55 protein-coding genes and 1 pseudogene (1 of these 56 running past the window's edge) are annotated in these 57,671 nt (G+C 45.1%); 28 read left to right on the forward strand and 28 right to left on the reverse strand.

Annotated elements, in window-relative coordinates:
- Positions 1-56 precede the first annotated feature (56 nt).
- The 3 genes from JGK11_RS02195 to JGK11_RS02205 form a co-directional block, all read right to left on the reverse strand.
- Complete coding sequence (locus JGK11_RS02195) at positions 57-1,031, reverse strand: cysteine synthase A (protein WP_293176034.1); 975 nt, start codon at positions 1,029-1,031, stop codon at positions 57-59.
- Between the two features lie 63 nt (positions 1,032-1,094).
- Positions 1,095-1,679, reverse strand: coding sequence for a Uma2 family endonuclease (locus JGK11_RS02200; protein WP_293198088.1), 585 nt, complete (start codon positions 1,677-1,679; stop codon positions 1,095-1,097).
- 129 nt (positions 1,680-1,808) lie between these two features.
- The gene (locus tag JGK11_RS02205; protein WP_293152832.1) at positions 1,809-2,447 is read right to left on the reverse strand and encodes a peroxiredoxin; all 639 of its coding nucleotides are present in this window, start codon (positions 2,445-2,447) and stop codon (positions 1,809-1,811) included.
- Positions 2,448-2,606: 159 nt separating this feature from the next.
- Between JGK11_RS02205 and JGK11_RS02210 the strand changes: the two genes are divergently transcribed.
- From JGK11_RS02210 to JGK11_RS02225, 4 genes are all read left to right on the forward strand, one after another.
- Positions 2,607-2,882: a hypothetical protein gene (locus tag JGK11_RS02210; RefSeq protein WP_293176038.1), complete on the forward strand. Its 276-nt coding sequence runs from the start codon at positions 2,607-2,609 to the stop codon at positions 2,880-2,882.
- Positions 2,883-2,977: 95 nt separating this feature from the next.
- Complete coding sequence (locus JGK11_RS02215) at positions 2,978-3,340, forward strand: cupin domain-containing protein (RefSeq protein ID WP_293176040.1); 363 nt, start codon at positions 2,978-2,980, stop codon at positions 3,338-3,340.
- Between the two features lie 576 nt (positions 3,341-3,916).
- Positions 3,917-4,798, forward strand: a complete 882-nt coding sequence (locus tag JGK11_RS02220) for a ChaN family lipoprotein (protein WP_293176044.1) — start codon at positions 3,917-3,919, stop codon at positions 4,796-4,798.
- A 37-nt stretch (positions 4,799-4,835) separates the two neighbouring features.
- Positions 4,836-5,417: an NAD(P)H-dependent oxidoreductase gene (locus JGK11_RS02225; RefSeq protein WP_293210415.1), complete on the forward strand. Its 582-nt coding sequence runs from the start codon at positions 4,836-4,838 to the stop codon at positions 5,415-5,417.
- A 77-nt stretch (positions 5,418-5,494) separates the two neighbouring features.
- Here the strand turns inward: JGK11_RS02225 and JGK11_RS02230 are convergent, their stop codons facing one another.
- Positions 5,495-6,118: a hypothetical protein gene (locus JGK11_RS02230; RefSeq protein ID WP_293176048.1), complete on the reverse strand. Its 624-nt coding sequence runs from the start codon at positions 6,116-6,118 to the stop codon at positions 5,495-5,497.
- 90 nt (positions 6,119-6,208) lie between these two features.
- Between JGK11_RS02230 and JGK11_RS02235 the strand changes: the two genes are divergently transcribed.
- The 4 genes from JGK11_RS02235 (at position 6,209) to JGK11_RS02250 (ending at position 9,862) form a co-directional block, all read left to right on the forward strand.
- Positions 6,209-6,679: a helix-turn-helix domain-containing protein gene (locus tag JGK11_RS02235; protein ID WP_293192414.1), complete on the forward strand. Its 471-nt coding sequence runs from the start codon at positions 6,209-6,211 to the stop codon at positions 6,677-6,679.
- A 3-nt stretch (positions 6,680-6,682) separates the two neighbouring features.
- Entirely contained in the window at positions 6,683-7,252 is a 570-nt protein-coding gene (locus tag JGK11_RS02240) for a PIN domain-containing protein (RefSeq protein WP_293192416.1), read from the forward strand.
- Between the two features lie 1,230 nt (positions 7,253-8,482).
- Positions 8,483-9,421, forward strand: coding sequence for a hypothetical protein (locus tag JGK11_RS02245; RefSeq protein WP_293176054.1), 939 nt, complete (start codon positions 8,483-8,485; stop codon positions 9,419-9,421).
- Positions 9,422-9,451: 30 nt separating this feature from the next.
- Positions 9,452-9,862, forward strand: a complete 411-nt coding sequence (locus JGK11_RS02250) for a hypothetical protein (protein ID WP_293192420.1) — start codon at positions 9,452-9,454, stop codon at positions 9,860-9,862.
- 239 nt (positions 9,863-10,101) lie between these two features.
- Here the strand turns inward: JGK11_RS02250 and rimI are convergent, their stop codons facing one another.
- The gene (gene rimI / locus JGK11_RS02255; RefSeq protein ID WP_293176058.1) at positions 10,102-10,755 is read right to left on the reverse strand and encodes a ribosomal protein S18-alanine N-acetyltransferase; all 654 of its coding nucleotides are present in this window, start codon (positions 10,753-10,755) and stop codon (positions 10,102-10,104) included.
- Positions 10,756-10,866: 111 nt separating this feature from the next.
- Here rimI and lysA point away from each other — a divergent pair, with 111 nt between their 5' ends.
- The 3 genes from lysA to JGK11_RS02270 all read left to right on the forward strand — a co-directional run bounded on the left by lysA (position 10,867) and on the right by JGK11_RS02270 (position 14,128).
- Positions 10,867-12,291 (forward strand): diaminopimelate decarboxylase, encoded by a 1,425-nt coding sequence (gene lysA, locus JGK11_RS02260; protein ID WP_293192422.1) that lies wholly within the window; start codon positions 10,867-10,869, stop codon positions 12,289-12,291.
- 176 nt (positions 12,292-12,467) lie between these two features.
- A complete protein-coding gene (gene cdaA, locus JGK11_RS02265) occupies positions 12,468-13,361 on the forward strand; it encodes a diadenylate cyclase CdaA (protein WP_293176062.1) in 894 nt (297 codons plus the stop codon).
- A 20-nt stretch (positions 13,362-13,381) separates the two neighbouring features.
- The gene (locus tag JGK11_RS02270) at positions 13,382-14,128 is read left to right on the forward strand and encodes an isoprenyl transferase (RefSeq protein ID WP_293176064.1); all 747 of its coding nucleotides are present in this window, start codon (positions 13,382-13,384) and stop codon (positions 14,126-14,128) included.
- A 217-nt stretch (positions 14,129-14,345) separates the two neighbouring features.
- Here the strand turns inward: JGK11_RS02270 and JGK11_RS02275 are convergent, their stop codons facing one another.
- From JGK11_RS02275 to JGK11_RS02300, 6 genes are all read right to left on the reverse strand, one after another.
- Positions 14,346-14,618, reverse strand: a complete 273-nt coding sequence (locus tag JGK11_RS02275; protein ID WP_293176326.1) for a DUF3143 domain-containing protein — start codon at positions 14,616-14,618, stop codon at positions 14,346-14,348.
- Positions 14,619-14,716: 98 nt separating this feature from the next.
- Entirely contained in the window at positions 14,717-15,196 is a 480-nt protein-coding gene (locus tag JGK11_RS02280; RefSeq protein ID WP_293176066.1) for a J domain-containing protein, read from the reverse strand.
- 483 nt (positions 15,197-15,679) lie between these two features.
- The gene (locus JGK11_RS02285) at positions 15,680-16,552 is read right to left on the reverse strand and encodes an Rpn family recombination-promoting nuclease/putative transposase (protein ID WP_293192425.1); all 873 of its coding nucleotides are present in this window, start codon (positions 16,550-16,552) and stop codon (positions 15,680-15,682) included.
- 54 nt (positions 16,553-16,606) lie between these two features.
- Complete coding sequence (locus tag JGK11_RS02290) at positions 16,607-17,503, reverse strand: Rpn family recombination-promoting nuclease/putative transposase (protein WP_293192427.1); 897 nt, start codon at positions 17,501-17,503, stop codon at positions 16,607-16,609.
- A gap of 62 nt (positions 17,504-17,565) precedes the next feature.
- The gene (locus tag JGK11_RS02295; protein ID WP_293176070.1) at positions 17,566-19,149 is read right to left on the reverse strand and encodes a chloride channel protein; all 1,584 of its coding nucleotides are present in this window, start codon (positions 19,147-19,149) and stop codon (positions 17,566-17,568) included.
- 714 nt (positions 19,150-19,863) lie between these two features.
- The gene (locus JGK11_RS02300) at positions 19,864-21,300 is read right to left on the reverse strand and encodes a hypothetical protein (RefSeq protein ID WP_293210417.1); all 1,437 of its coding nucleotides are present in this window, start codon (positions 21,298-21,300) and stop codon (positions 19,864-19,866) included.
- A 107-nt stretch (positions 21,301-21,407) separates the two neighbouring features.
- On the opposite strand from JGK11_RS02300, the gene JGK11_RS02305 reads away from it, so the two are divergent.
- Positions 21,408-22,010, forward strand: coding sequence for a pentapeptide repeat-containing protein (locus JGK11_RS02305; protein WP_293210419.1), 603 nt, complete (start codon positions 21,408-21,410; stop codon positions 22,008-22,010).
- A gap of 272 nt (positions 22,011-22,282) precedes the next feature.
- Here JGK11_RS02305 and JGK11_RS02310 read toward each other — a convergent pair whose 3' ends face one another.
- The 3 genes from JGK11_RS02310 to JGK11_RS02320 form a co-directional block, all read right to left on the reverse strand.
- Positions 22,283-22,543: a hypothetical protein gene (locus tag JGK11_RS02310; protein ID WP_293210421.1), complete on the reverse strand. Its 261-nt coding sequence runs from the start codon at positions 22,541-22,543 to the stop codon at positions 22,283-22,285.
- Positions 22,540-22,740 carry a hypothetical protein gene (locus JGK11_RS02315; RefSeq protein ID WP_293210423.1) on the reverse strand — a complete coding sequence of 67 codons (201 nt, stop codon included), beginning with the start codon at positions 22,738-22,740 and terminating at the stop codon, positions 22,540-22,542. The genes JGK11_RS02310 and JGK11_RS02315 overlap by 4 nt, the downstream gene beginning before the upstream one ends.
- A gap of 502 nt (positions 22,741-23,242) precedes the next feature.
- Positions 23,243-24,538 carry a glycoside hydrolase family protein gene (locus JGK11_RS02320; protein ID WP_293210425.1) on the reverse strand — a complete coding sequence of 432 codons (1,296 nt, stop codon included), beginning with the start codon at positions 24,536-24,538 and terminating at the stop codon, positions 23,243-23,245.
- Positions 24,539-24,828: 290 nt separating this feature from the next.
- Between JGK11_RS02320 and JGK11_RS02325 the strand changes: the two genes are divergently transcribed.
- Positions 24,829-26,154: an NB-ARC domain-containing protein gene (locus JGK11_RS02325; protein WP_293210428.1), complete on the forward strand. Its 1,326-nt coding sequence runs from the start codon at positions 24,829-24,831 to the stop codon at positions 26,152-26,154.
- Here JGK11_RS02325 and JGK11_RS02330 read toward each other — a convergent pair.
- Both JGK11_RS02330 and JGK11_RS02335 read right to left on the reverse strand, forming a co-directional pair.
- A complete protein-coding gene (locus JGK11_RS02330; RefSeq protein WP_293176081.1) occupies positions 26,134-26,652 on the reverse strand; it encodes an isoprenylcysteine carboxylmethyltransferase family protein in 519 nt (172 codons plus the stop codon). The two genes, JGK11_RS02325 and JGK11_RS02330, sit on opposite strands and share 21 nt — an antisense overlap.
- Before the next feature lie 220 nt (positions 26,653-26,872).
- A complete protein-coding gene (locus JGK11_RS02335; RefSeq protein ID WP_293176328.1) occupies positions 26,873-27,817 on the reverse strand; it encodes an aldo/keto reductase in 945 nt (314 codons plus the stop codon).
- Between the two features lie 271 nt (positions 27,818-28,088).
- Here JGK11_RS02335 and JGK11_RS02340 point away from each other — a divergent pair, with 271 nt between their 5' ends.
- On the forward strand, positions 28,089-29,522 hold the full coding sequence (locus tag JGK11_RS02340; protein ID WP_293176083.1) for a BCD family MFS transporter: 1,434 nt from the start codon (positions 28,089-28,091) through the stop codon (positions 29,520-29,522).
- A 176-nt stretch (positions 29,523-29,698) separates the two neighbouring features.
- A complete protein-coding gene (locus JGK11_RS02345) occupies positions 29,699-30,532 on the forward strand; it encodes an inositol monophosphatase family protein (RefSeq protein ID WP_293176085.1) in 834 nt (277 codons plus the stop codon).
- Between the two features lie 485 nt (positions 30,533-31,017).
- Here the strand turns inward: JGK11_RS02345 and JGK11_RS02350 are convergent, their stop codons facing one another.
- Together JGK11_RS02350 and JGK11_RS02355 are read right to left on the reverse strand one after the other, a co-directional pair.
- Positions 31,018-32,319: a mechanosensitive ion channel family protein gene (locus JGK11_RS02350; RefSeq protein ID WP_293176087.1), complete on the reverse strand. Its 1,302-nt coding sequence runs from the start codon at positions 32,317-32,319 to the stop codon at positions 31,018-31,020.
- A gap of 169 nt (positions 32,320-32,488) precedes the next feature.
- On the reverse strand, positions 32,489-34,636 hold the full coding sequence (locus JGK11_RS02355) for an adenylate/guanylate cyclase domain-containing protein (protein WP_293176089.1): 2,148 nt from the start codon (positions 34,634-34,636) through the stop codon (positions 32,489-32,491).
- A 1,430-nt stretch (positions 34,637-36,066) separates the two neighbouring features.
- Between JGK11_RS02355 and JGK11_RS02360 the strand changes: the two genes are divergently transcribed.
- The 3 genes from JGK11_RS02360 (at position 36,067) to JGK11_RS02370 (ending at position 39,923) form a co-directional block, all read left to right on the forward strand.
- Positions 36,067-38,544 carry an ATP-dependent Clp protease ATP-binding subunit gene (locus JGK11_RS02360; protein WP_293176091.1) on the forward strand — a complete coding sequence of 826 codons (2,478 nt, stop codon included), beginning with the start codon at positions 36,067-36,069 and terminating at the stop codon, positions 38,542-38,544.
- Between the two features lie 151 nt (positions 38,545-38,695).
- On the forward strand, positions 38,696-39,313 hold the full coding sequence (gene lepB / locus JGK11_RS02365; protein WP_293176094.1) for a signal peptidase I: 618 nt from the start codon (positions 38,696-38,698) through the stop codon (positions 39,311-39,313).
- Positions 39,314-39,599: 286 nt separating this feature from the next.
- On the forward strand, positions 39,600-39,923 hold the full coding sequence (locus JGK11_RS02370; protein ID WP_293176096.1) for a DUF1825 family protein: 324 nt from the start codon (positions 39,600-39,602) through the stop codon (positions 39,921-39,923).
- Between the two features lie 191 nt (positions 39,924-40,114).
- Here the strand turns inward: JGK11_RS02370 and JGK11_RS02375 are convergent.
- Positions 40,115-40,240: pseudogene (locus tag JGK11_RS02375) on the reverse strand (transposase); the annotation flags it as partial.
- Between the two features lie 51 nt (positions 40,241-40,291).
- Between JGK11_RS02375 and JGK11_RS02380 the strand changes: the two are divergent.
- Positions 40,292-41,725: a transposase gene (locus JGK11_RS02380; RefSeq protein WP_293176098.1), complete on the forward strand. Its 1,434-nt coding sequence runs from the start codon at positions 40,292-40,294 to the stop codon at positions 41,723-41,725.
- A gap of 13 nt (positions 41,726-41,738) precedes the next feature.
- On the opposite strand, the gene JGK11_RS02385 is transcribed toward JGK11_RS02380, so the two are convergent.
- A complete protein-coding gene (locus JGK11_RS02385; RefSeq protein WP_293176100.1) occupies positions 41,739-43,658 on the reverse strand; it encodes a transglycosylase domain-containing protein in 1,920 nt (639 codons plus the stop codon).
- A gap of 319 nt (positions 43,659-43,977) precedes the next feature.
- Between JGK11_RS02385 and tyrS the strand changes: the two genes are divergently transcribed.
- From tyrS to JGK11_RS02400, 3 genes are all read left to right on the forward strand, one after another.
- On the forward strand, positions 43,978-45,210 hold the full coding sequence (gene tyrS / locus JGK11_RS02390) for a tyrosine--tRNA ligase (RefSeq protein WP_293210528.1): 1,233 nt from the start codon (positions 43,978-43,980) through the stop codon (positions 45,208-45,210).
- 231 nt (positions 45,211-45,441) lie between these two features.
- Positions 45,442-46,161, forward strand: coding sequence for an orotidine-5'-phosphate decarboxylase (gene pyrF, locus JGK11_RS02395; protein ID WP_293176102.1), 720 nt, complete (start codon positions 45,442-45,444; stop codon positions 46,159-46,161).
- Positions 46,162-46,170: 9 nt separating this feature from the next.
- Positions 46,171-46,752 (forward strand): hypothetical protein, encoded by a 582-nt coding sequence (locus JGK11_RS02400; protein WP_293176104.1) that lies wholly within the window; start codon positions 46,171-46,173, stop codon positions 46,750-46,752.
- A 23-nt stretch (positions 46,753-46,775) separates the two neighbouring features.
- Here JGK11_RS02400 and JGK11_RS02405 read toward each other — a convergent pair whose 3' ends face one another.
- Both JGK11_RS02405 and JGK11_RS02410 read right to left on the reverse strand, forming a co-directional pair.
- Entirely contained in the window at positions 46,776-48,587 is a 1,812-nt protein-coding gene (locus JGK11_RS02405; protein ID WP_293191182.1) for a bifunctional serine/threonine-protein kinase/formylglycine-generating enzyme family protein, read from the reverse strand.
- Between the two features lie 209 nt (positions 48,588-48,796).
- Positions 48,797-49,483: a uracil-DNA glycosylase gene (locus JGK11_RS02410; RefSeq protein ID WP_293176108.1), complete on the reverse strand. Its 687-nt coding sequence runs from the start codon at positions 49,481-49,483 to the stop codon at positions 48,797-48,799.
- A 220-nt stretch (positions 49,484-49,703) separates the two neighbouring features.
- Between JGK11_RS02410 and JGK11_RS02415 the strand changes: the two genes are divergently transcribed.
- Both JGK11_RS02415 and JGK11_RS02420 read left to right on the forward strand, forming a co-directional pair.
- Positions 49,704-50,375 carry a phosphoribosyltransferase family protein gene (locus JGK11_RS02415; protein ID WP_293210430.1) on the forward strand — a complete coding sequence of 224 codons (672 nt, stop codon included), beginning with the start codon at positions 49,704-49,706 and terminating at the stop codon, positions 50,373-50,375.
- 42 nt (positions 50,376-50,417) lie between these two features.
- Positions 50,418-50,708: a hypothetical protein gene (locus JGK11_RS02420; RefSeq protein WP_293176112.1), complete on the forward strand. Its 291-nt coding sequence runs from the start codon at positions 50,418-50,420 to the stop codon at positions 50,706-50,708.
- Positions 50,709-50,829: 121 nt separating this feature from the next.
- Here the strand turns inward: JGK11_RS02420 and JGK11_RS02425 are convergent, their stop codons facing one another.
- The 4 genes from JGK11_RS02425 to JGK11_RS02440 form a co-directional block, all read right to left on the reverse strand.
- The gene (locus JGK11_RS02425; protein ID WP_293191180.1) at positions 50,830-51,201 is read right to left on the reverse strand and encodes a VOC family protein; all 372 of its coding nucleotides are present in this window, start codon (positions 51,199-51,201) and stop codon (positions 50,830-50,832) included.
- 62 nt (positions 51,202-51,263) lie between these two features.
- Positions 51,264-52,097 (reverse strand): DUF3037 domain-containing protein, encoded by an 834-nt coding sequence (locus JGK11_RS02430; RefSeq protein WP_293176116.1) that lies wholly within the window; start codon positions 52,095-52,097, stop codon positions 51,264-51,266.
- A 27-nt stretch (positions 52,098-52,124) separates the two neighbouring features.
- Positions 52,125-52,907, reverse strand: a complete 783-nt coding sequence (locus JGK11_RS02435; protein WP_293176118.1) for a HipA family kinase — start codon at positions 52,905-52,907, stop codon at positions 52,125-52,127.
- A 151-nt stretch (positions 52,908-53,058) separates the two neighbouring features.
- Positions 53,059-53,679 carry a histidine phosphatase family protein gene (locus JGK11_RS02440; RefSeq protein ID WP_293176120.1) on the reverse strand — a complete coding sequence of 207 codons (621 nt, stop codon included), beginning with the start codon at positions 53,677-53,679 and terminating at the stop codon, positions 53,059-53,061.
- 55 nt (positions 53,680-53,734) lie between these two features.
- Here JGK11_RS02440 and JGK11_RS02445 point away from each other — a divergent pair, with 55 nt between their 5' ends.
- Positions 53,735-54,187: a hypothetical protein gene (locus JGK11_RS02445; protein WP_293176122.1), complete on the forward strand. Its 453-nt coding sequence runs from the start codon at positions 53,735-53,737 to the stop codon at positions 54,185-54,187.
- 108 nt (positions 54,188-54,295) lie between these two features.
- On the opposite strand, the gene JGK11_RS02450 is transcribed toward JGK11_RS02445, so the two are convergent.
- A complete protein-coding gene (locus tag JGK11_RS02450) occupies positions 54,296-54,640 on the reverse strand; it encodes a hypothetical protein (protein WP_293176124.1) in 345 nt (114 codons plus the stop codon).
- 81 nt (positions 54,641-54,721) lie between these two features.
- Positions 54,722-54,868, reverse strand: a complete 147-nt coding sequence (locus JGK11_RS02455; RefSeq protein WP_293176126.1) for a hypothetical protein — start codon at positions 54,866-54,868, stop codon at positions 54,722-54,724.
- A gap of 89 nt (positions 54,869-54,957) precedes the next feature.
- Here JGK11_RS02455 and JGK11_RS02460 point away from each other — a divergent pair, with 89 nt between their 5' ends.
- From JGK11_RS02460 to JGK11_RS02470, 3 genes are all read left to right on the forward strand, one after another.
- Positions 54,958-55,794, forward strand: coding sequence for a PHP domain-containing protein (locus tag JGK11_RS02460; protein ID WP_293205596.1), 837 nt, complete (start codon positions 54,958-54,960; stop codon positions 55,792-55,794).
- Between the two features lie 278 nt (positions 55,795-56,072).
- A complete protein-coding gene (locus JGK11_RS02465) occupies positions 56,073-56,282 on the forward strand; it encodes a CsbD family protein (protein WP_293176130.1) in 210 nt (69 codons plus the stop codon).
- A gap of 136 nt (positions 56,283-56,418) precedes the next feature.
- Positions 56,419-57,671 carry the 5' portion of an AAA family ATPase gene (locus JGK11_RS02470; protein WP_293176132.1) on the forward strand. The gene runs 340 nt beyond the window's last position, so the window shows 1,253 of its 1,593 coding nt (coding positions 1-1,253); the start codon lies at positions 56,419-56,421; its stop codon lies off the right edge, out of view.

A 57,671-nucleotide genomic window follows, 5' to 3' on the forward strand; every position in this document is an offset into this window, starting at 1 on the left:
TTTCGGGATTATTGCACTACTCCAGACCATCTCGATACACGTGTGCAACGTGCCTACTAATCTGATGATAAACCTTTTGATGCCAACCATTGGCGATCGAACAAACGCGACTGATACCGAGCTCCACCGTCGCAAAGTACCGTCACAATCCTATGTCCAGGCCCCATTTGCTTAGCCAAAGCCACAGCCGCCCCCACATTAATCCCAACAGAACCGCCCATAAATAAGCCTTCTTTCCTCAGCAATTGGTAAACCACGCGGACAGCTTCAGCATCATCAATTTGGATAGCATCATCTACGGAGACATTCTCCATATTTCCAGTAACGCGACTCGTACCAATTCCCTCAGTAATCGAACTACCTTCAGTCTTAATTTCTCCTGTTTTGAAATAACTGTAAAGCCCGCTACCCATCGGGTCTGCCAAAACAGCTTTTATCGCGGGATTTTTTAATTTCAAAAACATTGATATACCCGCAAAAGTGCCGCCCGTACCCGTCGCAGCTACCCAAGCATCAATTTTTCCGTCGGTTTGTTCCCAAATTTCCGGACCGGTTGTCTCGAAATGAGCTTGGCGATTGGCTAAATTGTCAAACTGATTTGCCCAGACGGCATTCTCCATTTCCGCAGCCAATCTTCCCGACAGTTTGACATAATTATTCGGGTCTTTGTAAGGAACAGCAGGAACAGTCCGAACTTCGGCGCCCAAGGTTTTCAAAGCATCGATTTTTTCTTGTGATTGGGTATCAGGAATCACAATCAAACACTTGTAACCTTTAGCGTTGCAAATGTGTGCTAAACCGATGCCCGTATTGCCGGCAGTGCCTTCAACAACAGTTCCCCCCGGTTTCAGCAAGCCTTTTTCTTCAGCGTCTTTGATGATGTACAAAGCAGCCCGGTCTTTGACGGAACCGCCGGGATTGAGAAACTCTGCTTTGCCGAGAATTTCGCAGCCGGTTTCATCGCTGAAGCTGTTTAATCGAATTAGTGGTGTGTTACCGATTGTGCCTACAAAGCCGTTTTTGATATCCATATTTTTTGATTGTTTCTATACTATATAATTCTGACAATAACTTTGATATTTCGTGCTAGCAGTTTACCAAATTTTGCTCATATTTAGCACAAATCCCGGCAAAACTGGGTCGCCACTGACTGTCACCGGATTCTCCAAGCATTCCTCTGGCAAACCGGGACGGTAGATGTAGACTCTGCGATTTTTGCGGTCAATCAGCCAGCCTAACTGCACTCCTGGTTCCCTCATATATTCTTGCATCTTTTCTTGTAGCGACTTAAGATTGTCAGACGCAGACCTGAGTTCTACTACAAAATCTGGGCAAATCGGGGCAAATTTTTGCTTTTGTTCGGGTGACAAAGCATTCCATCTTTCCAGTTTAATCCAAGCAGCGTCAGGCGACTTTTCTGCACCTGTTGACAAAGTAAATCCTGTACTGGAAGTAAATGCTAAGCCTGTACCATTTTGTTCAGCCCAAACCCACAGCGGCCCAAATATATTGCCTTCTCGATTTCCCGTCTCCGAACCAGTAGGCGGCATAATTAGCAGTTCTCCCGATTTGTTGCGTTCAATCCGTAATTCACTATTGATTTGACAGAACTCGAAAAACTCGTCCTCTGTCATTTGCAATTTTGGCGGTACTCGCAACACGATTGTTGGTGACAGCATTTGGCATTTCCTCTAATTTCAATTGTTCAGACAATAGGATAATTTTTGGGTTCGTAGTGAGGACTTCAGTCCTCAAAAAAGAGGATTGAGGACTTTAGTCCTCACTACGAACCAGTCGGTAAATTTAACTTATTTATTCGGTTGAGGAGTCATCCGCAAATAAGGCTTAACTGGCGTGTAGCCTTTGGGAAATTTCTCTGCCAACTCTTTCGGGTCGGTAATCGAAGGTACGATGACGCAATCGTCGCCGTCTTTCCAGTCAACTGGAGTCGCAACGCTGTATTTGTCAGTAAGTTGCAGAGAATCAATTACCCGCAAAATTTCGCCAAAATTCCGACCAGTGCTCGCTGGATAAGTAATGCTCAAACGCAATTTCTTCTCCGGGTCAATCACGAATACTGTGCGAATTGTTAAGTTGTTCAGCGAGTTAGGATGAATCATGTCGTAAATGTCAGAGACTTTACGATCGCCATCTGCTAAAATTGGATAGTTGAGAGTAACTTTTTGAGTTTCCTCAATATCTTTAATCCAGCCCATGTGAGAATCCACATCATCCACACTCAGGGCGATGGTTTTAACGCCCCGCTTATCAAATTCAGATTTGAGACGGGCGACTGCGCCGAGTTCGGTGGTACAGACTGGAGTATAGTCTTTCGGGTGGGAAAACAACACGACCCAGCTATCGCCGGCCCAGTCGTAGAAATTGATTTCGCCTTCAGACGAGGCTTGGGTAAAGTTGGGAACTGTATCGCCTAATCGCAGTGACATAACTGGTTTCCTCTAATTTTATTTAACGACGGTTCTCTATCATCCCATAAGTGCCCGGTTTCTCGATCGCACTGTAAATGATTTTAAACTTTTTGGTCGATCGCCGACCAATACCATTACTGTAATATATATGAGAGTTTTACCCTAAATTTTGTTGCTATGCTGTACTTTTTGCTGAAGACAATACAGCCTGTTTTAGTTCCCGTGTGTTGTGTCTGTGCCTGGGGTTTAGTTTTTTTGGTGTGTTCGAGTGTCGGGCGTGCTGTCGGCGACTCAATGCACAGAGCTCAGCGGATGCACCAAATTCCTTGTGCTAACTGCGTGTTTTTCACTGGCGACTACCACCTCAAGTGTCCCGTTCAACCTACAATAGCTCTATCTGAAGATGCGATCGACTGTTGTGATTATCGATCGCATTCGGGAACTTACGGTTAAAAAAATCAGCCGTCGCTTGACATATTTCTTAACATTTCTCGCTATTTCGATTAAACTTAAGTTGCGATCGAGAGATTTTCAGGAGTGTATAAAGAATGATAGTTCAAAAGCTAAACGGTTGCGACGAGTTTATAGCGGGTGACGGTACTCAACTGCGAGAATTGCTGCATCCAGACAAACAAGCTGTCGAGTTGCGTTACAGTTTAGCCCACGCCACCTTGCCACCGGGAGAAACTTCCGCGCTGCACTCCCTGACCACTTCTGAAGTTTACTACATCATCAGTGGCGTTGGGGAGATGCACATCGACGATGACACTCAATTGGTGGAAGTCGGAGATGCGATTTACATTCCGCCAAACGCCAAACAGTTTATTTACAATTGCGGCACAGAACCGCTAATATTTATTTGTATCGTCGATCCGGCGTGGCGAAAGGAAGACGAGACAATTTTTCAGTAAGGTGTCGAAAAATCTGTTTTAACAATAATAGCTTTAACAATAACAGCACCCAGCCATATGTACCGAGTGATTTCCTCTTTTTGCAACTTCGATGCGGAGTTGCAAAAATCCTAGGATTCACTTGCATTGCTCCCCTCTAATTAGTTGAGGAAGTATCAGCTTTGTTGGTGGGTGCTGTTATTGATTTTTGATGAGACAGATGTGAGATTAAACAGCGTTTTACTCCTTTGATTCTATTTTGAACTTCGCTGTGATATCTAGATGTTGCATCTGTCGGAAAAGCTTTTTGTTTGCTTCATGTTATTAATCTACCACCTTTTTCTAGAAGTGCAAGCACCTGCAACTAAACTTTACAGATGAAGGAAGACGGAAGTTCGGCAACGAGCAATGTACGGGATGTAACGGATGTCGGGGAGAAGGAAGACGGAAGACGGAAGACGGAAGACAATCTTCTATGGGTAGAGATATTGAGGAGGAATTATGAAGTTAAATGAAGCATCGAGCTTTCTGAATGGGCGGCTAAAATAGTACAGTTCGGCTGTGGCTGCTACTGCGAGAAACAGAGATAATATTTGTATGAAAAAAACCAAACTCATCAAACTGTGCGCCTTATCGCTGAGCATTTTCCTGCTGTGTAGCAGTATCGTGACAGCGGAACCGATTGCGAAGCCTCAACCGCAGCAGACTTACACTAACCAAGAGATTCTGCAACAGTTGGTGAAGGCGAAAGTCGTGTATCTGGGAGAAACCCACGATAGCGTTGCCGACCACCAAGCTCAACGGGCGATTGTTCGAGAAATGCAGCGGCAAAATCGTAAAATTGCGATCGCGATGGAGATGTTTCAGCGTCCGTTCCAAAGTGCGATCGACAACTACTTAGCTGGTAAACTGACAGAAGAGCAATTAGTCGAGCAAACAGAGTACGATCGCAGATGGCGTTTTCCCTGGGAATATTACGCCCCATTTTTGCGGTTTGCCAAAGAAAAACAACTACCAGTCCTAGCCTTAAATACACCATCGGAAGTAACGAGAAAAGTTGCCTCTCAAGGCTTAGAAAGCCTCACAGCAGAGGACAAAAAATATATTCCGCCAATTTCCGAAATTCGCACCGACAACGCCGAATACAGGCAAATGCTGCTCGAAGTTTTCCAACAGCACCAAAAGGCTGCACAGGGAAATAGTACGGCCTTTGAAAGATTTTTGCAAGCTCAAGTTTTGTGGGATGAAACTATGGCCGAAAAAATCGCTGAATTTGTCAAAGCTAACCCGGATTATCAAGTTGTGGTGTTGGCGGGGAAAGGGCATATTATGTTCGGTTACGGAATTCCCAGCCGCGTCGAGAGGCGCTTGGGAGTCGGAAATGTAAAAATGCGATCGGTTTTATTCAGTTCAGCTACAGATACTCCTTTGTCTGCAAGCAAACCCATGGCTGACTTTGTTTGGAAGCACTTGGAATAGTACAATTTTACTCGCAAGCAATAATCGGGAACAGTCAATGACAAACACACCAAAAATACTTGCATTTGCCGGAAGTACCCGGGAAGCGTCCTACAACAAACTGCTGGTAAAAGTTGCGGCTGCTGGGGCTAGGGCGGCGGGCGCAGAAGTTACTTATGTAGATTTGCGGGATTTGCCGATGCCACTATTTGATGAAGATTTGGAAGCAAAAGAAGGAATACCAGAAAATGCCCGGAAGTTGAAGGAATTGATGGTAGCACATCACGGGTTTTTGATAGCTTCCCCGGAGTATAACAGTTCGGTTACGGCTGTGTTGAAAAATGCGATCGACTGGGTATCGCGCCCAGCCCCGGGAGAACCAGGATTGGTGGCATTTACTGACAAAGTAGCGGTAATTATGAGCGCTTCCCCTGGCGGATTTGGCGGTATGCGGGGATTGGTGCATTTGCGATCGATCCTAGGTAATATTAACGTGTTCGTACTCCCGGATCAGAAAGCCATTCCCCAAGCTTTTCAAGCATTTAATGCTGATGGTACGATGAAAGATCCCAAACAGCAGGAGTCTGTGGAGAATCTCGGCGCTAAGTTGTCTAATGTGCTGCCGAAATTAATCGCGTGAGGTGATTAATTAATTTTGCAGTAGGGACGCAACAATGTTGTGTCCCAATCTCAGTATCTGTGATTTTGCTGGCTGCATCAAGTGAGATTCATAGAATAAAACCCTTGAAATGGCATCATTAAAATTCCCAATATCCGACTAATTTCATTAACAAAAAAGTCTCGCTTGTCAATATAAATTGTACTGCCATTCAACTTAAGAAACTTCCAATCAGTACCTGTAGTCACAGCCCCATAAATACTGGCAATTTGCTCTCCGCTGCGCTGATTAAATAATTGGGCGGCTACCATTTCTGCAATACACTGACCCAAACCAGATTTAATACTTTCATTCTTAGCCTCTGTGAGAGTAATGACGGGGGCGCGAATTTCATAGGAATCCTTTGATGCAGTGAGAATATAATCGCAATAGCCGTTCAAACCTGCTTCTAAATCTACATTGAATTCTGAACCCGAGAAAAAACCAACTTGAAAATCAAATTGCCGCCTGACTTCCAATAATATTGGGGCAATAATTAACTCAGCGCGAGCCTTTTCGGTATTAATTGCCGTAGCTAAGGACAGGTTTTCAGTTAAAGTAGTTTGCAAATAGGAACTTGGCTGTACCTCCGGGATATCGCCAAACAAATCTAAAGGTTCTTCTACGGTTAAATTAAAAGATTCTCTAACTTTCGCTAAAGTTGTAAAATCGCTGTATGCCACAGGTTGACCTCATTGCTCGATTTTGGCGATCGCATTCTCAAATTGCTACAATCATAGTTGATTGCCTGTTATCCTCACCCCCAAATTAACATGACATTCACCGGAGATCCAAATTCAGCACCTGTTTTGCCAACAGCCGCAGAAGCAGCGGTTGCCAAAACCAGCAGCCGCGCCTTAGAATCGCACTTAGAAAATCATCCGTCTGGCGAATCCCTGAAATTGATATTAGATGAAAAAGAGGGCAAAACAATTGACATACCTGCCGCCGCGTTGCCACTGCTGTTAGCGATTTTGCAACAAACAAGTAGCGGCAATACTGTCAAGCTAACTCCAATTACTAAAGAACTTCATATTTATCAAGCAGCCGACATTCTGGGAGTTTCGGATAAATATATGCGGGAGTTGCTGGATGCTGGAAAAATCCCTTACAAGACAGTCAGGAACAGTCGCCGGATACGTTACGAAGATTTAATGGACTATAAAAAACAAAGTTACAAAGAAAGCAGTAAAATTATGGATATGCTTGTAGCTGAATCAGAAGCACTCGGTTTGTACCATTAAAATATGGCAACTTTAACTGTTATTTACGATGCTAATGTTTTGTATTCGGCATCTCTTCGTGACTTGTTTGTAGAGTTGGCAACTACCGACATAATTGAGGCACGTTGGACTGAAGAAATTCACGAGGAGTGGATGAGAAATTTACTTATAAACCGTCCCGATCTAAAATTTGAACAAGTTTACCGAACCAAAAACTTGATGAATGCAAATGTTGAAAATTGTTTGGTACAAGACTATGAGGCAATTATACAAGAATTAAAACTTCCCGATCCGGGCGATCGCCATGTCCTCGCTGCGGCAATTCACTCTCGTTCTAAGTTTATTATTACTTTCAATCTCCGAGATTTTCCCGAAGAAGTTCTTGCGCCTTACGACATTTTAGCGCAGCATCCAGATGATTTTATTTTACACTTGCTTGACCTCAACTGGCAAACAGTATGCAAAGCGGCAGAAAAGCAAAGAATCAGGCTCAAAAATCCGCCAAAAACGCCTGACGAGTATTTGCAAACGCTGGTAGAATTGGGACTGCCGCTGTCAGCAACTCGGATGCGAGAATTGTGTTATGCTGATTAGCCCGATCGCCTACTAAAAATTTATTTAACAGAGATAATAGCTACTTAAAGCGCTACCACCAATTGTACCAGTACCGCATCACCCGATCGACCTAAAAGAAAACCACCCGATCGCACATTGGCACACATAGGCTAGAACAAGCATAATTTAACCATCGGTCATCGGTCGGTTATACTTGTCACAAACAGTATGGCAGGCGTGGGAGACTCCTCCGTCACACCTGCCATGCAGTTTTATTTAATATTAGACAAGATTGCAAAATAATTTTATGCTATAATGAAGGGTTTGGCTTAAGTGGAGCAGATTGCAGGTTAGATCGGCACTTTAAAATTATGAGTTAGCTCTCAGGTCTAAAACTCAAAGCCTTTAATTGTAACTCCGTGATTTTTTTTTCAACAGGTCTAATATGTTCCAGGATAGCGGTCAGTCCATATTTTATGTTCATTAAGATATTCCTGATTTGAAAGGCTTCTCCCGCAACAGTGAGTTTTTTTTCGTTTGTAGCAGCAATTAACGAAAACAACATCTTGAGATACAAATTAAAGCTTGCTCGCGGTATTGTAAACCCGTAAATTTACTAGATTTATTTGCCCAAATAACTCAATATTTTAAAAGTCTAAGTAATTCTATTTACGCCCCGCTTAAAGTTAGGTTGGTAAAGGTTATTATTTGTTTCCCTTTCTCGACTTTCTCCACAAGTGGACTGCTCCCAATCCCAAAAAGGTCAAAAATGAGGCGAAGGGGGAGGAGTTCTCCGGTACGGGAGTAGGAGGAGATTCGTTAATTTCTAAGGTCACAAGCCCCTCTCCTGAAATAGTTCCATTTCGGGCTTCGGTTATATTGTCAGTTGGGCGAGCATCGGGTATACTGGGCGGCGGGTTGCAGGGGCTAAAAAGCAACTAGATCTGATTCTATCAATCGCTCCGACGATCTATGAAACATCGAAATATAGAGCCTGTATTTTTGGCGATCGCCAAAATTAGTTGACGTGCCATCAGATCGGATGCCTTTTAATATTGTATCTTCATTCTATGCAACTTCATGTAAAATTGGTATTATGGACGATGTATTTTCAGTTTAATGAACAAATACCAGAGGTAAATCAACATAATAGAATCTGTCAAAATTAGCAAAAATAAAACCACCATAGCGGACTGGCGATTAACTCCTGGTTACTTGCATGAAGGTAGGTTAGATTTTGAATCAGCACATATTTTGTTAGGGTATTTCTTGGCAGATAGAAATCCTCTAAATCCACCGGGAGAAAAAGAATTATTTGCTGAAGATGGCATTTTTGAATGGGGACACGCCCAGCCTCTAGAAAAAGTCATAAATTCACGGGAAGATGTGGAGTTTCTGCTCAAAAATCCTAATTTGTTGCGGAACTGTATAACCATTATTGAACCGTGGGAACACGTAGGCGTTAACACTCTCGGAGAAGATGTTCGGGCTTCCAAAAACGTTGCCTACATTGCTCAAAAAGTTGCCGATATCGACTCAGTATTATTGCCAGTTTGGTCAACGGGAATCATCGATCCAGAAATAATTGTTCCGGCAATTACCTGCGGTTATGCCGTAGTAGTGGAAGGAGGCGATCCATCGACATACGATGAATCGACTTGGACAAGTCCAGCCTGTCCGCGAGAGGATATGTTTGCATTAGTGGAAAAATTGCTGATTTCGCGATCGCCCACGAGTGCCCCGGCAATATTCATCTGTGTAGGCCACCAACTGGCTGCTGAAGGTAACATACGACTGATTCGTCGTGCAGTCAAAGAAGTCCTGGGGATGACATCTTTGAATGGCGATCGCTCAGGTATTGCTCTGAGATCGTTGCAAGAGGTTGCAGGGCGCATCGAAGCAATAGGTAAGACTCTTCAAGTTAAAAAACGTGATGGGCGGGTTGTTGCCCAGGGCTGGAACGATCGGCATTTTGCGGTGACGCGCAATGAATCGAAGGAAGTTGGCGATCGCGTGTTGTTACCCTATCAGTCTCCAGACGGCGATGCCTTAGATATTCCTTGGGAACTCATCCATGCCCACTCTGTAACAGCAGATGCACATGAAGGTGTCATTGACACGACGATTCAATACGAGCATGAAGTATCAATTTCGATGTTTCACTCAGATGAAGTCAACGAAGAAGCTGTACTGTTTGCTAAGGAATGAAAATTTAATAACTTACACGCTCGATGATTGTTGTGGGATGGGCGTCCCGCCCGTCCTTTCTGCACGGGCGGGACGCCCATCCCACAAATTTCTATTCCTAACTGGGCTTACCGAAGTATTCATGACGCCCTTATTCCTTATCGGCATTTGATAGCTGGAAGTCCTCTGTCATGGCTGATACAACTGCCTGATTCTGTGGAAATTCTTTGTTCGACAGCAGCTAATGGCGAAATAGTTACAGAATGTTCGGCTACGTGCATTAACTACAAAGACTTTGAAGCCAAAAAAATTCGACGTTCTTTTACTTGCCAGTTCCATCCAGAATTGCTGTCAGATTTGCGTGCGATCGGTAACAGCGAAGCTCCATCATATGCAACTTTGAAGAATGATGATGGTGTCCGCTTATTTGTACGACTACTGTATGCAGGTATGCAAGAGTAATGCTGTTAGCTTGCTGTCTTTTGGGAGATGAAGATGACAATTGAACTGAAACTATAGCCTTTCAAGCGAAAGATGATGTATGCTAAGTTATGCTACAACCCTTACACCACCAACCTTTTCAGATCAAGATTCGTCCGCGAATCAATGTGAGAAAGGCTATATCACAGCAACAGATCATCTTTTGAGCGTTCAATCACTTATTTTGAATTGAGCGCTCATCAGATACACTAGATGTTCGCTCACAATTCAAAACTATCGATCGACCCCTGCCAGTTTTTCTGCTGGAGCCGATCGCAAATTTTCACTTTTTGATTCGCCAAATATTGCTGAAATTCGGGTTTTTCAATGTCGCTGCGCCACAGGATAGCAGCATCTTCTCCTGTGTCTGCGTAGTATCGCTTTCGCCGTCCTGCTTCCTTAAAGCCAAATTTGTGGTACAGAGACAGTGCGACTAAATTAGAGGCTCGCACTTCTAAAGTTGCCCTTTCTAACTGTCTGCGGTGTGCCGATTTTAGCAAAGTCCAAAGCAGAGCTTGTCCCAAACCCTGACCTTGAAAGCGCGGATCGATCGCCAAAATGGTAATGTGAGCTTCTTCTAAAATTACCCACAGACAACCGATACCGATGAGCATTGGGGGAACTTGTAGGGGCGGTGGATGGTGCGTGCGGGCCCGAATCTGTAGGAGCGGTGGATGGTGCGTACCCGCCTGGTTGTGAGCTGATTCAGAACCCTCAGTTTCCCATGTCCACAAACCCAGTAAATCGCTATTAGGACTGTCTAACTCGCGCCTGTAGCCTTCGATCGTCCAAAGTCCGCCAAAACAGAGGCGATCGAGCTCTACTGCACTGTTGAGGTGTTCGGCGGCGAGATGTTTGATTCCGAGAAAAGGCACAGGGGATTTTAGATTTAATAATTACTCAAAAGCATCAATCTGGGCGCTGATGACCCAATTGCTTGCCGTCAATTGTACACTGGAGAACACAGTAAGGATAGTTATTGCGCGATGGTATTAACTCAATCTATCGAAAAAGTGGAATCTGGACTTCAGTATCTGTCTAAGTCTCAAGAACCCAGGGAAAGTCGATCGCCCAATCAAGAGCTTTTACCGCTGACAGCCAGCGTCAACAGTAAGAATCATTTGGAAATAGGAGGCTGCGACGTAACAGACTTGGTAGAGAAATTTGGCTCGCCACTGTACATCTTAGATGAAGAAACGCTGCGGGCGACCAGCCGCCAGTACCGAGAGGCTTTTAAGCGGTACTATCCGGGCGAATCTCAAGTGATCTATGCTTCTAAGGCTTGGAGTTGTTTGGCTGTTTGCGCGATCGCGGCTTCCGAGGGCTTAGGCATAGATGTGGTATCTGCCGGAGAAATTAAGACAGCACTAAAAGCTGGCGTGAATCCAGAAAAAATTTACTTTCACGGGAATAACAAATCCCGCGAGGAAATCGAACTAGCTGTCACCAGTGGCTGCACAATCATTGCAGATAATTTGTGGGATTTAGACAATCTCGCAGAGTTGGCAAAATTGGGTGTCAGTCACAAAGCCGGTGAGCGGATACGAGTTATGGTCAGGTTTACGCCTGGAATTGAGTGTCACACTCACGACTACATTAAAACTGGTCAAATCGACAGTAAATTTGGATTCGATCCCAACTCCCTCAAGGATGTTTTCATTTACCTCAGCAAGCAGCCGTCTTTATCCTGCGTCGGATTACACGCTCACATTGGCTCTCAGATTTTTGAAGTGAAACCCCACCACGATTTAGCAGATGTGATCGTTAAGGCTTTCAAAGCAGCAATTGGGCACGGGTTGAAGCCGACAGAAATTAATATTGGCGGTGGGTTGGGTATTCGCTATACTGAATCCGACGATCCTCCAAGCATAGATGATTGGGCTAAGACAGTCTGCGACGCAATGGTAGCAGCTTGCAACAATAATGAGAAGTTGCCATTACCGAAATTGCTTTGCGAACCGGGTCGATCGCTCGTGGGTTCAGCCTGCGTCACCGCTTATACGGTGGGCGCTAAAAAAGTCATTCCAGGAATCCGGACGTATTTATCGGTAGATGGCGGTATGTCGGACAATCCCCGTCCAATTACCTACCAATCAGTTTATCGAGTCCTCGCAGCCAACAAAATGTCTGCTGAGTTAACGGAAACAGTGACAGTTGCTGGCAAACACTGCGAATCAGGCGATATTCTGATTAAAGATGCTAAGTTGCCAGAGTGTCAGTCGGGAGATATTCTCGTCGTTACGGCTACAGGGGCATACAATTACAGCATGGCTTCTAACTACAACCGAGTCCCCAGACCGGCGGCGGTTTTGGTGAAAGATGGGAAAGTTGACACGATCGTAGAGCGGGAAACTGACGAGGATTTGCTGAGGTTCGATCGCCTTCCTGAAAGACTCGGAACTAAAAAGTAAGAAGTAAAACATAAAAAGTAAAAAGTAAGATGATTCATTGGGATTTCTTGATGATTGTTTTTAAACTTTTTACTTTTGGCTTGTTCAGTCACGCGATTGGAATAACAACTGTTCATGGTTCACGGGTTCGAGTGCATCATAGTTCGCGGTTCACAGGCGGTAAGGTTCGATGAACCATGAACAATCAACAATCTGGCTATGACTTTGGCCTCATTCAGTCCTTATTGATTCAGGCGATCGATATTGGACTGGTATTTGCCCTTGCGTATTTGGTGCTCGTCATTGTCGGGGAGCGCCGGACGCTTTGGATGGTAAGGGGATTTATTATTTTGATGCTGGCGGCGGCGGTGAGTAACTGGGCTGGATTGAGGCTGTTGCACGTGGCGCTCAACAGCTTGGTAACGGGTTCTGCTGTGGCAATGGCGGTAATATTACAGTCGGAGTTTCGCCGATTTCTGGAACAATTGGGTCGGGGGGAAATTATACAATTATTTGGACGCGATCGCCGACCAACTCCCGAACCCGACAGCGTAATAGATGAAATTGTGGACGCAGTAAAAGAACTTTCGCAAAACCGCACGGGCGCTTTATTAATTGTAGAAACAGATTCTCCGATCGACGATCGGGATTTTTCAGTTCCGGGAGTGAAGCTAAATGCGGAAGTCTCTAAGGAATTGTTGCAGACTATCTTTCAACCGCAAACTTTGCTGCATGATGGGGCTGTTTTGATTCGGGCTTCGCGGATCGTGTCGGCTGGGGTAATTTTGCCTTTGTCCGATCGCAGCGCCTCGCGGCAGTTGGGAACCCGCCACCGGGCGGCGATGGGGATTACGGAACGGGTGCAAGCTTGCGTGTGCGTCGTGGTGTCGGAGGAAACCGGTTCGATTTCTCTGGCGCAGATGGGAACTTTAAATCGACCTTTGACTAGCAGCAAACTTAAGGAATTGCTAGAAGCAAAGCTGTTTCCGTCGGAAGGAGAAAGAGTGGTGACTCCAATTCCGATCGGCAATCTCGGACGGCAGATAGGATTGAAGGGAGTGACACTGTTAAAACGGATACTGCGCCGTTAGTCGGGTAATCGGGAGAAACCATGAGTCAAGGAATTTGCTTGGAAAAGTTGCCTGCGGATCTACAACAAGAACTACTGCCTAAGCACATAGCAGTGATTATGGACGGAAACGGGCGCTGGGCTAAGAATAAGGGGTTGCCACGGATTGCGGGGCACCGCCGAGGAGCTAGCGCTCTCAAAGAACTGCTGCGCTGCTGCAAAGATTGGGGAATTCCAGCTTTAACAGCCTATGCTTTTTCGACGGAGAATTGGGGCCGGCCGGCCGGGGAGGTGGATTTTTTGATGAGTTTGTTTGAGGGCAAGCTGCGGCAAGAATTGCGCGAGATGGTGGACGAGGACGTGCAAATTCAATTTATGGGGAATTTGCAGGCTTTGCCGAAGTCTTTGCAGGCGGAAATCGAGCGCTCTGTGACGGCTACTCAGCACAATCGGGGGATTTTGTTTCGGGTGGCGACGAATTACGGTGGCCGCCAGGAGATTGTACAGGCTTGTCGGGCGATCGCCACTCAGGTACAAGAGGGCAAGTTGCAGCCAGAGGAGATTGATGAGGTTTTATTTAAACGCTATTTGTATACTGCTGATGTTTGCGATCCGGATTTGCTGATTCGGACGAGCGGGGAAATGCGGCTGAGCAATTTTCTGCTGTGGCAAATGGCTTATTCGGAAATTTACATTACTGAGACGCTGTGGCCGGATTTCGATCGATCGGAGTTTCACCGCGCTTTGTCTGACTATCAGCAGCGCAGCCGCCGATTTGGCAAAGTGTAACGATTTTGGATTTTGGATTTTGGATTTTGGATTTTAGATTAATTTTTCAGTTGCCAATTAGGTATTGATTCTGAAGTATATTCCTCAATCTAAAATCTAAAAACGATTTTGGATTTTGGATTTTAGATTTTAGATTAATTTTTCAGTTGCCAATTAGGTATTGATTCTGAAGTATATTCCTCAATCTAAAATCTAAAATCGCCAATCTAAAATCAAATTAGGGGCCTGAGAAAACGGCATCTTCAATGTCGTGACGCGAGAGCGAGTATTTGAAGGCTCGCTGAATGTCTTGGCCGTCGGCTCCGGCGTCAATATAGCGGATAGTGAGTTGATCGATATCGAGGGAGAGTTCTGCTTTCCAGGTTGGTCGATCGATCTGCCAGCAGTGGAGTTCTCGCCGATCTTGCTCGCAGCCGCGGCTTTTTAGCCACTGTTCGATTTCTGGGAGTGGATGGCTGTACAAAGGAGTGTCAGCGGAAGGAAGAGTCATGAGCAATTGGGAATGGGGAATGGGGAATGGGGAATTGGGAATTGGGAATTGGGAATTGGGAAAACTGTAGTTAATCTTTAATTTAGAACTTTTAGTTGTCAATTGCCACGAATTAAGCCGATCGCGATCGCCAGTACCAAGCATCCGACTAAAGTAGCCCCCATGATAAATAGAGCGAATATTTCGCCGGGGGACAGAGGGCGATCCGTGGGATCTAGGTAAGCCGAGTTAGAAGTTTTTTTACTCGATCCCGAAACCGGAGTGTTGAAGCCCGGGGGCGACTGAATCACATTCAGGCGAGAATAACCTATTTTGAGGTCGTAGGCGAGGCGACGTTCTGGGTTGCTGAGGGTGGCGTAGGCGTTATTGAGCTGTTGAAATTTGGCGGTGGCGACTGCGGGTGGCAAGTCGGTAGTATCGGGATGGTAGAGTTTGCTCAGTTCCCGGTACGATCGCCGAATTTCGATCGCAGAGGCTGAAGGATGCAGCCCTAACAAGCCGTAATGACTGGAACCCAAGGGGGTTTTTCCGGGTTTTTTCTGACTTTTGTTTTTCGCAGTTGCCTCGTTTCCTGCCACCGAAGCCCCTCTCTGCCGATTGTTGATAATATTTGATTATTTTACCCCAGAGTTGAGTGTAGCGCCAGTGTTTGCCAGAGCGATGGGTTGAGTGCGGGCGATAAATCGTGGCAAGTAACCTCAAACCCAGCACCAAGATATTCGTGCCGTCCGCTTTATCGATAACGTTTATTCTTTAAAGCGTCTCCTCTTTTGAACGCAAAACTTTTAAGCTGTGCGGAAGCCAAAAAGATGCAAACGCAGAATGCTGTACACAGAAATCCACCCAATAAGGCTGTATGCCAGGGCAAATGACCTTTTCGCGTGAGTTGACTGTAAATCATCATTAATGGCGATCCTAATGCGCCAAATAGCCCAAGATAGTATCCCAAGTCACCTATACGCCAAAGCAATCCCAAGAACCAACTTTGCTTGCGTAGTTCTTCATATTCAGGATAGTCTAGTGACATTACAAATCCACTCCCTGTGCCTAATTAATTTAAACTATGAATCTACCCGCAAATTCTGCACATCCTCAACGCTAATCCCGGTAACTTGGGCGATTGCGCCATTATCTAGCTGTGAGAGTAATTGTTGGGCGATCGCTAGCGTTTCTTCTCGTTTTCTTTGTTCTCTTGCTGCCTGTATTCCTGCCTGTCTTGCTTCTTCAACAGCTTTAATAATTGCTCCCTGTTGGTCGTGAATAAACTGTTCCTTGCGTTCGTAAACTTCTACTTCTTCCCGACTTAACCGGGCTTGATTGGCAAGATCGAATGCTTTGTGGATTTCCGGTACGCTATCGATTGTTTCGGGAACTTCTGAGAGCATTCTGGCATATTTCATGAAATATATCCATTTATCTGTCAAAGTTTCTAGTTGACTTGCTTCTTTATGGAATTTAGGTAATTCTATAAACACTAAATTCATGGCATCTTCGGGATAGTTTAAATTGCTTTCAACTTCTTTATACACAAATCTCGAAATTAAGTTAGGGCTGTTGCGAAACATTTCAAAATCTGTAATGGTTAAAGCTATTAATGGCTTGAGCATTCGATAGCCTTCTCCTCTTTGCAATTGAAATGCGTAGGTTGTGGCTGCATTGTACAATACCCGATTGCCAGAATATTGAACGTTGAGAACTAGAATTTCAATAATGACTAAGGTGCCATCGTCTAGTTTGGCTGTGACATCGAGGTAAGTATCTTTTAAATCTGCAAGTTGCCTCGGCAGATTTGGGTTGATTATTTCTAAGTCTTCGATGGTGGAATTTCCTTCATAAATTAAGGCGTTAAGAAAGCTAATTAGAATCTCTTTGCTTTCTGAGGAGCCAAAGATTTTTTTGAAGGCGTATTTGGTTTTTGGGTTGATAAATATCATGGCTTTAATTTTGTAGTAGTGATTCAATCAGTGAGGCGTAGTTTGTTGGAATATTTAGGAATCGCCCCGCAAATTTTGCACGTCCTCAACGGTAAGCCCTGTAACTTGGCTGATTTTGTCATTATCTAGCTGTGAAAGTAATTGTCGGGCGATCGCCAACTTTTCTTCTCGCTTTCCTTGTTCTATGCCTTGTTCTATGCCTTGTTCTATGCCTTGTTTTATGCCTTGTTTTATGCCTTCGTTAAGCGACTTAATAATTGCTCCCTGTTGGTCATAAATAAACTGTTCTCTTTTGTCTAAATCTGCCACTTCCTCTCGGCTCAACTTGGCTTGATTCGCAATATTAAAAGCTTCATGTATTTCTGGTATACTATCCATTGTTTCTGGGACTGATGTCAGACTTCTCGCATTTTTCATGAAATAAATCCATTTATCTGCTAAAGTTTCAAGTTCCTCCTCTCCTTTGATAAATTTCGGCAATTCTACAAATACTAAATCTAGCTCATTTTCGGGATATGTAAAGTTTTTATTGACTTCTTTTAACACAAATCTCGAAATAAATTCTGCATTCTCAGGAAACATCTCAAAGTCAGTAATTGTCAAAGCAATTACTGGCTTCAATAGTCGATAGCCTTGGGCTGCTTCCAATTGAAAAGCATAGGTTTTAGCTGCATTGTAAAAAACCCGCTTGCCAAAAGACTGGACGTTGAGCACTTGCATTTCAATGATTACTAAAGTGCCGTCGCTGAGTTTGGCTTTCACATCGAGATAACTATCTTTTAAGCCTTCTAGTTTGGGAGGCAGATTCGGGTTAATAATTTCTAAGTCTTCGATGGTGGAATTTCCTTCATAAATTAAGGCGTTGAGAAAGCTAATTAGAATCTCTTTGCTTTGTGAGGAACCGAAGATTTTTTTGAAGGCGTAATCGGTTTTCGGGTTGATAAATATCATAGTAGTCAGATTTAGTTTTAAGGTTATCGGTTTGGTGGCGAAGCAACAGGATTTGAGAGCGGTCAAACGGCAGATTTTGTTTCAGGTAATGGCTTGACATTTTCTGGCAAATGTGAGTTGCCGATCGCCAGCACGGGCTCATCGTCCCTGTGTTCGTCATCGATCGGCAGTTGGCAAGAAATCAATTCTGTGACGATCCGATCGCCCAAAACATCTTCCCAATCCTGCAACTGTTCCCTGGCTTTGATCGGCTCGTTGACAGCAACATCTACGCCCATTTGTTGGAGGTTGAGGCTGTGGGCTGTCGATCGACGATTCACAAACTCCACCAACCAAACACTCAATCCCACTGCGGCCATCAAAGGCAATACAATCCGATAATCGCGGGTTAATTCAAACATCAATAGAATGGCTGTCAGCGGTGCTCTAGCGCTACCTGCGAGGACGGCGGCCATGCCCACCATTGCGTAGGCGGCAGGGCCTGCGACTCGATCGCTCAATGCCGGGATCATTTCCAAAAAGATGCCATAAGCCGAACCCAACGAAGCTCCCAAAAACATCGCCGGGGCGAAGATACCACCCACTAAACCGCTACCGAGGCTGATAGCTGTCACCGCCAGTTTGACGAATAGCAGCAACAGCAGCAAAGACAAGGAAAATTTGACATCTTGGAGCATTGCTTGGACTGTTTCGTAGCCCACACCCAAAATTTGAGGCAATTGCAGGGCGACTAAACCGACGATCGCACCGCCGATGACGGGATGAAGCGGCCGGGGCAGTCGTCCCAGCCAAGCAAATCCTCGGGTTTTTCCTTGAAAACAGCGATCGGCCAATTGAATTGCTTCTGTATAAGCTAAGGACACACAGCTTGCCAAAAGTCCCAATCCCATGTAAAGAGGCAGTTCTAGAGGACTGCGGACATCGTAGATTGGCAAAGCAAAGGCCGGCTGAGCTCCCAAACAAATTTGAGCGATCAGCGCCGAAACTACGGCGGAGAGCAAGACAACGCTGACTGACGAAGTGGCGAAGGTGCTACCGAGTACGACTTCTAAGGCAAAAAAGACTCCGGCGATGGGAGAGTTAAACCCGGCGGATAAGCCTGCTGCTGCTCCCGCGCCGAGGAGCAAGCGCTGCCGTTCTGGGGAAAGCTGCAAGATTTGAGCTAGCAGCATTCCGAAGTTGGCGCCGATTTCCACGCTGGGGGCTTCCGGGCCGAGGGAGGCGCCGGTGCCCAGGGATACTGAGGCCGCCACCATTTTGGTGATGGGTTTGAGGGGGGAGAGTTCTTGTAGCCCACGGGTGGCGGCAATTAAGGATGACATATTGGGGCCAAAATCGCGAAACCGCCAGCGCATCAGCCCGATGATGACTCCGCCGAGGGTGGGAATGCACGCTAGAGTCCAAGATCCCGAAGAGGCGATCGCCCCCATAAAGTCTTCCAGCATCAGGCTGTGGATCAAGTGGATCAGGTAGTGAAATGTGACGACGCCTGCGCCAGTAACTCCCCCGATCACTAGGGAGAGGACGAGCAGGAGGGTTTCTGGGTTCGGATGCAGGCGGCTGAACAGCGGGCTGAGGCGGGAGGAATGCGGAGTTTCTGCGGTTGAGCCGGGCGGCAGCAGCTCCACAGGATGGGTGGCTTTCATTTAGCGGTTCATTCTTCTGTGAGAAGTTAGATAAATATTACATTTTATTTCTTATTTTCATTTTGAGTGATTTCAGAGGAATTGACAAGTTAATTAAGGCGTATTTTATGGCAGATTTTTGGGGCTGGCGGCTGGGATGGAATGACCGCTTCTGAGGGTGAGTGAATTTTAGCTGATAATTGTATGCTCAGTGACATTCAAAATTAGATAAACTGAGCGATAATCCTAATTAACTATATCTACAGTCTTATAGTTTCTGGCGATCGCATTAGAGGCTCTGCCATCTAGCAGTCTGTTTAACAGTTGACAGTTGACAGTTGACAGTTGACAGTTTGAGACCGATGTCTACCTAGAAGGAAGAGGATTGGAGTAATGAATGGTCTGATTTTAATTTCTCCCTAAAACGGAGAGGCTTTCAACCAATTCTTTCTGGTAAAATCACTGGAACTAAATGCTCTGATTTGAGATTTTAGGTCGAATAAAATATCTCAAATCGAAATTTTGTAGTGAGGACTGAAGTCCTCAGGGAATAGGACTAAAGTCCTCACTACAAACCTGTTTGATGGTGGCTGTTCGATCGCAAATATAGCAATTGCCACAGCGGTGAGGACATAAATAACCTCATGAATATAGCCGATACCCGTCAAGCATAAATGGTTTGATTCCCGTACTATGCAACTGTCAACTGTCCACTGCCAACTGTCCACTGGTATATCATATCGGTTGTTGCGCGGCCGGAATTCTGGGTTTGGGTTTGGCGATCGACATTAGCGGATCGCCGATGGTGGCCACCTTCCAGGGCGGGGATTCTAGCTGGCGGGCTGCGATTAAAAAAGGTGCCCCTCGTTTTAGGCGATCGACCATTATTTTAGGTGGAATAAATGCAGATAACAAAGGTTCGTTGACGCTGCCGACATAGGCGTAAGCACCATTTTGCAACCACCTGCCAGCAACGGTATTTGCATCATCTGGATCTGATGCTGACCAACTGTGAATCATGTGGATTGCTGCGGGAAATTTCAGTTTTGGTATATCCTCAACCAAGGCGTCGCCGTTACCGACTTGGAATGATTTGGGATAGCCTTTGGAATTCATTAATATTAAGTCAAATGTCCACGGTTTGGATGCTACTAAACTCCGCCACAATTGGAGAGTAGACTGGGGTTTTTGCACTAATTCGACATTCAAACCTATGCTTTTTAGTCCGCTAGCTACTGACTCCATTTCATATTTTCCCCAATTTCCTTCTTTTGGGTAACTGTCATACAGCATAGCTGTTTCGCTGTCGAGAAATATGGCGCACATGGCTTGATAGATCGATCGCACTTGGGAACCGTAAATCCAGCCAGCCGCGGCCCAGCGTTCACCGTTGGGATGTCGCCCCAAACCGTCGGTAACAGCCCATTGTTCGTCTTGCTTTTGGGGGGATTGATATTTTACTGCTAGTTGGCGTACAATCGTGATTGTGTCGATCGCATCTCCGAGTTGCGAGTAAAAATATCCGGTTGATTCAACAGCTTTTGTAACTGCTGTTTGCAGATTTTTCCACTGTGCGGTATTAAGGTTATCGTTCGGTTTTCCGAAGTTGCCTTCGAGAAATACTAAGGGTTGGCCACGGGCTGCTGCTAAGGCAACTGCTGCTAAACGTGCGGGGTCATTTTCAGATGTGATGACTACTCCTGGCGGTTCCCAGCCGAGTTCTCTCCATTTTGCTTTTAAGGTTTGAGTATCCGTGGCATTCCAGGCTGCTGCTGTTGCCTTCAGCATTAATTGTTGGAGTTTTTGACCTTTTGGGATCTCCTGTTTGATGCTGGGTAAACGGACAATTTCTTCGGGTTGGAAGCGCTGCAAAAACATCGGTGCATATTTTTGATCTTCGATGAGAATCGGCCAGTGTCCTTTGAAATTCCACTTTTGGATTGCGGCTAAGAATGTGGCTTCGTCGGGGACTAAAACAATGCGGTTGACTGTTGGGATGTTGTCCCGGATCAGGCCGACTCGCAGGCCTATTTGCACTGCCCAGGGTTCTTGTTTGGCTGATGGGGGGAGTTGGAAAGGTTTTTTGAGCAGGCGATCGCACCCAACAGCGATTGTTGCTATGATGGAAATAAGGGCGATCGCTAGCAATTGAAGTTTTAACTGTTTTTTCATGAGGGAAGGGAAGAGCAGCAAAAAACTCGTAGCTTGCGGGGCGGAACGCCATCGCCAACACTAGAAATTATAGGTATATTTTTATACTAATCCCGGATTTTCGAGGCATGACACAAAGAAAGATTGTAAGTGCGATCGGGATGGCGACTGTTTGGGCGATCGGCTTAGCAACTACAGGTTTAATAATTTTCGCAGCCAACGGTTCCTCAGTCAAGCATCAAGTCCGACAATTGCTTGTAACGAGAGAATGCCGCAGGTGCAATCTTTCCGGGGCTAATTTGAGTGCTGTTTTTCTGGAAGGCGTCAATTTAGAAAATGCTAACCTCAAAGATGCCAATTTGTGGAGTGTCCATTTGGTAAATGCTAACTTGAAACAGGCAAATTTGGCTGGTGTTTACCTGATAAGCAGCAATTTAGTAGGGGCAAATTTGGAGGTAAGTAATTTAGAAAAGGCGTTTTTAGAAGATGCTTATTTGGGAGAGAGTAACTTGAAAAAAGCTAACTTAACAGGTGCTTTTATGAAAGGTATATTTTTGGTTAATGCTGACTTGGAGGGGGCGAATTTGGAGGGGGCGAATCTGTGGATGGCAAATCTGGAGGGTGCTAATTTGCAGGGCGCTAATTTGAGGAATGCTTTGCTGTTGGAGACAAATTTGACCGGGGCAAATTTAAAAGGTGCGGTGATGCCTGATGGTACGCGGCATGAATGAAAGTCAGTTGATAGTTGACATCAGTCATTAGTCAGGGGAGAGGGCGATCGCACCTGTAACCTTTATTTCCCCTTATTTGGTGAGGGAGTGAAGGGGTGAGGTGCGATCGACATCCTCAAAGATTTTACAATTTTACTGCCCGCTTCCTGGTTTGCAATCTACCCTAATGCCTCTGTGCCCTTGAAAACTGGCGATTGCCATCTCAATGACTGCTTCGATCGGGTATTCAATTTCCGCAGCACGAGCTTGCAGTAACGACTTGTTAGCTGGCGTTAACCACCCCGCAATAATCTGTCATACTCTGCATGGGTTCCAATCCAGAACCAGGCAATATCATCATTTTCTTCTACCGCCAAGGCGCGATAGTGTATTCCGATTCGTACCGACCAAAACGAACCTACTTTTTTGAAGTGTAGTGACGGATACCGAGAATCCTGTTTCAGCAATTCATAGCATCGATCGGCTAGTTCTTGAATCTCGTTGGGTAACTGTCGATAGTGATACCAAAAATCAGGGGTTGCAAGATATTTCACAGGTCGGTACAACGCCCTTCACGTAAATGTTGCACTGCTCGTTTAGCTAGATCGTCAAGCCGACCTGCTGCGACATCTTCCTCAAACTGCCGATCCCATACTTCTGCATCGAATTCTGCAAACCAGACGCGGAAATCGGCAAGCTCTTTTGCCGATAATTGACTGACGGCACGTTCAATTTCTTGCAAATTGCTCATAAGATCGAAGGAAAGTTACAACTGGCTTACTCTTCTCATGATAACTCTGAGGAGGCAAACACAACTTAACTTGACAGACATACTCATCTAGCCTGTCACAATGGGAGGAACCAGATCCAAGAGTGGGATACCAGCGTCGCGAGTTCAACCAGGGCAACTGCAACTACAGCCGATGGTACTGCTCAGTTTTAAATTTGCACCAATTTGAAGTAGATGCACCTTATGCTGAGAACAGATTGAATGAGGTTTAAATTTCAACAGTCTGAACAACTTGTTCTCTGACTTAAATCAAAGAATAACCAACTCCGATCGCCCTGTCGATGAGAAAAAGTGACAGGCTTTTGTAAAAGTTTGTAAGTTGGTAAATTCGGGACTTACGAACTCCGACCCAAGAAACCGGGTTTTTTAGCGAATTTGCCTGTTGCAACGCATATTTTCGTAAAAAAACCCGGTTTCTGACACCCGTGCGTAAGTCCTAAGAGTTTTAACGGGCAGTGTCCACTTATAGCAGTCCCCAGTCCACAAAAAGGTCACGAGGATCGTAAAGACGCAAAAGCCTGACCAGTTCTTTCAAATCCTTGATTGTGGTTGGGCAAACGCATCCCGCACTACCTGGTGAATGGTTCTGGTTCCAATCAACATGAAAGCCAAAAGCATCACGATCGTCAATCTGGGTGAAATGTTTAATTAGAGGAACAAAGACTGGACCAATCCCATCATTTTGATGAAAGTGAGCAACATCGTAGTTGTTCTTACCACCCGCCCAATCAATATCGCCGATGACATAGCGTCCTTGAGGAATTGGCTCTAAACTGCCTGCATCGCTATCTTCAGGAAGATTAAACTCCTGTTGTGTGCTACTAATACCTGAAACAACAAGAAGCGAGTCAAGAACGTTCTGCTGAGAACTGATAAACTCTAGTGACAACCACTCCAGCCCGTCGGAATTTACCTGATGGGTGCGAGTCAGACGGCAATAAACCCGTTCTAACATTGGTTCAGGCAAACGTTTGCGTGACTTAGCGAGTGCAGCAGCAAGTGTTGCTTTTGTTTTGGGACCGAAAAGCCCATCAATCTTGAGATTATTTTCACCTTGGAACCGTGCAACAACTTCTTTAGTGACAGCAGTATAACTATTCGGCTGACTGTCAAGTTTGAGAAAACCGCGTTCTGCTAATGCACAATTAAGGATGTAGCAATCTTCGCCGACAGATCCTTCCTTTAGGGTACGGGTAATCTTTAGGGGAAGTTCTTGTTGCTGATAGGGTTTGTCCAGAGGGTTAACAGCATCGGATGCATCAATTTCGACATCATCACCTGGCCATCCATCCCGTCGGAATAAGGCTTCTTCTTTATTGCGACGAATCACCAATCCTGGTAGCACTTTCCCAGCGCCATGAATCCAGCGATCGAATTCACGGGCTGCTCCCTCGTAGTCTTGCTTGTTGAGCTTACGCAGAAGTGTTGATTTTTCTAAGGCTCCCGATCCAAAATTAAACGTGAACGAAACGAGTGCATCAAACATACCTTGTTTGAGAGGAACTGTACACAGGCTATTCACTGCTGCTGCCTTCTGTTCCACTTCTAAATTTAACCAATTTAAAGCATCAGCCTCGGTAATCACATCACCTTGTTTCACAGCCCTTTTTTTATTAATGTGATGAATTGATCCATAACCAATCGTCCATACCCCGACTGGATCGACATAAGCTCCAATTGTTCCGTTAGGAAGTTTGCGATGTAGACCTTCCGACTCTTTGATAAGGTTTAAGCAATCTTGACTTGGTTGCATATTCATAAGTATTTCTTCTTCTTGACTTTCTCAATCAAAACCTAAATCCGATCGCCCTGCCGGTGAGAAAAAGTGACAAGCTTTTGTAAACTTACGTAAATTCCCTTAAAGGCTGCTAGCAGTCAATCGATTTTAGATGTTAAATTTTAGATAATGGAATTTATCTCACAGCCTGTACCGGAGGCTTGTAACCCAATTGCTTTCGATTAATTGTGTAAATTTGTTTATATTTCCTGAAATGCGACTAATACCCAGAATAATCAGTAAATTTGCTGAACAGGGCAAAATAACAAACTATGACAGCACAAGAGGCGATCGCCATAGTCGATCGTATATTACAATCCGTTAACAAAAAGCAAAAACTCACTGACATTCAATCCCACGTCTTTCTGGAAACTTGGGAAGGACACTCTTATCAAGAGATAGCCGATCGCCTACTTTACGAACACGACTATATCAAACAAGTCGGTTCGCATTTGTGGCGAAATCTCTCTCAAATTCTTGGCGAAAAAGTCTCAAAACAAAATCTGCAAGCAGTCTTGCGCCACTACCAGCAGAGCAGTGCGGGCATCCAAGATTGGGGAGAAGCGATCGATGTTTCCTATTTTTACAACCGCTTGCAGGAATTAGAAACATTAGAAACTTGGATTAGCGGCGATTCTACCCGTGCGATCGGTATTTTTGGAATTGGCGGTATCGGCAAAACTTCTCTGTCTGTCAAACTCGCCCAGCAAATTCAATCTAAATTTGAATTCGCGATCTGGCGGAGTTTGCAGCAAGCACCGACATTAGATGCTATCCTCAGCGATATTTTACCAATTTTAACTAATTCATCAGCCGAAACCAATCACTCTATTCATGCTCTCATGGAACAGTTGCGGCAAAAACGCTGTTTGTTAATTTTCGACAATCTGGAGTCGATTTTGCAAGCAGGAAATCGCAGCGGACAATATCAACAAGGTTATGAAGATTACCGACAGTTATTTGCCCGCATTGCTGACGAACCACACCAAAGTTGTCTGATTTTAACCGGACGAGAACAACCCGGCGGGTTTGCTGTGCGATCGGGTGAAAATTTGCCCGTGCGATCGCTCAAACTCTTCGGCCTTTCGCCACCTGTATGCCAGCAAATCCTCGCTGATAAAGGATTAAAGGTAACGCTATTGCAATGTCGAGATATTGTAAATTATTTTGGTGGCAATCCCCTCGCCCTGAAACTTGCTGCAACGACTATTCAAACACTTTTTGGTGGTGACATTCACGCATTTTTAGTGCAAGGAAATACTGTTTTTAGCGATTTGTGGGATTTGCTCGATCGCCAATTCGATCGCCTGTCTCCCCTGCAACAACAAATCATGTACTGGTTAGCCATTAACCAAGAAGCAGCGACTCCTGCGAAGCTAAAAGCTGAAATTTTGCCCGAAGTTTCGGGACGGCAACTGATGGAAGCATTGGAGGCGCTGGCCGAGCGATCGCTGATTTTCGATGAGCGATCGCTTAATTATACCGCATCCACCAGTTTAATGCTACAACCTGCGATCGCCGAGTATGTCAGAGAACGATTGCTCGAACGAAACTGTCGTTCGAGCAATATCGAACTTTTAATAAATGCCCGGAATTAGTTTTTTTACTCGCTGGCGGTATTCTGAATAGTCGGGATATTTATCGCTCAACCAAGTTTCTTCGCGTCTGGATTTGATGTCAAAAAATATTAGTAAAATTGCAGTCGCTATTAAATGAGATAAACTGAATTGAAAGATTGTCCAGCCGAGGGCTGCGAAGATGCCGCCGCTGTACAAGGGATGCCGCACTATTCCGTAAATGCCTGTTTGGACTAATTCTCCGTCTTCTCTGGGATAGGGTAAAGGTGTGAGGTTTTTCCCCAAATCTATCAGTCCTTTGATGATGAAAGTTAATCCGATAGAGCTGAGAATACTTGCTAAAAACCAGGTAAGATAAATTAATTGAGTTGATTGAATTTTGAATCCGGGTAGTTGATAAACTGGTAAGATTGTAAATGCTGCAAGTAATACTAATTGCAGAAAAACTAAATATTCGCCCCGGCTGTTGTTGCTCCAGCCTTGGCGCGTGAAACCCCAGTCAGTTAATAGTTTTTTCATAGGAAGAGGAAAGTTCGGCTAGGGATTGTGGAACTGACATTTTTGGGCGCATCTGGTAGATTGTTTGTAGTTGTGCGATCGCGTTTAAAGAGCGCTAAAGCGCAACTACGTACCTCGGATAAAGCGCTCAAGCGCAACTACATACCTCGGATAGAGCGCTCAAGCGCAACTACGTACCTCGGATAGAGCGCTCAAGCGCAACTACATACCTATTAGAGATTTATTCTCGCCAGGGACGTGTCATTAGTTCTAGTTGGTTGACTTCATCTTGGCTTAAAGTCCAGCCTAGGGCGCCTGCGTTTTCTTCGGCTTGTTTTGCGGTTTTGGCGCCGGGAATTGGGATAACTCCGTTTTGGGCTATTAACCAGTTTAGGGCAACTTGCGCGGGCGTGCGATCGCGCTTTCTCCCCATTTTTCGCAAGGTAGACATGACTAATTCGATTTTTTCAAGGCCCACTTTGCCGAATCGGGAGTCCATTTTCCGGGCTCCTGTAGGTGGTTCTTGGGCTGTGTATTTGTCGGTGAGCAATCCTTGGGCTAAGGGGCTGTAAGCTAAAATTGTTACTCCCAATTCCGAGGCTGCACGTACAATTCCTTGTTTTTCTACTTGCCGCGATAGCAATGAGTAACGGACTTGATTTGTTGCTAGGGGGACGCCTCTGGCTGCTAGTATTTTGTGAGCTTCGCGCATCTGTTCTTCGGAATAGTTGCTGACTCCTACTGCTTGAATTCTGCCTTGTTTTACTTCGTCTGCTAAGGCATTCATCAGAGTTTCTTGACTCAGTAAAAAACTAAAAGGCCAGTGTACTTGGTAGAGGGTTATTTGTTCTACTTGCAACCGTTTTAAGCTGGCACTCAAGGCTTCGGAAACTGATTTTCCGGTAATCCGCCAGGGTACGGGGCCGAATTTGGTGGCTATTTGCACGGGTTGGCTAGTTTTTTTGATAAACTGTCCCAGCAATTCTTCTGACAAGCCGTTACCGTAGACTTCGGCTGTGTCGAAAAAGTTGATTCCGGCATCTAGGGATGTGTTGAATGCTGCTTCTACTTCGGCGGCGCCGTAGTTGCTGCCGTAGTTCCAAAATAGTTTGTCGCCCCAAGCCCAAGTTCCGACGCACAGGGGAATGACGGCTGGGCCATTTTGTCCTAGGGTGATAGTTGTCACGGTTGGTAAATCCACAGTTATAGCAGTTGACAGTTGACAGTTGACAGTTGACAGTTACATAGTACGGGAATCAAACGGTTTATCGATCGCGGGATCGGGGATCGATTCATGAGGTTATTTATGTCCGCGCTTTCAGGTGGCGGTTGCTATATTGATTCTCTTTATTTTTATATGAATAATGTCATTTGAGCTTCTAGCTGTGGGTATAATGGCGGCCGATTGCAATATCTCAGTTACTATAAATTCAAATGTTGTCTTTATTTGAAAAGTTATGCCGATCGACCGTTTGCCAGATTCTACATTAACAGATTCCACGACTGCTGCCCAAAAGAGAATTGACCTCGCGACGATGTTCCGCCTGGGCTTGTTTCAGATGGGGCTGGGCATGATGTCGATTTTGACCCTGGGGGTACTCAATCGCGTGATGATTAAGGAGTTGGCGATTCCGGCTACTGTGGTGGCTGGTACCCTGGCGATGCACCAGTTTGTGGCGCCAGCGAGGGTATGGTTCGGGCAAATGTCGGATGCTAAGCCTTTGTTTGGCCATCACCGCACGGGTTACGTGTGGATGGGAGGGCTGTTGTTTGTGATTTCGGCTTTTTTGGCGGTGCAGGTGATGTGGCGCTTGGGCGCTAGTTTAGACGCTGTGGGGTGGACGACTCCGACTTACGGCTGGGTGGGTTTGCTGGGTTTGGTTTTTGCAGTTTACGGTATCGCGATTTGTTCGAGCTCGACTCCTTTTGCTGCTTTGTTGGTGGATGTTTCCGATGAGGAAGATCGATCGAAGTTGGTGGGTGTGGTGTGGTCGATGCTGATGGTTGGTATTATTATCGGGGCGATTGTCAGCAGCGGTTTGCTGAAGCAGATTGATGGGGATGTGCCGCGGGAAGTGTTGCAGGCTTCGATTAATGGTTTGTTTGTGAAGGTGCCGGCGGTGGTTTTGCTGTTGGTGGGGATTGCAACTTTTGGGGTTGAGAAGAAGTATTCGCGTTACGGGGCGCGATCGATCGCAGTTAATCGAGAAGATAAGATTACTTTAGGAAGTGCGCTGCGGATTTTGACTGCTAGCCGCCAAACTGGTTTGTTTTTTACTTTCCTGCTGGTGATGACAATTTGTTTGTTTATGCAGGATGCCGTTTTGGAACCCTACGGCGGGGAAATTTTTAAGATGCCGATTTCGGAAAGTACGCGGTTGAATGCTATTTACGGTACTGGTGTTCTCATCGGTTTGAGCGCAACTGGTTTTTTAATTGTGCCGCGGATTGGCAAGCAAAATACGATTAGATTGGGTTGTTTATCGGTGGCGGCTTGTTTTGGCTTGATTATTTTATCGGGATTTACTGGTAATCCCATTGTGTTTAAGTCGGCTTTGATGTGTTTCGGGTTAGCTTCGGGAATTACAACGACGGGGGCACTGAGTTTGATGTTGGATTTGACGGCTGCGGAAACTGCGGGGACTTTTATTGGCGCTTGGGGTTTGTCGCAAGCGATGGCGCGGGGTTTTGCTACGGTTAGCGGCGGTGCTATTTTGGATTTTGGCAGGACTTTGTTTGGAGTGCCGATGTTGGCTTACGGGTTGGTTTTTGCAGTGCCGGCTGTGGGTATGATTTTCGCTTTGTATCTGTTGAGTCTGGTGGATGTTGCAGAATTTCAGGATAATGCTAAAAGTGCGATCGCAACTATCCTTGAAAATGAATTAGACTGAGAATACCGGGCGGTTGAAACCGCGTCTATACAGACCAAACCCGCCTCCGCGGGTTGAAGAAAGTTCTCTTCAGTCCGCGGAGGCGGACTTCGTTTTTGTAGACGCGGTTTCAACCGCCGTCTTCGTTTTTATCAGCGCGGTTTCAACCGCCGTCTTCTCCTACAAACCAGTAACTAATGCAAGATTTTTGGAACTCTATTCTAACTTTTTCTCAGACAACTGTCAAAACAATCGGACAGCAGTTTTTGAAAGATTTCGGTTCTGCACAAGCGGATGAGAAATCTGATGGCAGTTTGGTTACGCAGTCTGACAATTGGGCGGATGCAGAGATTAGAAATGCGATCGCACTTGCGTTTCCCAGTCACGGGATTTTGAGCGAAGAAGGAGAGCACGTTTTACCCGATACTGAATGGTGTTGGGTTGTCGATCCTCTCGATGCTACCACTAATTTTGCTCGGGGCATTCCAATTTGGGGGATTTCTTTAGGTCTATTATATCGCGGAACTCCAGTTTTTGGCTGCGTGCATTTGCCACCCCTGAATCAAACTTTCCACGGTTTTTATGCAGAGAATTTGGCGGACGATCCTGTATTGACAAATATGCCTCAAGGTGCATTTTTAAACGATCGCCCGATTCGCCCGAGTGATGATAAACTGAGTGGAAATCATATTTTTAATTTGTGTTCGCGGAGTGTGGGAATTGGGCCTCATCTTCCGAGTAAAATTCGGATGTTGGGGATGGCTAGTTACAATTTTTTAATGGTGGCTTCCGGTGTGGCGATGGGAGGAGTTGAAGCGACTCCTAAAATTTGGGATATTGCTGGGAGTTGGGTAATTGTCAAGGCTGCGGGTGCGGTTTGGCTACCGCTGGAATCCCAAGCGATTTTTCCGCTGGAAGTGGGTAAGAATTATGCGAGGGTTTCTTTTCCAACTTTGGTGATGAGTCGCCAGGAATTAGTGTCGGTGTTTTTGCCGTTTGTTGAAGCTTGGAAGAAGAAAAAAATGGGCTAATCTTAAAGTCGCCTCGAACCCAATAGGTTCGATCGTTCGGACTTCAGTCCTTCTTTCTTGCGGACTTTAGTCAAATGGCACTGAAAAAGTGACAAAAAAAATCTGTAAGGCAAGATATACATAGATAATTGCCTTACAAACCAAAAGATCTCTTTCCCGGCAATGCCAAATCGTGCGTCCATTCTCTCTCCAACAATTTTTGCAGAGTGTTGCCTCACCTTGCCAGAAGCTGCTGCCAGATTCTGCCGTCCATTCGCTTCTAGCTTGGGAGAAGATCACCTACTACCAAAGCATCTACACACCAGTAGTCACCTTAACTTGTCACCAATGGGTCTTGCATAGGCGGTTGTGATTCGTTATGCTTTGCACGGTCTATGACCGTGCTTTTTCACCAGCCCCAAGAATGGTAAAATTGTCACAAGCCGAACAGAAAATTAGTCCCGAGCCCTTAATTGGTTACTCGATATCAATTTACTTCAAAATCCTCATAGGGAATCAACCTGAACTCTTGACGAAACATCTGCCTGGGCGGCCATACTTACCGCTTTGCTTCGCGCCTCTATAATTTGACCTATCTCGCGCCCCAAGCTTGGTTGGCGTTCAATCATTGTATTTACAGCATCTGAGTAGATGACAAGAACTTGCAAATCGTCAACGGCGGCGATTGATACCGGACTCGGTTCCCCACTAAATAGTGCCATTTCCCCAAAAAACTCACCACGCAAGATAGTCATTACCTCCAACTCCATGCCAAACTGGTTCCTGACTGTGACCTTAGCCTGACCCGCAATGATAATGTACAAAGCATTACCAGGCTCGCCTTGCCGGATGACTTTCTCTCCCGCACCAAACTTCTGTAAAATAGTTCCCTTACCTAAGTCATCCAAATTTTTGGGTTCTCTAGCTAAAGGCATAAATCCGGGAATTGAGTGCAGGCTTTGGGCTAACTTAGTTGAAGCGCTATCTGCCTTATCAGCAGGTTCCACAGGATACGAGTATCGGTAACGATATAACGTTAAGTTGTTTCGCTGCGCTGCGTACCAAATTCGCGTCATAAATCGATCGACTATCTGGTCTACATCCTCAAAGTTTTTGACAAAGAACTCCACCTCATACATAATTGCAGTCTCATCATAGGATTTGGTTTTAATATTTGGTTCCGGTTCCGCTAATACTCCTTGGGTAGCCAAGGCTGTACTTGTTAGTACCTGCTTCACGAGATTAGGCGGGCTATCGTAGGAAAAACCAATATTGAGGCGTTGGTTATAAATGCGTTCTGGTTGGCTGTAATTATGGATGATTCCTTTTCCAATGAACTGATGAGGAACGATTATCATCTGGCGCTGGAGAGTGAGCAGGCGAACCGATCGCCAATTGATATCAACTACCTCACCTTCGATATCTCCAATCCGCAACCAATCACCAACGCTAAAGGGACGTTCTAGAAGCAGCGCCATGCCAGACATGACGCTACCTAGTGTGTCCTGAAGCGCCAAACCGATCACAATTGAGCTAACGCCCAATCCAGTAGCAAGACCGGCCAAATCAGCACCCCACACTGCCGCTAGCACGATCGCACTTCCTACAAGCACCAAAAAAAACTTAGAAAGATCGATCAGCAATTTGGGCATCCGTGCCCGCCATGTATTAGCCTCAGCTTCTTCAAACAAAATCACATTAAGCAGCGAGAGAGATGCGTAGATGGCAGATATCCAGAACAGTGTTGCTACGAGCTTGGGAAAATTCCCATTAACGTCAAGCTTCAGGACATTCCTGATTAAAATCATCACCATTAAGACCGGCAGGACAAGGTTTTTTATAACCAGCAGGGTAGTCGCCAGTGGTCTAGCGTGCCTTTGTAGGTGATAAATAACCTCTCCTAGTAAAACGACGAGGAGTGGGAACCCTAATCCGACAATTACTGCCCACATCTCCCAGTCGTTTGAAGAGCTTAAATTATTCATGGACTTCCTCCGATCCAACATTTACTGGAAGCTTATAACTTGTGATTTGCCAAGCTACTAACTTTTCTTTTCCAGATTCTTGAATTTCACCAACCAACTCAAAATCGTAGAGATCGTGCAGGCGATCGTAGATATCTTGAGACACAAAGATTGCGCCGGGGGGACAAGCCGACTTCAATCTATTGGCAATATTTACGCTCTCACCCCAAACATCATAGAGCAATTTATTTTTGCCAATGACACCTGCAACCACATCTCCTGAATTGATACCGATTTCTACGTCTAGATCCAAGCCTTTTTCATAATTAAATCGGTGGACAAATGCCAGCATTTCCAAGGCAAAATCTACTGTGCGTTTGTCATGATCCAAACGTGGCACACTCAGCCCGCATACAGCCATATAACCATCACCAATAGTTTTAATCTTCTCCAAACCGTATTTTTCGGTCATTTCATCAAAGGCTGTTACCAGTTCATCAAGCAGAGCGATAACTTCGGGAGCTGACATGGTTTGAGAGAGCTTAGTAAATCGATGGAGGTCGGAAAACAAAACCGAGACATGAGAAATCTGATCGGCAATTGCTCGATCGCCCTGTTTGAGGCGTTTGGCTATTGCGGGACTAAATATATTTAAGACTAATGCTTCATTTTCGCGATTTTTCTGTTGAATTAGTTGAGTTTCGGCACGAAGGCGGCCTATCGTTTGGTTAAATGATTTAGCTAACTCTCCAAATTCATCTTCTGAACCAGATTTAACCACCGCGTCAACTTCTCCAGCCCCCACCAGGCGGGCACTAGCGATTAACTTCTTGATGGGTCTGACAAAGATTGCGGTCAGCCACATGGCAACAACCGTGATTATCGCGATGATTGCAGTAGCTGCCATCACAATTGTTTTTTGAAAGGAGTGAATTGACGCATAGGCTTCCGAAACATCCATCTCCGCCAATATCACCCACCTCAATCCATCAATATCTAGTGGAGAATAAGAACTCAAAACAGGAATATGACGATAATCGTCGATCACCTGCGTGCCCTGTTTCCCAAACAATGCTTCCTTCACTCCTGTTGTTTGCGCTTGCTGTAGGAGGATTGTAGTATTGAACTCTTTGATTTTCTTGATGGTCTTTTCATCAGTACCGATAGAGGCTAGAATTTTTGCATGACCTTCTGGGTCTTCTATCTGGAAACGAGATGCAGAGCGCATTAGATAATCCGACCCAACCAGATAAGTTTCTCCTGAATCGCCCAGACCACTTTGTTTCCAATTTTTGTTACCAGTCATCACATTGTTAATTTTGTCAACGGGAAACTGGAACGCCAAAATACCAATAAATTCCGAGCCGTTAAAGATTGGAGCAGCGATAAAAGCCGCAGGCGCACCGTAGGAAGGGCTGTAGGGCTTAAAATCTACTATTTTCACATACCCCTTTCCCTTTGCCTGTCGTGCAGCGGCGATCGCGTTTGCTAGGTTACTCTCTTTGTAGGGGCCATCGATCAAGCTTGTGGTAAAGTCGGCTTCTTTAAAAACCGTATAGACAACAGTTCCTTCGCGATCGATCAAAAACATATCGTAGTAACCATATTTTTCAACTATATTGCGAAAAATAGGGTGGTAGAGGGCGTGAGCGCGGCTGTAAGCGCTGGCGTCGCCTGGAGTATCAAGGAGAAGTTTCTTGCCAACGGGGTTCGGATTAGCAGCGATGTAGTGGTACTGTAGGTAACGAGCAGCGGGTGTTTTTGGCCTGTATGCTGCCAGAACAGGCGAACCATCGTTAGTTCGCGTTAGTTTGGTTAAAAATTCTTTCTGGTAGTAGGTATCAATTTTTGCGTCAAAATTCGCTGGAATTTTAGACTTTTCAAGTTCGCTGTAAGCCGTCTTAAATTCCTGTAGGGCTGCGACTACTGTCAAGTCTTCGCTGAGGGTTTGGGTGTGGTTTTTAAGGTTTTCAAAATAATCTTGGATTTGATAAGCTTTCACAGCCCTAAGGCTGGTTAATTGGTTAAAGACTTTTTCGGTCAGAATAGCTTTCCCACTGCTAGAGCATATAAACGTGCTCGCAAGCATAGCGCAAAGGCTGACTACCAGCAACATGACTATGAGTTTTGTTTTTATACTTAAATGATTCACTAATTGCATAGGATTTTTCCTGAGAGTCTGGGTATTATTTCTTTCATCTCTAAGAAGTTAAAGAGTAATCTTTCACCATTGGTAGCGATCGCTTTTCATTTATAGAACCCATTTGACATCTTTTGGCGATCGGCTCACAACAGTCGCTCTACTGCCCAACAGCACAAAAAGAGAAATCCTGGATAGCAGATTCTAAGCTGCTGTGCATCGGGAGCATCTCAGTTTTGCAATAAGCATTTTTTGAAGAGCGAACTCTACTGACGTACTACGAACCTTTTTTGAACTCCCGACAGCACTGTAAATGCAAAACTGAGATGCTCCCTGCGCATCTATATTGTAGAATATCAACATATCATAGGCAAGCGATCGCCAGATATATGCCAGCCATAAACCATCTGTCTCAAGAGCTAAAACAAAGACTAATTAAACTTTTGAAAAATGCACATTGGCATTATAGTAGTGAAAATTTTTTAATTATCTTAAGAGTAACTTAGGGCAATATTGCTATAAGATTAGTAAGTTTATGGAGACTTATACACGGCAAAAAAAACACGATTAGCGGTGCTATTAGTCCCAAGATAATATGAGATTAATGATAATTAATTGCTCAATGGATAGCAAGGATTAGTGAGGTGTTTATCCAAATATTTTTAGTACCGGAACTCTGGGTGAGCGTGGTAGTAGTAATGGAGAATCTACCAGCACATAAAAAAGTCCCTCCTACTTTTGCTTCAACACCACTAAGGCAATATCATCAAAAAGTTTTCGCTCGCCAATATGTCGCATATTGAGTTACCTTGGTTAACCTATTCTCGGTCTTTACTTGTTGTTTTAACAGAGTTCGGTTTTTCAGATAAACCCCATCAGCCGTGGGTGAATTTTGGGGCTCGTGACTAGGGATAGATTTATCTCGAAAATAGTCGCTCTGCGTTGACAATTATAGAAAATATTGTATCAACCGATCGCATTACTTTGCAACAAAAACTAACAGGAATTACGCAGGGACGTTATATGTAGCGTGTCTGTGTTTGGACAATAGCGATCGATCGCGCAGCGGTCTAAAAGTTGTTCGGGAGAAAATGAGAACAGAGTTTAAAGCAAGCTCAAGTTAACAAAAGATCGCGCATCCGACTGGATTAATAGACTTCATATCAAAAACATTGTGCTAGAATCCATCAATACGTAGTCGTAGGTTGGGCACAGGCCGAGAAGAGCAATCTTCTTGCAGTCTAGGGGAGGTTGTAGGTCAGCCACCATTTGGGTCTTCCCAGTTGAAAGCCACCCTGCAACATGAGCCTGGAATCTGCAACCGCAGCCGAGTGCGGCTTTCGCGGTGGGAGTGTCGCGCTAGAATTAGCATTACGAGTTAACACTCGAACAAAAACGCTCGTTGTGCGAGCGTGACCTCAAAACGGGCACATAGCAGGTGGGAATAAACCATGTTTGAACGCTTCACAGAAAAAGCAATAAAAGTAATCATGTTGGCCCAGGAAGAAGCTCGCCGCCTGGGTCACAACTTCGTAGGGACAGAACAGATCCTCCTGGGTCTGATTGGAGAAGGAACCGGAGTTGCAGCCAAAGTCCTCAAATCAATGGGGGTCAACCTCAAAGATGCTCGGATTGAGGTCGAAAAAATCATCGGGCGCGGTTCGGGCTTCGTAGCAGTCGAAATTCCGTTCACCCCTCGCGCCAAGCGGGTTCTAGAACTGTCCCTCGAAGAAGCTCGCCAACTCGGACACAATTATATAGGTACAGAACACCTGCTGCTCGGCCTGATTCGTGAAGGTGAAGGAGTAGCGGCCAGAGTCCTGGAAAATCTGGGAGTAGATTTGTCGAAAGTCCGCACCCAAGTGATTCGGATGCTGGGAGAAACGGCAGAAGTCGCAGCCACCGGCGGCGGAGCTCGCACTAAAACCCCAACATTGGACGAATTTGGTGCCAACCTGACTCAAATGGCGGTTGATGGTAAGCTTGACCCCGTAGTCGGACGGCAAAAAGAAATCGAACGGGTAATTCAAATCCTCGGTCGCCGTACTAAAAATAACCCGGTACTTATTGGCGAACCTGGAGTCGGCAAAACTGCGATCGCCGAAGGTCTGGCCCAGCGCATCGCTAACAACGATATCCCAGATATCCTCGAAGATAAGCGCGTCGTTACCCTCGATATCGGCTTGCTCGTAGCTGGTACGAAATACCGGGGGGAATTTGAAGAACGCCTCAAAAAAATCATGGACGAAATCCGCACGGCGGGTAACGTGATTTTGGTGATTGACGAAGTGCACACTTTGATCGGTGCTGGTGCGGCTGAAGGGGCGATCGACGCAGCGAACATTCTCAAGCCAGCTTTGGCTAGAGGCGAACTCCAGTGTATCGGGGCTACAACCTTAGATGAGTACCGCAAGCACATCGAGCGTGACGCAGCCCTCGAACGGCGCTTCCAGCCCGTGATGGTCGGCGAGCCCACCGTTGACGAGACGATCGAGATTCTGTTCGGTTTGCGGGAACGCTACGAACAGCACCACAAGCTGAAAATTTTGGATACAGCCCTGGAAGCTGCCGCCAAACTGTCTCACCGCTATATTTCTGACCGCTTCCTCCCAGACAAAGCAATTGACTTGGTAGACGAAGCTGGTTCGAGAGTCCGCCTGATCAACTCCCAACTGCCGCCCGCAGCTAAGGAACTTGATAAAGAACTCCGCCAAGTCCTGAAAGATAAAGACGAAGCGGTGCGTTCTCAAGACTTTGACAAAGCAGGTGAATTGCGCGATCGCGAAATGACGATCAAAGCCGAAATTCGCGCGATTTCCCAAGCCAAAAAAACTGACTCGGCCCGCACCGGCGAAACCGACCCTTCGCCAGTAGTTACCGAAGAAGATATCGCTCAAATCGTCGCAAGCTGGACGGGCGTACCGGTCAACAAACTGACTGAATCTGAATCCGAAAAACTGCTGCACATGGAAGATACCTTGCACCAGCGCTTGATCGGTCAAGAAGAAGCAGTGAAAGCCGTTTCCCGTGCCATCCGCCGCGCTCGCGTTGGCTTGAAAAATCCCAATCGCCCGATCGCCAGTTTCATCTTCTCCGGGCCCACAGGCGTCGGCAAAACCGAACTGACGAAAGCCTTAGCCGGCTACTTCTTCGGTTCCGAAGACGCCATGATTCGGTTGGATATGTCCGAATACATGGAACGTCACACCGTCTCCAAACTTATCGGTTCTCCTCCTGGTTATGTCGGCTACAACGAAGGCGGACAACTGACAGAAGCAGTTCGTCGTCGTCCTTACACCGTCGTGTTGTTTGACGAAATCGAAAAAGCCCACCCCGATGTCTTCAATATGCTCTTGCAAATATTGGAAGACGGCCGCTTAACAGATGCCAAAGGTCGTACCGTGGACTTCAAAAACACGCTGCTGATCATGACCTCCAACATCGGTTCTAAGGTCATTGAAAAAGGTGGCGGCGGCCTCGGTTTCGAGTTCGGCGACAACCAAGCTGATGCTAATTACAACCGCATTCGCTCCTTGGTTAACGAAGAACTGAAGAACTACTTCCGCCCAGAATTCCTCAACCGACTTGACGAAATTATCGTCTTCCGTCAGTTGAACAGGGAAGAAGTCAAGGAAATTGCCGTTATCATGCTCAAAGAAGTGTTCGGCCGCTTGACAGAACAGGGAATCACTCTGGAAGTGACCGAAAAATTCAAGGAACGGCTAGTAGAAGAAGGCTATAACCCCAGCTACGGAGCCAGGCCCCTGCGCCGCGCGATCATGCGGTTGTTGGAAGACAGCTTGGCTGAGGAAATCCTTTCTGGCCGCATCAAAGATGGCGATATCGCTGTTGTAGATGTGGGCGACGATGGAATTGTCAAGGTGCTGCAAGGTCAAAAACGGGAATTGCTGCCCCAAGGCGCTGAGTAAGTGCGTTGAGTAAGTGCGATCGCGAGTAAAGTTTTAAGATCGCAAATTGCGCGATCGTAAATAACTCAAAATCAGCATATAAAAAAGGTAGAGAATCTTAATTCTCTGCCTTTTTTATGAATAAGAGTCAATAAAATTATAGGAGGAGTAAATGACATCTGAAGAAAAGAATTTTGGTACAGAAGTAGCAGAAAACCTACCTGATACTTCGACTTCGCTCAGCACAAGCCCGTGGTGGCAAAAAGCGTGGAAATCGCAGCGAGAAAATCTTCAGATTGTGATTATTGCTTTGGCTTTAGCAATAGTGATTCGAGCGTTGGTGGCAGAACCGCGCTTCATACCCTCAGATTCTATGGTACCAACTTTGCGCGTGGGCGATCGCGTCGTAGTCGAAAAAATATCCTACTACCTGGAACCTCCAAAAACTGGTGACATCGTAGTATTTGCGCCGCCGGAACAGTTGCAAGAACAAGGCTTTACCGCAGACCAAGCATTTATCAAGCGGGTAATTGGCTTACCAGGTCAAACAGTAGCTGTGAAAAAAGGTCTAGTTTACCTCAACGACAAACCCCTCGTTGAGAAATATATTGCCGAACCTCCTAAATACCAGTGGGGGCCTTATGTCGTCCCGGAAAATCAATACTTCGTGATGGGAGACAACCGCAACAACAGTAACGACTCTAGCAGGTGGGGATTTTTACCTAAAAAGAATATCATCGGCCGGGCTGTATTGAGGTTTTGGCCACTTGAGCGTATCGGACAAGTTTGAAGAAGTCAGTTGACAGTTGACAGTTGACAGTTGTCAGTTGTCAGTTGTCAGTTGTCAGTTGTTATTGCAAGCCCAATGCCATAAAGACCCCATGCCCCATCCCTCGACTTCGCAATTCCCAATTCCCAATTCCCGATGCCCATGCCTTATCCTGTACGGAAATTTCTACTGATTTTTGCGCCTTGAGCGGTAGAGAGTTCCTCCGGCAACTGATAAAATAGTACCAAAAGCAGCGGGATTTCCCGCCTAGATCAAAATCACTTCAATATTAAAAATTAGGAAAGCTATGGGATTTTTTGATTCAGAAATTGTTCAGCAAGAAGCCAAGCTGTTGTTTGAAGACTATCAATCTCTCGTCGCACTAGGCGGGAATTACGGCAAATTCGATCGCGAAGGCAAGAAGATGTTCATCGCTCAGATGGAATCAATGATGGATCGCTACCGTATTTTTATGAAGCGCTTCGAGCTGTCTGAAGACTTCATGGCTCAGATGACTGTAGAGCAGTTAAAAACACAGCTAAATCAATTTGGCATCACGCCCCAGCAGATGTTTGAGCAAATGAACTCAACGCTGGAGCGGATGAAATCTGAACTGGAAAAGCAATCATAAGTTGACAATTGACAACTATCAACTGTCAACTGTCAACTGATAATTAACTAGCAGCCGGGAAGTCCCTCGGTGTATTTAGAGGGGATGAATCTCAATTGCTACGCTCCGTACCCCGACTAAATTACCGTAGGGATGAAAGGCTCGTCGGTCGGAGGAACACCAGCCCGACAATTAGACTCAGTTACCGCAAATCAATCTTTGGGAGAGTCTTGATTCTCAATATACTTCCTAAGTATGGAGACGGTAACACCTCGGCAAGAAGCAATAAAATACGAACTGCTCCACAAAACATCTTTACGATAAAACTCATTCACCCTTTCAGGGAATTCACTCTATACTGTGGGAAGGTCGAAAAAAAGGAAGTTTTCATGCAACTGACGTACAAATACCGCCTCAAACCTACGAAAGCCCAACTAGCAACAATTTCGACTCATCTAGAGCTTTGTCGCCGGCAGTACAACTACCGATTGAGTGAAAGATTCAGATGGTGGGAGTCCACAAGAACGCCTGTCAATGCCTGCCCTTTAATTGCTTCCATAGTGCCTGTTGAGGAAATTTACCAAAATATTCCTCTGACTAGAGTGCAAACTAGAGATGGCAGAAAGAAAGATGAATCAGGCAATCCTTTGACCAGGAAAGGTGATGTTTTCTCGAATATTGAAGGCGGATACGTGCAGTGGCAAACCATCCAGTTAGCCGATCTAAAAAATACTAAAAAGCTATTTCCTGATTACAAAACTTTGAATTCTCAAGTTTTGCAGGATGTGATTAACCGAGTGGAAACTTCCTTTTCAAATTTCACCACACCCGACAAAAATGGCAATCGTAGAGGCAAGCCCCGATTTAAAGGATTTCACTACTACAAATCTTTTACTTATCCTCAATTAGATAATTTAGATATCGCCAAGGATGAGCAAAATAGGATTTGCATTAACCTTGCCAAAATAGGTCAAATACCGATGGCATTCCATCGTCCAATACCAACAGGATTAACGGTTAAGACGGGGACAGTTATTAGAGAAGCGGACGGGTGGTATATTTCCCTGACGCTAGAAGATAAGACGGTTCCCGTGCCGGTTGCAGAAATTCAACCGACTGATGAAAACACTCTTGGTATTGACTTGGGAATTACTAATTACGCTTACCTTTCTAATGGCGAAAGAATTGAAAATCCTAGATTCTTGAGGAAATCTGCCGAGAAATTAGCAAAACTTCAGGCGAAGCTAGCTAGTAGAGTCAAGGGTTCTAAACCTTGGCAAGTTATAAAAAGCAAGATTTCTAGACTGCATCAATTTGTAGCTAGAGCGAGACTTGATTTTCAATTCAAGACGGCACATGAATTGTTTCGTAAATGCGATGTTTTGGTGGCTGAAGATTTGAGTATCAAGAATTTGACAAGACGCGCTAAAACTAAAACCGAGATCGACAATGGTAATTTAGTTTATTTGCCAAACGGTCAATCTGCCAAAAGCGGCTTGAATAAATCAATGCTTGATGCTGCTCACGGTCAGTTTGCTAATGTTCTCAAGTATGTTGCCTGGAAATTGGGTAAAAATCTTTTGTTTGTCGAGCCGAAGGGAACTTCTCAGTATTGTTGGAATTGCCTCAATAAAGTACCAAAAGAGTTATCGGAAAGATGGCATTCTTGTCAGTGCGGTGAGTCTTTGGATCGAGATGAAAATTCAGCCAAACTTATCAAGAAAATTGGTCTGAGCGATCAAAGTGGCGGGGGAACTCCGTCACTCAAAAAAGCCTTTGCAAAAAAGGAAAAAGAAGCCTGCGGTCTAACTGTACTCAGTTGACCGTCAGGTTCGTTCACGGTCGTTCAAAAGATGAAGCAGGTTTGAAATCTTCTTCAGGAACGCCCTGCAAAGCTTGGCTCATAAAATCGCGCCAAACAGGGGCAACGATTGTACCGCCAGTAGCACCGTAGCTCATCGGTGTGTAATCGTCGTTGCCTATCCAAACAGCCACCGACAACTGCGGCACGTAACCCACAAACCAGATATCCCTTTCTGAGGAAGTTGTGCCAGTTTTCCCAGCAGCGGGCCTCCCAATTTGGGCAGCCTTGGCAGTACCGTTGTAAATTACTCCTTGCAGGGCGCTGTTGACGGATGCCGCAGCCCAGGCGTTGAGAACTAATTTTGGTTTGGGCGTGTTGTCAAGCAAGACGTTGCCGCTGCTGTCGGTGACTTGCACGATAAATGTGGTGTCGGAATGCCAGCCGTTGTTGGCGAAGGTAGCAAAAGCTCCGGCCATTTCTAAAGGAGTGAGGTCAACTGCACCCAAGGGTAAAGAAACTACGGGTTCCATGGGACTTCTGATGCCGAGCACCCGGCAAATTTCAATTACTTTATTCAATCCGACTTCTTGGCCGAGCTTGACAGCGGGAATGTTCAGTGATACTTCCAAAGCTCTGCGGATGCTGACGGCACCGGAGAAGCCGCCGCCGTAGTTTTGAGGGTAGTAGTATCCGTCGCCGTCGCGGTAGCCGACGGGGGAGTCGTAGACAACTGAATCGGGGCCGTATTTGCCTGTAGCAAAGGCAGCGTAGTAGATGAAGGGCTTAAAGGAAGATCCGGGCTGGCGGCGTGCTTGAATGGCGCGGTTGAATTCACTCTTTTGGTAATCGACGCCACCAACCATTGCTTTGACGAAGTGGGTGCGGGGATCGACGGCTGCTAGGGCAATTTGACCTTGGTCGCGATCGTAAAAAAGTCCTTGATAGTAAAGTCGATCGTGCCACGCTTTGACGGTTTCTTCGGCGATGCGCTGTAGTTTGAGGTCGATCGTAGTTTGAACGCGCATTCCACCCTTGAGGACGGCATCTCGCCCAAAACGCCGTGTCAACTCCTGGACTACGGCTTGTGTGACGTAAGGAACTTGAGAGCCACCAAAAGAAGTGATTTTGCCCAGCTTAATTTTTTGCGCTCGGGCGCTTGCTTCTTCAGCTATTGTAATCCATTTGAGTTCCCTCATCCGGGTTAAAACGATTTCCTGCCGTTCTTTTGCCAACTTGTAGTTGACAAAAGGACTGTATTCTTCGGGAGCGGAAATTAAGCCGGCCAGCATCGCTGATTCTGCAAGGCTCAAATTCTCGGCTGACTTGTTGAAATAGCTTCTCGAAGCTGTCTCTACGCCGTACAAGTTGTGACCTAAATAGATTTGATTTAGGTACAGTTGCATAATTTGGTCTTTGTTAAGAATTTGCTCCAAGCGGATAGACATTACCGCTTCAGCTATCTTGCGACTAAATTTTGATTGGGGAGATAGAAACAAGTTCTTGACTAGCTGCATCGTCATAGTCGAGCCGCCTTCAACAGTTCTACCTTTCTCTAGGTTGACTATGAGAGCTCGGGCTATCCCGCCGGGGTTGATACCTTTGTGGGTAAAGAAGTTGCTATCTTCGATCGCCAGAACAGCCCGTTTCAGGTTCGGGGAGATTTTTTCAAGGGGTACGACATCCCGGTTAGCTTCATCGTGGATGCTGGCTAGGGGGCGGCCGTTGATGTCATAAATGTGGGTAGTTTCGGTGGGAGAGTAGGTTTGCAAGATGCGAACATCTGGCAAATTGCGGAAGCTGATCGCTAGGCCAACCAGTCCGCCGGCGACTACGGAACTGGCAAGCATGGTCATGCTGAGTATGGTTCCGGCGGTCACTTTGCTGACTGACTGAACAAACTCGAATACAGGGGCTGGGTTTTCCGTATTTTTGCGGACTGCGTTGGTTGACACGTGGATTTCACTTCCTCACTCGATTTGGGGTTTAAGACTTTTAATTTTAGATGGCAAGGCTGGAGGCTGTCAGTTGATCGATTTTAGATTTTAGGTTTTAGATTTTAGATTTTAGATTTACTCCACTGATAAATTTAGGAGTTTGAACCTTAGTCTAAAATTGTGGGATGTCCGCGACTCTTGTCGGGGCTGGTATCCCTTTCTGGATGGGTTTGCTAATAAAAGCTGGTCAGCTTTGAGATTATAGTAGCTTGATAGTTGTGTGTTTATGTGTCAATCAGTGAGTGTAACTAATTCTGCTGCACTTTTGCAAAATATAATGATGGACGATCGCTCTTTTATGATTTCTCCTAACTTTTCTGGAATTTACCGCGGCATCAGCGAGATTTTTCCCGATCGACCTGATTCTAGCAACCCTGACGAAAATCTGGCCCAACTGCTGGAAAAAGTCGATCGACCGTTGCGAGTCAAACTGGGAATCGACGCCACAGGGGCGAACATTCACTTGGGACACAGTATTTGCTTCCGCAAGCTGCGAGCTTTTCAGGATGCAGGCCACACGGCGGTACTGGTCATCGGAGATTTTACCGCAAGAATTGGCGATCCGACTGGGAAGTCGGAGACGCGCGCTCAGTTGACAGCCGAACAAGTGGCGGAAAATGCCAAGACTTATTTAGACCAAGTGCGTCCGATTCTAGATTTTGACACGCCCGGACGTTTGGAAATTCGCTATAACTCCGAGTGGTTGTCAAAATTGGACATGGCGAAGATTTTGGAACTGCTAGGCACGATGACGGTGCAGCAGATGCTCGCTAAAGAGGGATTTGATAACAGGATGCAGCAGGAAAATGCGATTTATTTGCACGAGTTTCTATATCCAGTAATGCAGGGTTACGATTCAGTAGTGTTGGAAGCCGATGTGGAGTTGGGGGGAACTGACCAAAAGTTTAATATTGCGGTGGGAAGAGATTTGCAGCGGCATTTTGGGATGAAACCGCAGTTTGGTTTGCTGATGCCGATTTTGATCGGGACTGACGGCGTGCAAAAGATGTCGAAGTCTTTGGGTAATTATGTAGCTTTGTCGGAAGATCCGCTGACGATGTATTCTAAGTTGGAGAAAATTGCCGATCGCTCGATCGCCCAGTATTTCGAGCTATTGACAGATTTGCCACTTGATGAATTGCCAGAAAATCCGCGCGAAAAACAGAAACTTTTGGCTGTGGATGTGGTAAGTCAGTATTTTGGGAAAGCAGCGGGCGATCGGGCACAACAAGATGCGATCGCGCTAATCAAAGGTGCGGCGGGACAAGCTGATGCTGTGGCGGAGTTTTCTTTAGCAAGCGTGGAGTTTCCGGCCAAGTTGTTTTATATTCTGAGTGCTAGCGGATTGTGTAAAAGCAGTGGCGATGCGCGGAAGTTGATGCAGGGCGGCGGAGTGAAGTTGGAGGGCGATAAAGTTTCGGATGTTAATCTTACCTTTGAATCACCTGCTGATTTATGCGGTAAAGTTTTGCAAGTGGGCAAAAATAAGTTTGTCCGCTTAGTGGATTGAGTTGGGATTTGTTAACCGCCATTGGTGTCAACTTAAGTCTATAACCCTTGATAAATCTCGCTTTGCTCCGAGGCCAGATCCCCCTAAATCCCCCTTAAGAAGGGGGACTTTGAGAATACTCTTGTCCCCCCCTTCTTAAGGGGGGTTAGGGGGGATCTAGACCCGAACCCCAAACAGCAGTCTGTGACTACGTTTGACGTTTTGACACCAATCTACTATGAAGTTCTTACTATGAAAGATACTACGATCGCAGATAAAATTATTGTTCCTTTGGATGTCCCGAGTCAAGAAAGTGCGATCGCCCTGATCGACAAACTGCCCGACGTATCATTCTGGAAAGTCGGTTTAGAGTTATTCGTTAGCTGCGGGCCGGCAATTATCGAGATTCTGAAAGAACGGGAAAAACGGATTTTTCTCGATTTGAAATTTCACGATATTCCGAATACTGTGGCGGGTGCTTGTCGTGCTGCTGCTAAATACAATGTAGATTTATTGACCATCCATTCTACTTGTGGTAAAGATGCTTTGAAAGCGGCACAGTCAGCTTTGGTAGAAGGGGCGGCGGCGGTTGAGAAACCGACTCCTAAATTGATTGCAATTACGCTGTTAACGAGTTTGAATTCGCGACAGTTGGCTTTCGAGTTAAAGATACCTTTAGAGTTGCCGGAATATGCTTTGCACATGGCATTGTTAGCTAAGGAAACAGGTTTAGCTGGTGCTGTTTGTTCTCCCCAAGAAGCGGAACAGTTAAGAATGAGTTGCGGGGATGATTTTTTGTTGGTTTGTCCGGGGGTTCGTCCAAAATGGGCTGATGGAGGCGATCAAAGGCGATCGATGACTCCGAAGGCTGCTTTAAAAGCTGGTGCTGATTATCTGGTGATTGGGCGGCCGATTACGGCTTCCGACGATCCGGTGGCGGCTTTTGCGCGGATTTGTGAAGAGATTGGATAAACAGAATCGATGAACACAGATCAACTTCCATCCGCGTTCATCTGTGTTTATCTGCTAACATCTGCGGTTGCAAGTCCGACTTTGGCTGCTAATTTTGTCACAAATGGCGATCGCAGTATAAACGCAAGTCGGTACAGTTTGTTAGCGCGATCGCCCTGTCCGGCTGATTTGGAAGCTTTAGTCGATCGCCTGTTGCAGGATTTGCCGAGTTATGCTAACCGGGTAATTGTGCGATCGGGCTTTGCTCCTAACAATTCTAGGGCGATCGGTGACGTGCAGCGTCAAATAATTTTAGCAGGTCGCCCGGAGTTTGAACCGCTACCTTTAAATTTTGCAGAAGCACTTCCCGAAAATGCCAGTCAAGTTTTTATTACTACTTTGGAACTGCAATATCGCGGAGGAAAGCGAGTCGAGATTCAGCAATATCACTGGCTGTTTTTAGCTAAAACAGAGAAGGGCTGGGAATTAGTAAAAATTGTTTCTAGGTTTGGTACAGTGGCGGATGTTAGTCCGTTGTCGCCGGCAGAAAACGAAAAAAGCGCAATTGCTGAGGCGATTCGTTTGTGGTTGCGAGATTGTTATGCAAAATGAGAAAGTATCAAGGGTTGAGAAGTTCATACACCAACACATACAACTCGAAAACCACAGTCATGATAGTCAAATTCCGGCGTATTGAAAAAGCGAAAAGCAGAACGGCAATTCCTCGGATGGTAAAGCCACGACCCCCCGCGCAGCACCCTTGCTATTTTATTATTTTGAGATTTTACTAATAATTCAATAGAATTTTGATAGCGATTATCATTACATTTTTCATCCCAGGCGCTACCATCAGTTGGTGCTCCGTAATAGCTACCGTGCCAGGGGTCAACGCACCACTCCCAGACGTTCCCGTGCATATCATATAAACCAAAAGCATTGGGAGAAAAACTGCCTGCATCTGTAGTTTGTTCTCGATACTGACTTTTTGGTGAATTATTGTAAGAGTAATTACCGTTATAGTTAACAATATCTGTAGTAATTGTTTCACCAAAATAGAACGGTGCAGTCGTACCAGCACGACAAGCATATTCCCATTCTGCCTCAGTGGGCAAGCGATAATTGCGTCCAGTATGTTTAGATAACCTAGCACAAAATTCCACCGCCTCATACCAAGAGACATTTTCTACTGGTAGGTTATTGCCTTTGAATTTAGAGGGGTCTGGGTTGAGATGATATTGAATTTGTGGCAATTTAGCAACGGCTTTCCACTGTGCTTGTACGATCGCATATTTTCCGAAAAGGAAAGGTTGAATTGTGACAGGATGTTGAGGTTTTTCTTTATATTGGCTTTCTGCTTCAATGTCTGGCGCACCCATTGTGAAGGTTCCACTGGGAATTCCTATCATTTCTAACTGCACGCCATTTTCCAAGTCTTCAGTAAAGGATTTGAAGTAAGAGGCTTTTGGTTTAAATTTAGCTGATATTTTATTAGCTGCTGCTGAAGAATGAACGGGTTTTGCTGGCGGTAGTGGTGCTAATATTTGATTGGGTAATACTGAGATTGAATCAAGAGCTTGCAATACTTCTCCTGCTGATTGATAGCGCGCACCAACTGGAAATAGTATCATTTTATCTAAAATTTTTGCCAAGTCCTTGTTGAGATGAACTGTCTTGTTTTTCCAGTTCCATTGCATTTGCATCGGATCGAAAAGTTCATCAAACAAAATTCCATTTATCTCTTTCAGGAAACATCCGGTTAATAACCGAATGCAAGTTACACCAAGACTGTACAAGTCACTCGCTGGAAAAACATGACCTTGCATTTGTTCCGGTGCCGCATAACCAGGAGTGCCAGTTACAGTTCCCACTTTAGTCAAAACACTACCGCTCAATTCCTTGGCAACTCCAAAGTCAATCAATACTAAAGAACCGTGAGAATTTCTAATGATGTTTTCCGGCTTAATGTCTCGGTGAATTACCTTTTGGTTGTGAACAAAATCTAATATCGGTAGCAATTCATTCAGTAATTGTTTAATTTGTTTTTCGCTAAACTTTCCCTGCTGCTCTAATTCTTTTAATAAATCCTCACCGTCTATAAATTCTTGTACTAGATAGAAGCGTTTATTTTGTTCAAAAAATGCCAATAGATCGGGGATTTGAGGATGTTTGCCTAAATCTCGCAGTCTGACTGCTTCTTGTTTGAATAACTGCGTCGCTTTCTGGATGGCGGCATTCCCTTGTAGTTGCGGGAGAAATTGTTTGATTACACAAATTGTATCGAGTCGATGTTCGTCTACGGCTTTGAATGTACGGCCGAAAGCTCCTTCGGAAATGTATTTTACTGCACGGTATCTGTCTCCGAGTAGCAGTTTGTTTCCGCATTTTTGGCAGAATTGGGTGATGGGTGGGTTGGGATGGAGGCAGTCGGGATTAAGGCATTGACTCATAATTTTTTTTGGTTTAATATTTTTAGATTAACATAATTTACCTATTTTAATACCAGTTGCCAACAAGCTACTGTTTGACGATTAGACCCTCGATCCCCCCTAGCCCCCCTTAATAAGGGGGGGACAAGAGTGAACATCAAAGTCCCCCTTTTTAAGGGGGATTTAGGGGGATCGAGACTCTGGTAAAAGCGAGATTTATCATGCTCTCTTTAACTTACTGCTTTAAATTCATCCAATTTAGCTTTTACTGCCTGCATATCTTGCCACATAAACCATTTTGGTGTTTCCGGTTCGCGGGAGGGATTTCGCAACAAGTATGATGGGTGAAAAATTGGCATACACAAACGTCCTTCCCATTCAATCCATTGACCTCGAATTTTACTAATTGGTCGCTTGTCGCTTAACAAACCTTTTAGGGCTGTAGCACCAGTTAATAAAATGATTTTGGGGTCTAAGATGCGAATTTGTTCGAGCAAGTATGGTTTGCAAGCTTCGATTTCTTTTGCTGTGGGAGGGCGGTTGTTGGGAGGGCGACATTTGATGACGTTGGCTATGAATGCGTCGGTTTCTGTGCTCAATTCTACGGATTCTAAAATCTTATCTAACAGTTTGCCCGATCGCCCTACGAAGGGTAATCCGGTTTCATCTTCATTTTGTCCGGGCGCTTCTCCCACAATCAAAATCGAGGCTTGAGGATTGCCGCGCCCGATGACGGCGTGAGTGCGGGTATTTCCCAATTCGCAGCGGTGACAGCGGTTGCAGTGTTCGCCGATTTGTTCCATGTTTTGATAGGTGCCGGCGGGAATGGGAATTTTGGCATTTGCTGGTATTGAGTCGTTTTGGAAAGCAGCACTTTGATTGCTGTCAAAAAGGCTGAGTTGCAAGTCGCTGGACATATGTTTAAACAGTTGATAGTTGACAGTTGACAGTTGATAGTTGATAGTTGATAGTTGATAGTTGACAGTTGATAGTTGATAGTTGATAGTTGACAGCGAAAATCCGATCTAGGTTTTTGCTCTAATTGTGCACCGTCAATTGTCCGCTGTTAAAGATAGAGGGGATTTTGGGGAAGCTAGAGTTATAGTTTAGATCGGGTTTGCTCGTACAGGCAAAAATATGTTCTCTAACCCGTTTTTTGACGATCGCGCCGATGCAGGCGAAAAACTGGCCGAGGCAGTTGCAGGCGAGCTCGGCAAGTTGAATTTAACAACACAGGATACTATTAAACCGATTGTTTACGCCTTGCCGCGCGGGGGTTTGCCGGTTGCTGTACCGATTGCGCGCCGCTTGGGCTGTGCTTTGGATGTGGTTGTCGCCAAGAAAATTACTCGCCCAGATAATTTGGAATTGGCGATCGGGGCTGCAACTGCTGACGGCCAGGTTCTCTGGCAAAAGCAAAATCAGCAAAATTTACGCTTGCAAAAATCAGCACTCCAGCAGGCTGAAAATAGCGCTCAATCTCTGTTGGCAGATTTGGCTTCGGGACGGCCCAATGTCAGCGCAGCGGGGTCTTTGGCGATTTTAGTGGACGATGGGATTGCGACGGGGATGACGGTGGCTGTGGCGGCGCAGGCTTTGCAGTCGCAGCAACCGATGGCTTTGTGGATTTGCGCGCCCGTCGCCCCGCCAGAGTTGATGGGATTTTTGGCGCAAATGAGCGATAAGTCGATTATTCTGGAGACTCCTCACCCTTTTTACAGTGTTAGCCGCTTTTACGCCCAGTTTCCGCAGGTGGAGACGGCGGAGGCTTTGGTGTGTTTGCAGCGACAGATTGAATGGCGATCGTAGGTTAAGCTGGAAGGCTACATCCAAAAGCTCGATCGTTAAAACATGAGAAGTTGGGAATATTGGTTGAACACTGTGATTCTGTCTAGCCAGCAAAATCCGCCTCGGTTTGTTGAGTTGGTGATGTTGACTTTGGCGATGATTTTTCTCGGGCTGTGGAGTGTAACGTTGCAGTGGCAGTATTTAACGCTGTCTTTGAGTTATATCATTGGTTCCTCTTTCTCAATTTTGGTGCGGGAATATATCGGGCCGCGGCCTCAATTTCAGTGGACTCATTTCACTGCTTTGTTGTTGTTAATTATCAGTTTTTATAGTTTTGCTGAATTGATTAGATAGTTGAGGGATTTTGAAGGAATCACAGGCGGGACGCCTGTTCCACCACAGAATCACCACCACAGAATAACAGGCGAGACGCCTGTTCCACCGCAGACTACAGGCGGGAGGATTATCCTAGACTCTAATGGGATTGATGCAAAATTAGGCGATTTCCGGCGGGATCGAAGGCATAGATTTCTAAACCGTGTGAGGCTTTGATAATTTCTCCGGCGGGGGGATATCCTAAGGCCCAGATTCGGGCGATCGCAGTTTCGATATTGCTGACTTCCAAACACAAACTCATGCCTGTTTTGGCTCGATTTGCAAATTCCGATTTGTGGGAATCTTTCGGTTTGAATATGCCGAGTCTCAGGCCGGGGAGTTGAAATTCAGCATAATTATTGGGAATGTAAGGGTTTGGTTCTAGGTCGAGAAATTTGGTGTAAAATTTAACGAGAACTTCTTTGTCAAGGTCTGCTAAAGTCACGAAGGCTGCGCTGTATTGGAAACTCATATAAATGGGTAATGGGTAATTGGTAATTGGAGATTGGGGGAATTGGCAATGGGAAAATCGCTTTACCTATGCAATAGATTCCCCTTCTCAAGTCTTTCGATTACCCAACTTTCAACATCTTCTTCTTGAAGAACCTTTGCACCAAGTTCTGAGTACGTCGAGGTAGCTTGCTGATAATTTTGCTGAGATTCTTGATAGTTATCAGCGTCTTTTTTTGGCGGTAGTGCCATGATTGCAATAGGAAAATTAGGTTGACACTGTTTTACATCAGTAATCATCCAAAACAGAGATTTTTGCAGGTGTTCCGGTATCTTCACCTCAAATGATACACCGTGTGCTGCCAAGTAAGGTTGCCCATTAGCAACAACTGCATCAAACTTGTGAGAGTCTCGACTACCCTGCACGGAATAACTTGTTTTTAGGAGTTCTTTAGCATCATTTTTCACGTACTTTTGAAAAACATTTCTAAATTTAGAAGTGGTCAATCTTGCAGCATCTTGGCGGTCACGTCGATGCGGCTTTTGGGAATTCAAATCTACCAAAAAATTACTAGCAATATCTTCTAGTAAACTATCGACATCTGCTAAGGAGCCACGAGGTTCTGTCCACTGAATACTATTGAGCCAATCCTGGGCAATTTTATTTAAACGTTCCTGATAAGGAGCATTTGGGTTATCCCCAGGAAAAATCAATCCACAGTCAGCAGCTTGGGACATTCGCTGAGCAAACTCTTTCAAGAAAGTAACATCTTCCATGCCAAAATGCCGCACCCGCTCCCAGTTTGTGAGAAACTGAACGCGCACCTGTTCTTCGTTAAAAGCAACAACGCCAATATTAATCCGTTCGTTAGCAATTGGATTGGGAACGTATTGAACGATACTATACTTGCTTGCCATTGTTTCCGCCTTTTTGTCTGACAGTGGCTATAAGAGCGCCAGTAAATCCTGTCTTCTTTTAACAAGATACTCTACCATGGTAACACGCTCGTCAATTGTAAATCCCCATTCCCTGGGCGGAGCAGCCACAGCTTGAATAATGCTTTCTTCGCTGACAGCATCGAGAAGCATAAGTCCCTGGCTAATCTCCTCTGGCTTTAGTTGACATTTAGAAACAAGGTGGGGGTTTATCTCAGCATTAGCAGCTTCGAGCAAGTCGCGCTGGTTCCACTTTGGGCCGCCTGGAAAGAAATGACCGTGGTCTACAGAGTAAACTAAATTGGGACGAAAATTTTGATAGATGAATTGACAGTCATTAGCATATACCCATCCGTACAGCAAAATCAGCAAAGCAAACCTTTCGCGGTTTTCGGGCTGGTTTGTGTGCTTGATTTCTTCTCTTTCGGCAGAACATTTAGGGATGTAAAGCGTAGCATGAGCCGTTCCAGGAGTAAGATAAGAAAATCTAGAATCTTCAGCAATTAGTTCCTCATAAATTTCAACAATACAAGGTTCTCCCACAGGTGCTCCGATTGCGATACCGAGTCTTGCTACCACCTGATCGTTGACGATTTGACGCCCTGCTTGTTGCCCCTTGATGACATATTCCCGCTTATCAATGCCCCGTGCTAAAACTGGACGTGCGGCAGAAGCCCACCCTGAATGAAAGGTAATGATAATTATCGGATCTTCAGCTCGATCGATTCCGGCTTCTAAACAATCTTTCCACCTTTTTCTTCTCTCTTGCTTAGTCTCTGCACTATCGCTCACAATAATTTTGCAGTCATAAATTTGCTGGAAAATTATACATTATCACTTTAGATAGCAAGACTCAACGATTTTTTTTCTCGTGCTGCGAAGGAGACAAAGGAAGAGGAAAGCAAGAGTTCGCGAAAAATTCGGCAAGGATTGCTACACATTCTTAAAATCCGCCAATTCGTCCAACTATTTTGATTTTACCTTGTTCGTCGCTTTTGAGAATCACAGCTTCGCCGCTTTGGGGAACAATATTTGTAATTGCTGTAATATTTACTTGATGAGTTACCATAATAATAGCGCCTTTAGTGTTGCGGTTGTCAACAATCAATTTGCGGATTGTCGCTGTTTGTCGGGCTTCTTTGCTGCTGTCGCTAAAGAACGAGTTGAGTGTTCTTAATGGCTCGACTTTACCTAAATTTATTAGTTTTGCTGTTTCCAAACACCGACACCACTGACTCGATAAAACTCTGGCAATTTTGATGTTGCGGTTGCGAAATTCGGCTCCAATTTGCTGGGCTTGGGTTCTTCCCTGGGCTGATAAGTTGCGCTGGGTGGAACAGTCGCCCAATTTAAAGTTAGCAGGATCTCCGGTTCCAGGGGCGATCGCGTGTCGCATTGCCACCACCAACCCTGTCTCGCCCCGCTGCAACAGTTGCCATCCCGCTTGAGTCTGGGCGTTGGTTGCTGCGTCAGAAGTTGTAGTTGCATTGATTATGCCGATCGACAATACTAAAGCTAGCGAGCCCAAAAACCATTGACCGTTGAGGTGAATCCGCACAGCCATTGTTCCAGAACCTAGAAATTATCTTATCATATTGTAATACAACAAATATTTCTCTATGGAACTCACCAACTTTATTGCTCTGTCTGTCATTGTTGTGGCTGCCCTGGGGATTGGCATGGGAACAATGACTTGGGCTTACTCCGGTAAGGGCAGCATTTCGGTACTGTTTAAAGAACCTATTTTAAACTCGCCAGAATTTCCCGATACTGACAGCGGTAGGAAAGCTGCGGCTTATTTCCAAGCTGGAATTGAGGCTTATCAGTCGGGAAATTACCGCAAAGCTGAAGATAAATTTACTAGCGCCATACAAGAGGTTTCAACGGCAGAGGCTTACCACAATCGCGGTTTGATTTTTGCGAATTTGCGATCGGATGGTGAGGCTGTTGCAGATTTGATCCGTGCTAGCGAATTATACCAAGAGCAGGGTAATGGAAGTGCGATCGACAGCATCAAACAAAACCTGGAAGCGTTGAAGCAGCGCAAGTTAGAACGGGAGAAGCAAAAATAAATCAAAAAATAATAACGAAATTCCCGGCTTTTTTAAGAAGTCGGGAATCAGAGAGGGCAAGCTGAATTTACGTTTGCTGCCAATCAAATTTAAATATTAGTTATGATTTTAAAATAGTCTTGTATCTTCGATTCTGTCAATTTGAGCAATCAACATTTCTCGGCTACAAGCAACGTGTCGATAATTAGTAATTGGATCGTAAGCTTCCCATTCTTGAGTTACTTCGCGGTCTTGCCACATAAACCATTCGCGGTAAATTTCGCCTTCATCAATATCGCCGCATACAGCCAGCCAATCATCTCCTCCCAAACTGCTGTAATCTCCTCCCACTAAGTCGATCCAAGCAGCAGCGATACAATAGTCCATGTTACTGTGAGAATTCATCCCATGATTGTTGGAATTAATTTTTTGAGAGTGTACGGAAGTTTCGGGGAAGCAAAGAGTAGATTTCATATGTATTTCCTGAATGTCATGTTGTTACTTTAGAAAAAATCCCTGAGTCATGGTGTTCGCCAAATGCCACTATCCGTACCTTCACACTTTTTCGCTCGATCGCGGATGACGGGCGATCGCACTCAAACGTTTGTCCTGTATAACTTGAGAGTGTGTTTCTGCGTACAAGCAACAGACGCTAAATTCAGCCAATTCGCCAACTGGCACAAGGGCGAAGCTGGAACCCATAGTTAGGAATCACGGACTAAGGTTATACTTGCTGAGGGGGTTAGTTTCAGTACAGTTTGCAAAGTCGATCGATAATTAATCAGGTCAATATGCTAGAGCTTCACTGCCATACAACTTACTCCGACGGTACTCTCACCCCCAGCCAACTCGTAGCAGCCGCCGCTGCCTCAGGAGTTAGGGCTTTAGCCATCACGGATCACGATACGATGTCGGGTTGGGACGAAGCCTTCGCCGCCGCTAGCTTGTACAATCTAGAAATAGTACCAGGGCTAGAACTCAGTACGGTACATAACGGTCGATCGCTGCATATTTTAGGTTTTTATCCCGATGCAAATAAGCTGCGAGATCCTTTGAAAGCGCGCCTGGAAGGACGGTTTCGGCGATCGCAGGAAATGGTAGAAAAACTAGCAGCAATGGGATACGCGATCGAACTGCCAACAACATCCCCAGGAATGGCACCGGGAAGGCCTCACATTGCTAGCGCGCTGGTAAAAGCTGGCCACGCAAAATCATCGCGGGAAGCCTTCGATAGGTGGCTGGGAGACAACGGCCCGGCTTACGTGCATTACGAGAAATTCTCGATCGCAGAAGGCATCGATTTACTCAAGAGTTGCGGCGCAGTACCAGTCTGGGCTCACCCTTATTTGTTTCGCGGCGGCGCTGTTGAGGAAGTCTTGAAAGAATTAGTAGATGCTGGTTTAATGGGAGTTGAAGTATACCATCCCAGCCACAGTTCCAGCCAAATTCATAAGTTAAAACAATTGTGCCTCGATCGCGGTTTGCTGATGACAGGTGGCAGCGATTATCACGGCCCCGAAGTAGAAAGAAATGAAAGGAAAGGTGTTGAAACTACTCACTTGAATATGCTGCATATACCGTTAGAATTGCTCGAACCGATTAAAGTTGCAGCGGCGAGTTTAAAATAGTTTGTAACTTTTTGGGCGGGCTAGAAGCCCACCCCACAATAATTTGAGTATAACTGTAGGGTGCGTGACTCAGTTTTTATCAGAGTAAATCTGAATAATCAAGTCATTCTGACGCACCCTACTACTGCGGTTTCTGTATCAATAAAATATTGGGCAAAAACTCTACTGAAAACCAATAAAAATCAAAATCAACATAAATTAATGTGAAGTTAGCGAGCAACTTCTGTTGAGCTAATGTTAGGGTGGTAGTAGCGTTCAACTACTCAATGGAGCTGATTATGAGTACAGAAGACAGAGCAAAGGCGATCGGCAAAAACGTAGAAGGCAAAGCTCAGGAAATTTTCGGTAACATCACGGGCAATAAAAAAGACCAGGCAGAAGGCAAAGCGAAACAAGCGGAATCCGCCGCCCGCCACGCAGCAGAAGATGTGAAAGATGCGGTAAAAAATCTGACGGATAAGGCCAAAAGGGCGATCGACAAATTGTAAGCTGTCGGGCATCTAGATTGTATTTTTGGGGCGGGCTTCCCGCCCGCCCCAAAAGATTTTAATCAAAATTAAATCTAAGATTTAGAGGCGTCTGGGCAGATAAAATATTAAAGCTATTCCTTATTAAGAGGTATGAATGGATTCTATTAGAGTGGAAAGATTACGCTGTCTGGCTGACACTGGCTATATTGAGTTAAAGCCTATAACTGTTCTTCTTGGGCAAAACAGTTCAGGTAAGAGTAGTTTTCTGCGTATTCTTCCTCTATTGAAACAAAGCCTAGAATCTAGAACAACTGGGCCAATACTTTGGTCAGGTCGCCTAGTTGACTTCGGTAATTTTGAGGATGCTCATCAAACAGGAGCAGAAGATAATATTGAATTTTCTTTTAACTTCAAGCTCGAATCAAGACAGTTTCCCTCTGCTAGAGATTTTTCTTACTTTCTTTTTTCGGGAGAAGCAAAGATTTTAAACACTTGTGATATAACGTTAACTCTCCAAGTCTCAGAAAATAAAAAGAAAGAAACAACAAGAACAAGTAGAATCTTTTTGCAGCTTGAAGATTCAAAAATCCAATTATCTTTTGGTGAGGATGATTCTCTAACGGACTTTTTCGTAAATTCATTTAACGTTTTAAATTTGGGTAATAAATATGTTACTAGAAAATTTGACAGGAGTCTGATTCTGCCAACTATTACTGAAAGTGAGCAAAAAAAAGAATATGAATTTGAAAAATCATCCTCACTATCTCCTGGTTTTGTAAGATATCGTTCTCGCTTCAGAGCTTTATTTCAAGCTTTGATAGACAAAACCAAAGAGACGGCTCATCATGCAACTAAGTTAGAGACTATTATTCAAATGGCACTCTCTTTTGGTCTCGGCAACTCAGAAAATATGTTAAAAGATATTCAAGAAAATAATATTGCTGGCAAATCTTGGAAGAATAAAACTAAGAATTGGACAGTTGAGACAAAAGATTTTAAAGATTTAAGGGATCTGATTATCGCAAATGCGATACCTTTTATTCTTGAAAAATGTGATGATACACTAGCGAACTTCTCAAAGAATATTAGCTATATTGGGCCAGTACGAGCTACAGCAGAGCGTTATTACCGAACTCAAGATTTAGCTGTTGATGAAGTGGATTACCAAGGTAATAATCTTGCAATGTTTTTACGCAATCTAACTGATTCAGAAATGAAAAACTTTTCTACCTGGACTTTAGATAATTTTGGATTTAAGCCATCAATTAAATCTAGCCTTGGTCACATTTCAGTAAAAATTCGTTCTAAAAATTCTGATAAATACCTGAATGTTGCTGATACTGGATTTGGTTTTTCTCAAATTCTTCCTGTTATTACTCAATTATGGTTACTAAGTTCATTTCGTCG

This window comes from Microcoleus sp. PH2017_34_RAT_O_A (assembly GCF_020737885.1).
Classification (GTDB): Bacteria; Cyanobacteriota; Cyanobacteriia; order Cyanobacteriales; family Microcoleaceae; genus Microcoleus.

Excerpts from the sequence above, each read along its gene's own strand:
- JGK11_RS02195 (WP_293176034.1), bottom strand. The coding sequence starts at position 1,031 with ATGGATATCAAAAACGGCTTTGTAGGCACAATCGGTAACACACCACTA.
- JGK11_RS02200 (WP_293198088.1), bottom strand. The coding sequence starts at position 1,679 with ATGCTGTCACCAACAATCGTGTTGCGAGTACCGCCAAAATTGCAAATG.
- JGK11_RS02205 (WP_293152832.1), bottom strand. The coding sequence starts at position 2,447 with ATGTCACTGCGATTAGGCGATACAGTTCCCAACTTTACCCAAGCCTCG.
- JGK11_RS02210 (WP_293176038.1), top strand. The coding sequence starts at position 2,607 with ATGCTGTACTTTTTGCTGAAGACAATACAGCCTGTTTTAGTTCCCGTG.
- JGK11_RS02215 (WP_293176040.1), top strand. The coding sequence starts at position 2,978 with ATGATAGTTCAAAAGCTAAACGGTTGCGACGAGTTTATAGCGGGTGAC.
- JGK11_RS02220 (WP_293176044.1), top strand. The coding sequence starts at position 3,917 with ATGAAAAAAACCAAACTCATCAAACTGTGCGCCTTATCGCTGAGCATT.
- JGK11_RS02225 (WP_293210415.1), top strand. The coding sequence starts at position 4,836 with ATGACAAACACACCAAAAATACTTGCATTTGCCGGAAGTACCCGGGAA.
- JGK11_RS02235 (WP_293192414.1), top strand. The coding sequence starts at position 6,209 with ATGACATTCACCGGAGATCCAAATTCAGCACCTGTTTTGCCAACAGCC.
- JGK11_RS02240 (WP_293192416.1), top strand. The coding sequence starts at position 6,683 with ATGGCAACTTTAACTGTTATTTACGATGCTAATGTTTTGTATTCGGCA.
- lysA (WP_293192422.1), top strand. The coding sequence starts at position 10,867 with ATGGTATTAACTCAATCTATCGAAAAAGTGGAATCTGGACTTCAGTAT.
- cdaA (WP_293176062.1), top strand. The coding sequence starts at position 12,468 with ATGAACAATCAACAATCTGGCTATGACTTTGGCCTCATTCAGTCCTTA.
- JGK11_RS02270 (WP_293176064.1), top strand. The coding sequence starts at position 13,382 with ATGAGTCAAGGAATTTGCTTGGAAAAGTTGCCTGCGGATCTACAACAA.
- JGK11_RS02275 (WP_293176326.1), bottom strand. The coding sequence starts at position 14,618 with ATGACTCTTCCTTCCGCTGACACTCCTTTGTACAGCCATCCACTCCCA.
- JGK11_RS02285 (WP_293192425.1), bottom strand. The coding sequence starts at position 16,552 with ATGATATTTATCAACCCAAAAACCAAATACGCCTTCAAAAAAATCTTT.
- JGK11_RS02290 (WP_293192427.1), bottom strand. The coding sequence starts at position 17,503 with ATGATATTTATCAACCCGAAAACCGATTACGCCTTCAAAAAAATCTTC.
- JGK11_RS02295 (WP_293176070.1), bottom strand. The coding sequence starts at position 19,149 with ATGAAAGCCACCCATCCTGTGGAGCTGCTGCCGCCCGGCTCAACCGCA.
- JGK11_RS02300 (WP_293210417.1), bottom strand. The coding sequence starts at position 21,300 with ATGAAAAAACAGTTAAAACTTCAATTGCTAGCGATCGCCCTTATTTCC.
- JGK11_RS02305 (WP_293210419.1), top strand. The coding sequence starts at position 21,408 with ATGACACAAAGAAAGATTGTAAGTGCGATCGGGATGGCGACTGTTTGG.
- JGK11_RS02315 (WP_293210423.1), bottom strand. The coding sequence starts at position 22,740 with ATGAGCAATTTGCAAGAAATTGAACGTGCCGTCAGTCAATTATCGGCA.
- JGK11_RS02320 (WP_293210425.1), bottom strand. The coding sequence starts at position 24,538 with ATGAATATGCAACCAAGTCAAGATTGCTTAAACCTTATCAAAGAGTCG.
- JGK11_RS02325 (WP_293210428.1), top strand. The coding sequence starts at position 24,829 with ATGACAGCACAAGAGGCGATCGCCATAGTCGATCGTATATTACAATCC.
- JGK11_RS02330 (WP_293176081.1), bottom strand. The coding sequence starts at position 26,652 with ATGAAAAAACTATTAACTGACTGGGGTTTCACGCGCCAAGGCTGGAGC.
- JGK11_RS02340 (WP_293176083.1), top strand. The coding sequence starts at position 28,089 with ATGCCGATCGACCGTTTGCCAGATTCTACATTAACAGATTCCACGACT.
- JGK11_RS02345 (WP_293176085.1), top strand. The coding sequence starts at position 29,699 with ATGCAAGATTTTTGGAACTCTATTCTAACTTTTTCTCAGACAACTGTC.
- JGK11_RS02350 (WP_293176087.1), bottom strand. The coding sequence starts at position 32,319 with ATGATTTTAATCAGGAATGTCCTGAAGCTTGACGTTAATGGGAATTTT.
- JGK11_RS02355 (WP_293176089.1), bottom strand. The coding sequence starts at position 34,636 with ATGCAATTAGTGAATCATTTAAGTATAAAAACAAAACTCATAGTCATG.
- JGK11_RS02360 (WP_293176091.1), top strand. The coding sequence starts at position 36,067 with ATGTTTGAACGCTTCACAGAAAAAGCAATAAAAGTAATCATGTTGGCC.
- lepB (WP_293176094.1), top strand. The coding sequence starts at position 38,696 with ATGACATCTGAAGAAAAGAATTTTGGTACAGAAGTAGCAGAAAACCTA.
- JGK11_RS02370 (WP_293176096.1), top strand. The coding sequence starts at position 39,600 with ATGGGATTTTTTGATTCAGAAATTGTTCAGCAAGAAGCCAAGCTGTTG.
- JGK11_RS02380 (WP_293176098.1), top strand. The coding sequence starts at position 40,292 with ATGCAACTGACGTACAAATACCGCCTCAAACCTACGAAAGCCCAACTA.
- tyrS (WP_293210528.1), top strand. The coding sequence starts at position 43,978 with ATGATGGACGATCGCTCTTTTATGATTTCTCCTAACTTTTCTGGAATT.
- pyrF (WP_293176102.1), top strand. The coding sequence starts at position 45,442 with ATGAAAGATACTACGATCGCAGATAAAATTATTGTTCCTTTGGATGTC.
- JGK11_RS02400 (WP_293176104.1), top strand. The coding sequence starts at position 46,171 with ATGAACACAGATCAACTTCCATCCGCGTTCATCTGTGTTTATCTGCTA.
- JGK11_RS02405 (WP_293191182.1), bottom strand. The coding sequence starts at position 48,587 with ATGAGTCAATGCCTTAATCCCGACTGCCTCCATCCCAACCCACCCATC.
- JGK11_RS02410 (WP_293176108.1), bottom strand. The coding sequence starts at position 49,483 with ATGTCCAGCGACTTGCAACTCAGCCTTTTTGACAGCAATCAAAGTGCT.
- JGK11_RS02415 (WP_293210430.1), top strand. The coding sequence starts at position 49,704 with ATGTTCTCTAACCCGTTTTTTGACGATCGCGCCGATGCAGGCGAAAAA.
- JGK11_RS02420 (WP_293176112.1), top strand. The coding sequence starts at position 50,418 with ATGAGAAGTTGGGAATATTGGTTGAACACTGTGATTCTGTCTAGCCAG.
- JGK11_RS02425 (WP_293191180.1), bottom strand. The coding sequence starts at position 51,201 with ATGAGTTTCCAATACAGCGCAGCCTTCGTGACTTTAGCAGACCTTGAC.
- JGK11_RS02430 (WP_293176116.1), bottom strand. The coding sequence starts at position 52,097 with ATGGCAAGCAAGTATAGTATCGTTCAATACGTTCCCAATCCAATTGCT.
- JGK11_RS02440 (WP_293176120.1), bottom strand. The coding sequence starts at position 53,679 with ATGGCTGTGCGGATTCACCTCAACGGTCAATGGTTTTTGGGCTCGCTA.
- JGK11_RS02445 (WP_293176122.1), top strand. The coding sequence starts at position 53,735 with ATGGAACTCACCAACTTTATTGCTCTGTCTGTCATTGTTGTGGCTGCC.
- JGK11_RS02450 (WP_293176124.1), bottom strand. The coding sequence starts at position 54,640 with ATGAAATCTACTCTTTGCTTCCCCGAAACTTCCGTACACTCTCAAAAA.
- JGK11_RS02455 (WP_293176126.1), bottom strand. The coding sequence starts at position 54,868 with ATGGGTTCCAGCTTCGCCCTTGTGCCAGTTGGCGAATTGGCTGAATTT.
- JGK11_RS02460 (WP_293205596.1), top strand. The coding sequence starts at position 54,958 with ATGCTAGAGCTTCACTGCCATACAACTTACTCCGACGGTACTCTCACC.
- JGK11_RS02465 (WP_293176130.1), top strand. The coding sequence starts at position 56,073 with ATGAGTACAGAAGACAGAGCAAAGGCGATCGGCAAAAACGTAGAAGGC.